Consider the following 55,661-nt stretch of genomic DNA (forward strand, 5'->3'; position numbering starts at 1 on the left):
TTTTCTCGTCCAAACGCGCGTCGCGACCTCTGCCATTGCGACCGATATTGCTGCACTTCCGGCTCATTCGGCCGCCACAAACGTGCGGGCGCACGGACTCACGAACGTGGTTGCCGTCCGGGTGGGACCTGGTCTAAAAACTGTTCTTCCGGGCGAAGTGGACACGGTCATTGCTGCAGGAATGGGGGGCGGCACGATTCGCGCGGTTCTGTCCGATTGCGAAGACGTGCTCAAGCGCGTTGAGCGCATCATTGTCCAGCCCATGAATCAAGCGCAACACGTGCGGTCCTTCTTTCTCGAGAACGGATGGGCACTGACTGCGGAACGAGCCATTCTCGATCACGGACGAATCTACGAGGTGCTGACCGCGGTCCCGGGTACAGAGCGTGAGGTCATGCAAAGTTACGCGGACTTCGCGGGCGATGACATAGCAATGAGTGTCGCTTTGGAACTCGGGCCTAGGCTGTTACAAGACGGGACGCCAGAGTTCTTGACACGCGTCAAGGAGACTTTGGAACATTGGCGTAGACGCGCGCACAAGATGAGGCAGAGTGGACGCGACGACGTTAGAAGTCAGGTGAACCATCTCGGGCGCCAGATTGTCTGGTTAGAAGCCTGGTACAACGGACAAGCTCAGAACGAGGGGGCAGGTACTCGATGATCACCGCAAGAGAAGTAATTGCAGTGGTCGAAGCTTTCGCACCGACTTCTCTGGCTTTTCCAGACGACCCAATTGGCCTGCAGGCAGGCCGAATGGACAAACCGGTAGCGAAGGTGTGGCTCGCACTCGACCCGTCGCCCGCCGTGATCGCTGAAGCGGTGCAAGCAGGCGCAGACCTTCTCATTACGCATCATGAACTGTTTTACCGACCACTCAAACGCCTTGACACCCAGTCTTGGCGCGGAAGGGCTATCGCGACTGCGATCCAAAACGACCTGACAATCTACGCCGCGCACACCAACCTTGATGTGACGGAAGGCGGCGTGAATGACGTCTTAGCCGAGTTGTTTGAACTGAGGAACGTCGAAATCGTTGACCGCCTCAGCAATGAACGCTTGCGTAAACTCGTCGTCTTTGTACCGTTGGCGCACGCCGAACGGGTGCGCAGTGCCATCTGCGACGCCGGGGCGGGGTTCATCGGCCGTTATAGCCACTGTACTTTCAACACGCCCGGGCAAGGAACGTTTCTCGCACAGGAGGGAGCTGACCCGTTCCTTGGTGAGGTAGGGGAACTGACCCGTGCCGACGAGGTCCGAATTGAAACGGTGGTTCCCGAACAACTGACGGAGCGAGTCATCCGTGCGATGGTCGACGCCCATCCGTACGAGGAAGTCGCCTACGACCTGTACCCGCTCGAGTTGATGGGGAGGCCGTTCGGGATCGGACGCGTCGGCGACTTAGACAGCCCGCGTTCACTCGGTGGATTCGCGGACTTCGTCAGACAGCAGTTAGGGCTGAGTCATATCCGTTTCGGAGGTGATGCCGAAACTGTCATCACACGGGTTGCGGTAGTTGGCGGTTCTGGTGGCCGATGGGCCGACAAGGCGCGTGCTCAAGGCGCTCAAGTGTTGGTGACTGCTGACTGCGACCATCATCAGGTGGCTGAAGCGTGGGAGGACGGGTTGGCGATTGTCGACGCCACGCACGCAGCTCTGGAACGGCCCGTTCTGCATAGGCTGCGCGAGGTTATTGAGGAAGGAACAAAGAGGCAAGTGGATGTTCACGTTTCAGCACTACGCGAAGACCCTTTCACGTGGGCATGAACCTTGGCAGTCGTGGAAATACATACATTTGAAGTGGACAGTCAACCTGCAGTATACTAGTTCTCGTTGACTCCAACTGGGAAGTAAGCTGGGCAGCCGCCGGTGCAGTGTCGAAAGGCCGCACGGGAGGAAAGTCGGAGCTCCGCAGGGCAGGGTGCCGGATAACGTCCGGCGGGAGCAATCCTAGGGAAAGTGCCACAGACATGTAGACCGCCGATGGCCGCTACGCGGCACAGGCAAGGGTGCAACGGTGCGGTAAGAGCGCACCAGCGGGTTGGAGACAACCCGGCTAGGTAAACCCCACCCGGAGCAAGACCGGATAGGAGTGCACATGCGATGGCCCGTCGCGCACTCGGGTAGGTCGCTGGAACCGGCTGGCAACAGTCGGTCTAGATAGATGGTTGCCGCTCCACAGTGCGAGGCGCTTGCGCCGTTTGCAGCACAGGAGTACAGGACTCCGCTTACAGGCTTGCTTCCCAATGAGTTTTCATAGAGTACGCGGCATGCTGACTCTGTCAATGTCGCGTATTACACAAGGAACGACTGGTCAGGCGAATGCCTGGCCATTTTTTTTATGTATCCCCTGCTGTGTAGTCGGCCGGTTCTGTCGGTTCCGGGGCTAAGCGGACGGACAGAGCAGTAGCGATTTAGGACTCTCGGTCAAAAGATGGACTAGTTCCTTGGTTCGTTTATCCTAGACAAGCTCCGGACAGTTGCGTTTAATACAGTGTGTTCAAATTATCTTAATCTAGTCTGGAGGGTTTTCCGTGAGCGAACATTGTGAACGGCACCATCATCACCATCATCACCACCACCACCGACGCGCTGTGGAGGTGGTTGTCGACCCCAAGATTCGGAACGTGGATAGGCAGGCACAGGCGCAGTTTCAGGCACAGCTAGAGGCACAGCGGCAGCTTCAAGCTCAATTCCAAGCACAAGCACAAGAGCAATTGCAATTTGAGGCTCAGCTGCAAGCCCAGCTTCAAGCAATTGCCAGGTTGCTCGGCTAATCTACTCGAAGGAGGTCTCTCGTATGAGTCATCATGAGTCGCATCACACGAAGCCTTATATTAAAGTTCATGTTCGTCCAGACATCGTGAACGAAGACAGCCAGGCACAGGCGCAGCTCCAAGCCCAAATTCAGTTGCAGCAGCAGCTACAAGCTCAGTTAGAAGCGCAAAGGCAGCGCCAAGCACAACTTCAGGCGCAGATCGAAGTACAGCTTGAGGCAATTCTTCGAAGAGTTACAGCTGTGATTGGCTGATCGGCGGGTGTTGACAGAAGCTGAAGCACTTCTATGAGCGACGATAGGGGCAGTATTCGTAAGTTAAATGCTGCTCCTGTTGTCATCAACATTACATGGGCCTGTCTTTACAGTTACATGGCCATTGTGTGGCGCGAGGTTGCAATGCTGTTCAATGGATTCTAAAATACATACAATTAGGAAAATTAGAAATGTCTCATGGCAAACTAGGGGAAACTCTGGGACGCAAAGCCACGGATCTAAGGGGGTTCACGTATGTGGACGCCTATGAACGCCGGGTTGCCATTTCTTGATCCACGGCATCAGCGTGGCTTTGCACAGGCAATCCGGACTCGGGTTGCTTCTTTTTGTGATTTCAGGAGGTACGCGGAAGTCAAAATTGAGGCTGCTCCAAAGGAGCAGCCAAAGCTTGCGTTACATCGACGATACCACCATGGGTTCAGGAGGGAGATTTGGCTTTATCGGTAAGATAGCGAGTGACGATGCCGATAGGAACAGCAGAACTGCGATCACACTTGTGACTGCCTTCATGGTTTCACCCCCTTTCTTCAATGATCCTGCCAGACGGAGGCGAGCACACATGGATGAAGCTGAGCGTGGACTGGTTTCACTCGTCATCGGTTACCAAATTCGCCGGTGCCGCCAATCTCGGCACTTGTCGCAAGCAGAAGTCGCGCAAGGAATCGGCAGTCAATCGATGATTAGCCTCTTAGAGAGCGGGCGGCAGGTACCTGCTCCTGACGTGCTGCGCTTGATAGCAGAGCGCCTAGATGACCCTGTACTGCTCTCTTACGCGGGGCTATTAAATTCGACGGCTTGGACGTTTGACGACTTTGCTGCTGGAAACCTGACGTTGCTTCATGAAGTGCTGCGTGCGCATCGCGGGCGCTGGCAGGAGGTTCACGTAAAGGTCGCGCTCCAACTCTGCGAACACTACTATACAAACAAAATATTCGGAATAGTTGACGAAATGTGCGGTTTGATTATGAGTCATACCAATCGCGATATCGACCGTGTAAAGGCGTGTTTTTACTACGGAAGCACGCATTTGTTCTCTCACCAGTATGATTTAGCTTTGAAGTGGCTCAATGTGGCACTCGAAAAGAACGACGTTTTGGACGACTATACGACAGGCCGCCTCTACTACAATCTCGCCTACGCGCATCTTGAACTACTCAATGATGGCGCAGCTATTTGGTACGCAAAGTTGGCCGTTGACACCTTCCTTCGCATCAACGCTTATCCTCAGCATGCCAAGTCGCTCGGGCTGCTCGGTGTCATTCAAGGTCAACTCGGTCAGCTCGAAGACGCGCGCCCGACACTTGAGCGTGCGTACGAAATGATGGAACGGTGGGATGTTGACCAGTCCGATCTCATCCGAGTTGCCAACAGCATTGCCGATGTGTGCCAATCGACTGGTGACTTGAACGCTGCAGAGCAGTGGTGTCGATTGGTGATTGACTCCACACAAGCTGACCCGGATTACCCAACTCTATCTGCAGCACACCAGACGTTATGTCTAGTTCGTATGGGACGCGAGGAGTGCAAGGCTGCCTTGGCAGAGGCGCAGTTGGCAATTGCTGCGGCAGAGCGCGCAGTGGATGCTCGGCTGTTGTGTCACGCTTATCTGCTCGCGACCAGTGTAACAAGGAATCCACTTGAACAAGTTACAGCGGCCGAGCATGCATACAGAACAGCAGAGGGGGCTGGCCTCGCCATCGAACAGGCGATTTCGGCTGATTGTCTGGCAGTACTGCTCGCTCCCCATGACCCTATGCGGGCAGAGGATTTCCGCCGTCAAGCACTGCAGTCGTATCGGCGGTACGTCTCTCGAGGAAGGACGTTTTCAGCGGTCTTACGTTACCTACGCTTAAGCGACGATTATGAATCATAACTGTCGAGGTGTTGAAGCGATATTCATCATAACAAAAGTGCAAGGATTCTTGGCCAGACTGTTGAATTCACCCGACAGAGAGGCGAACACTGACACCCTTCACATTCAGCAGAAAGGAGGCGTAGCAAATGAAACACAAGAAGCACTGGTCTGCGTTCGTTCTAACGACCATGAGTTTGATTGTGACGGTACCCCCATCATTTGTCGCCACCGATTCGCGCAAGATTGTGATTGAGGTTGGACCGTTGGGCGCTACTCCTGCAGTGGTGGTGACAGCACAGTCTGGGCAAGCCTCAACTTGGGTTCTGCAGATTACACTGTAGTCATACTTTGTCACAGTTGATTGTTCTTCGCGATGGTCATGCAGAGCCCCGGTGTCTTGGGGCTCTGGTGTTGCGAGTCAGTGTCAGTGCGCAACAACTGGGGCGCTGTCTCGAAGGCGTTGAAAAGAGTGTGGGGCTGTTGGCTGGTCGGCGGTTCGCAGTTACGCTACTCCTCATGGCACTCGGCATTGCTCTTGTGTCGAGAATAGGTGTGCGCGTGCCTGGGTATGGTTAGACTGGAGTCGTGAAGGAAGGTGCCACTATGTCCACTTTCAAATCTGCTACGCCAGGCGATCGGTCGAGGTCATCTGAGTCGTCTGCCGAGGAACAGGTGGTGCATGACCAGGGCGGTGCCACGTTGGCTCAATCCGGAGTACGACGGAAACTGCGGAGCATACTGTGGGGTGCCGCAGTGATTTTGGTCGGTGCGTTGCTTGTTGCTGCCTTCTTTTACTTCGACAGAAATGACCGACTCTCGCGTCTCATTTTGGCGACTGGGGCGTGGGGCATCGTGATCTCGATAGTGGCTATGACGCTCTTCTGCATTATCCCAGTCCCGTCCGAGTTCCTGTTGGTTCTGAATATGAAGGTGTACGGCGTTTGGTGGGGCAGTCTTTTCAGTTGGACGGGTTCGATGCTGGGATGTATTGCCGTCTTCCTCATTTCTAGATACTGGGCGGGCGGTTTGCTGCGCCCTTTTATCACTAACGAGCAGATGAGTAAAGTTGAAAAGTGGGTCGGTCACCACGGCGTGACTGGTCTAATTCTGGCGCGTATCGTGCCGTTGCCGTTTATTGTTGTCAACTACACGGCAGGCGTTGTTCGGTCTGTAACGCTCTGGAACTTCACGTGGACTTCAGCGGTCGGTGGCATCCCGTACTATTTGGGTGCGGCGTGTGTGTTCCTTGGCTTCTCCAGGCGATACATGGTGTGGCTGATTGTCGGAGCAGTCGCGGTGATCGGTGTGTGGGCGGTTGGTTACCTGTACAACCGCCACGCAAGTCGACTGTTGTGGTGGTCGCACTGAGAGACGGTACGCGAGTCCGATTGAAACAGACCTGTCAAGGATTGTCACTCGGACGATTCGAATGTCTCTTCTAAGGACGACCCCACTCGCTCGAGAGCCTGGATAGCCTGATGTAACACTTCAGCGTGTCCCGATGCCATTCCTGTCTCGTCCAGTATCTGCTGGGCCAATACAGCCTTCCAAGCAGCATCAGCAAACAGGTCCGCAGCGAGCCGCAGGTCTGATTCACCACTGCCCCCCTTCAACGTTTCAGGGGCCGTATTGCTATCGTCAGACTCTGATACATGAACCAGGTTCAGCGTCATCAGCTGTTCAAAGAGGTCCTCATCCGGTAAGTGGTCCATGAACAAGACGCCGTTCAGATGGTCTACCTCGTGGCAGAGAATGCGTGCGTCCAAACCATTTGCTATCACCTCTATGGGCGTACCGACGACGTCTTGGGCAACGAGGCGAATACGCTCTGGTCGCCTGACTTCCAACACGATGTCGGGAAAACTCAGACATGACTCATATCCACTGACGTCTCCTGTTCTTTCAACAATTTCCGGATTCACGAATGCCACGGGGCCTGAACTCGTGTTCATCACAACTGCACGTACGGGTACCCCAATTTGCGGAGCCGCGAGACCGAGTCCACGGTGCGCTTCCAGTGTGTCGAGCAGGTCCGTGAGCAATAGATTCAAGTCCATGCCAAACTCGCGCACGGACTCACAGATTTCGCGTAACACAGGCACATCGCCGTGAACGATGGGGCGAACACTCATGAGTCTCATCTCACTTTCTCGATGTCATCTCACGTGTAGCGAATGCATGGTAAATTGACTTTGCCCCTGCGATGCGCCTATGCACAGATGCCCGTTTCTAGCTCCTCACGCCCAGCATAGGGTCTATGTGAGGGGGCGAAGGTCTCATGATCAGAATCTTGTCGCAGTCGCAGGTCCAGCGCTTGCGCATCGCGTGTTCGATTAACGCGGCTGCGCACCGAGCCGCCGCCGCAGTGGCACACCCTGGAGCCACCACGAAGGAAGTCGAACAAGCGGCATTTGCGGAACTTACCCGTTGGGGCGGTGAACCCTCGTTTATCACCGATGCGGGTTTTCCATCGAGCGCCTGCATCTCTGTCAACGACGAGACAGGCCACGGGATACCAGGCAGTCGCCGACTCCAAGCAGGCGACGTTGTCAAGGTGGACATCGGCGTGCTCTATCAGGGCCTGCACTCTGATGCGGCGCGCACCATCATCATTGGCGACGCCCGACCAACACGGGTATACCACCTCGTCAGGACGACGGAGAATGCACTTCGGGCAGGCATCGCAGCGGCGCAACCGGGTAGGCGGCTGTCCGATGTGTCGTCAGCTGTTGCTGAGACAGTTCGTGCTGCGGGTCTGGCGGTAGTCAAGTCTGCGTTCGGGCACGGCATCGGCGAGTCATTGCATGAAGAACCTAGTGTTGCCAATTTCGGTCCGCCAGGTCTAGGCCCCATTTTGCGTCCGGGAATGGCGATTTGCATCGAACCCGTAGTCTGCGAAGGCAGTGGGCTCGTGACACGTCGAGGCGACGGTTGGACGGACGTGACCGTCGATGGGTCGCTAGCTGCCCACTTTGAGCACACCGTACTAATCACCGGCAGCGGTCCACAAGTGTTGACTGCGCAAGACCCCCGCGAAGCAAGTTTTGCGCCTTGCTGGGTGGGAGAGGGCGAGCCTATCGAAGCAGGGGTGTGGTGCCGGACTATGAGACCAGGAGAAGAAACTGAAGTGTTTGAGCAAGTGGCTGCTGTGATGGACCCGGTGCTGATTTCGGCATTCGGCCGCCGTGCCAAAGTTGATGAAGTTTTAGGCGTCGCTGATAGCCAGGTGGTCGTCGTCGAGACCGAAGGTGGCAAGAGAGGATTCGTTGTGCTGTCGAGGACAGGAGAGTCGATGCACGTACATGTGTTGGCAGTTTCGAGGTCGTTTCAGCAAAATGGCCTTGGCCGAAAAATCATGCAGAAGGTCGAAGCGATTGCGCGATTAGCCGAATGTCGTCAGGTGACGCTGTGTGTGCAAACGTCCAATCCGCGCGCACAATCGTTTTACACACGTCTGGGTTATGAGGTGGTCGGGCCATCTTACGTCAATACACTGGACATGTATAAACTGCTGTGAAGCAGGGCTCGCCACAAAGACGGCTGTCTTCCCGCCATCGGATGGGACGGCAGCCGTCTTTGCGCACTCAACCGCGACGTCTGCCCTGTGGCTTATGTTGTGCTGTAAATGGAATGTACGGTTGCTGCCCGGATTGTGAACCGGCCGGAGGCAGCCAACCGCGACGTTTTGCACCGTTGTGAGCGATTTTCAACAGTTCACGAAGTCGTTCGTCTTGCACCACCCCAAACGCGAGCGAGCCAAATTTGAGGACTGTGTCTACCTTCACGCCGCCCACCTCTCTTTGTCATCTGACTCTCTTTCTCTTAGGGTATGCATTCAAACATGCGCTGTGTTGGACCTCTGCCTGACTCCTGCATTTCCTCAGTGCCAGAATATCCCCACACACTCAGATAGGTCTGGCATGGTTTCGTGGTCGATGATGCTATAATGAGAGTCGGTCTGTCACTGTAGCTTGCACGCTAGAGGCAAGAAACAGGATAATAGATAGGTCGGCCACCAACTGTTTGAACAGATTGCCATCTGATTGTGTCTGGGCTGCCATGCACAGGTAGGTGTCAGGACGGAGGCGTACCACCTCGTGAGTGTTGACCTGAAACAGCAGTTTTCCAGGTATGTGACCTTTACGCGTGCGCAGTGGGCTCCGTTGCGAGCTGCAACGCCACTGCCACTAGATGAGGAAGACCTGGAGCAGTTGCATGGACTGAATGAGCAAGTGTCAATGTCCGAGGTTGAAGAGGTGTATCTACCGCTCTCACGGTTGCTTCACCTCTACGTCGAAGCCACGAAGAGCCTGTATGAAGTGACAAGTGAATTTCTTGGCAGTGCTGCCGCAAAGGTGCCGTATATCATCGGCATCGCCGGCAGTGTGGCCGTGGGGAAGAGTACGACGGCCCGCATCGTGCAGGCGCTTTTGTCACGCTGGCCAAGTCATCCAAAAGTCGACCTGATTACGACGGATGGTTTTTTGTATCCAAATGCGGTGCTGGAGCAGCGACAGCTGATGAAGCGCAAAGGCTTCCCAGAGAGTTATGATGTCCGCAGGTTGATTAACTTCATGGCTGATGTCAAGTCCGGACTTCCTCTAGTGGAAGCCCCCGTCTATTCACACCTAGTCTACGATGTGGTGCCGGGGTCCACAGTGCGGGTTCAGTCGCCAGATATTGTGATTGTCGAAGGGCTGAACGTATTGCAGACCAATGGCAACCGGTCGACACGTAAGGCGCCGCGCTTGTTTGTGTCGGATTTCTTCGATTTCACAATTTATGTGGACGCCAGTGAAGCGGACATCCGCAACTGGTATATTCAGCGTTTTCTGCGCTTGCGTGACACAGCATTTCGCGACGAAAAGTCGTACTTTCGCCGCTACGCCGACTTGTCGGTTGATGAAGCTATCGATACTGCGTCTCAGATCTGGGATGAAATTAACGCAGTCAACCTGCGCGCGAACATTGAACCAACGCGTCAACGCGCGCAGTTGATCTTGGAAAAAGGACCCGCGCACAAAGTCGAACGCGTTCACCTGCGAAAACTATGAGGGTGTGCGGTTGCGGTTCGTCAGGCGGGATCGCGAAGGAGGAACAAGCAAATGAGCCATGCAGAACAGTTCGCACAGCAGTGGAAGGCACAACGTGATGTCTTAGAAAGTGTTCTCGCTCGAATTCCTGAAGGTCAAGAAGGATTTAAACCGTGGGAGGGCGCAATGAGCCTTGGTGGACTCGCTCTACACGCGGCGACTTCGGCTAAGTTGTTTGCTCAGATCGCGGCGACAGGGGAGTTCGCTCGTCCGAGTGTGGAAGCCGCTTCAATGGCCGAGATTAGGGCGGCAGTTCATGAACTCACCGAACAGACGATGGCGTTGCTGGTGTCGATTTCTGACGAGCGCTGGGCTCAGTCAGTTGACATGACCCATGTGCTCGGGCGGGAAGTAGAGGTGTCGGGTATGCTGTACGGCATGCGTGACCACGAGGTTCACCACAAAGGGCAACTGTTCGTTTACGCACGGATGGTTGGCGCAGAAGACCTACCCATGTTCACCAAGTTTGCGTAACTCTTAACGGTGTTTTTTTGCCGTCACCCGGGGCATTTACCGCTTCTCCAGTCAAAGGGCGTTCATACGGTACTGTATGTCGCTTGCAAGCAGTCTGTTGGCAGCGCGCTGCAAACAGGCAAAGACTGCAGACTGGAAGGAGGCCTTTACATGTACGATGGTGGCGCATTCGGAGGATACACCCGTTGGGCGGTAGTGTTTCTCATCATCTTCGTGTTGTTCATCCTGCTCGTCCCGTACACCGTGACGACCTGCACGACGACACCGGTGTACTGAGCAGAAGTTGCAGTCGGCAGTGGCTCTGTTGACAATGCAACGCACCGACAAGCAGTGAGGAGTACGAGGCGCGGCCGCAGGGCCGCGCTTTGTCGTTTTGGTTTACAGCCTGTGTTTGGTAGACTGGACGGTGACTGCACAGTGGTTGTGCACTGCGTGCATGACCGATGTTAGACAAGTTGAGGGGGTGCAATCGTGGCAGAACACAGAAACGAAGCCGTCGACACGCTGGAAGGGTGGTATGTGTCGCACGACTTGCGAACTGTAGATTGGCAAGCTTGGCGTCAGTTGACTGCCGGCGAACGAAGCGCAGCCATGGAAGAGTTGTTTCGAGCCCACCAGCGCTTTCAGAATCGAGAGGCAGAGCGCACAGGCGGATATGGCCTCTACGCGATTGCGGGCAATAAGGCGGACATCATGTGGGTTCAGCTCAGGCCGACACTGGAGGAACTGACTGCTGCGAAGACTGAACTGAATCACTGCAGATTTGCTGACTTCACGAAGCCGGCCTATTCTTACGTATCCATCGTGGAACTGAGCGCTTACCTAGCGAAACCTGGCGTAGATGTGTCTGAGGATGCGTACATACAGGGCCGCTTGAAGCCAGCCTTACCGTCTGCGAAGAACGTCTGCTTTTACCCGATGAACAAGAAGCGCAGTGGGGAGGACAACTGGTATATGCTCCCGATGGAGGCGCGTCGGGAGATGATGCGAAGCCACGGGCTGATTGGCCGAGCCTACGCGGGACAAGTTAAGCAGATCATCACCGGATCGGTCGGCCTCGATGACTGGGAATGGGGCGTTACCCTGTACGCCGACGACCCGGTGCAGTTTAAAAAGCTTGTGTACGAAATGCGATTCGACGAAGCGAGTGCTCGTTACGCCGAATTTGGCTCGTTCTACGTGGGCAGCCGCATTGACATCGCTGATTTATCGGCCATGCTCGACCTGCGGTAACTCCACTGCTCCACGTGCAGGACTGCTAATTGCCTGATGGCACACCGCGTTTTCGCAGTGCGATTAAGACTCGGACTGCAACCCAGCGAGGCGATGTGCCTCAGGCAAACAGGCAGCAGGAAGTGGGTTCGGGAACTCCGCGGAGAACGATGCTGTGCAGATGCCAAGCGGATACCGAACACCGGATATATCCTGGCGAAATCCGGTTCGAAACACGCGGTCATACGCCTGAGTGTTGTGCAACTGTTTACAATGAATGCAAAAGTACACGTCGCCACCTCTTTCTATAGAATTCCTATCACTTGCTACTAGTTTCGAATGCTTTCGACGATTTATGAGGGTAACTGCGAAACGATCTTGATCATCTTTCCGGGGCATGTTGCAAGAAGGGCGCAAATTAAGTTGAAAGCGCGGCTTACACGCCGCGCCGATGTGGGTCCCAGATGTACTTGTGAATTTGTACGTTTAGTTTCACATGTTTCAGTCGGTGCTCAATCATGAGTGCAGCAAGTTCCTCAGCTGGCATCGACTCAAACACCGGGCTGAACAACACATGTCCTTGCTGGTAGTGTGTTTTGAGCACAGAGAGTGCGGTGTCGAAATCGGTTCGACTGCCGATCACGAATTTCACCTCATCTTGTGGTCCAAGGCACGCAAAGTTCGAACTCACCATCTTCCCCATCTCACCGCTCGAAGGCAGTTTGTAATCGACAATGAAACGTACCTTGCGAAACAGCTGTTCGTTCGTTTCGCGGTCCCGTCGAAATGGCGTGAGGTCAATGGCGCCGTTGGTTTCCACGTGAATGTCTTCAATGGGACCGAGTTCTCCAAGCGCACGCAGTAACATGCGGGACTTTTCACCATGCATGAGCGGTTCGCCGCCGGTCAGACAGACGCGCGGATTGGCAAACATTTTGACTTGCAGGGCAGTTTCGGCGATACTCGCGTAATACACTGGCTTTTCCGGCGCGTAACTATATGGGGTGTCGCACCAGGTACAGCGGAGATTACAGTTAAAGATTCGGACAAACGTAGTCATATAGCCAGCTTGTGTGCCTTCTCCTTCGATCGTTTCAAAAACTTCTACCATCGGCAAGCGGACACCGTCCCACGGTCGCGATGTCTCGTTGTTGTCGGTTTCTAACGTCAGTTGTCTTGCGTCTGTCATCGCTGTTGCTCGCTTTCTTCGGTTGATTCCATCCACTCTCGTTTTGCGGTTGCAAAGCTGGTTGGGGTTTCGTACAAAGTAATTTCTTCGAGCCGACAACCTGTTGCTTTTAGCCCCCGTGCTGCCAATGCACCGTCGAATTGTTCCCAAATCCACACGACCATGTTTTCTGCTGTCGTGTTCATCGGTGGCAGCACTTCGTTGAGATAGCGATGGTCGAGTTGTGCTTCAATCTCCTGGCGGTAGATCGCCTTTAAGTCACTGAAGTCTACAGTCAACCCAGTGTGACCTGGAACTCCACTGACTGTCACGATGAGCCTGTAGGTGTGGCCGTGCAGGCTCTGGCATTTTCCTTCGTATAAGTGCAGGTGGTGGGCAGCATCGAACGTAAACTCTTTGCTGACCGCGACCCTTTTGTTGTGATAGCGCAGCTGGGAGGGCAGGATGTCGGAGTGCAGATTCTGAAGTTTGGCAGGAAAATGAAACTCGGTCACGATGGGCACTCCTCTCCACTCTGTTGTGTAAATCAGTATACTATACAGACATGCGTGGGAAAGCAGCGTTTGATAAATCGGCGCTAGGGTGTGAGTGTGAGCAAAAAAAAGAGGCCGATTGGCCTCTTTCCGCACAGATGCTTTGCGACACAGTGGACGGATGCCGCTCTACCACAAAAATGCCAGCCAGAAAATCCAAGCGAACGCATGACACCTTAAACAGACCACACTACCCCGCGTAGTGTATTGTGACTTCGTAATTTGGATGCACATCGATGCGCTCGACAACAGCGCGGATGAGTTCCTTTCGCTCTGACGGTTCGGCAGTGTCCCACATGGCCCGGAATGATCGCAGGATGTCCGCGATCATCTCCGGGCTTCTGCGTTGTGGAGTGGGGAGCGCCTGCAGCTGTACTCGCAGATCCATTTCCTCTTCGGTTAGCTGCTGCAGCCGGTTACGCAGCTGCTCAGAATCGATAATCTCTTTGTCGTAGGCGTCCATCCAGCGCGCGCGGCGCTCCTGTAGCTTGTTGAGAGCGGCATCAATGTTGTTTGACTGACCGTCATCGGCATCTGCAACGACATCCGTAGCGCGCCCTTCGAGCAGGTCATAGTGGTAAGCCTCGAGCTTTGACAGAATCGCTTCTTCGAGACGACTTTCCATCATCCGCGGCATGCTGCACAGTTTGGTGTGAACCTTCTCGACGCACATGTACTGGCGATACACTTTGCCATCCGATTTCCGTGTCCGGTAGTGACTCACTCCGTGCATGGCGCTGCCACATAGGCCGCAGCGTAAGACGCCGGTGAGAGAGTATGTTCCGGTACCGGACCGACTGGGCATTCGCGCACGGCCTTCACGTATATCCTGAGCGCGTTCAAAGGTCTTGCGGTCAACAATACCTTCATGTACTCCGTCGACGACCACAGCGTCGTCTGTGCGTCTGCCGCCGCCCGTGCGATATCCATATCGGACGTAGCCTGCGTAGAGCGGATTGCGCAACACGTATTTCAGCGCCGTTTGGGTCCAGCGAGTGCCAGGGGAGGGCTGCATGTCAGCGGGCTTGTTCAACCAGTTGAGAATCTGCTTGAGTCCGTCGCCGGCGACGTAGCGACGAAAGATTTCGCGCACAACCTGCGCTTGGTCTTCGCGTGGTAGCAGGGTACCATCGGTGTAGTCATAACCGAAGGCAGGTTTACCACCGCTCCAGCGTCCTTGGCGTGTCATCTCGAGTTGACCCATGCGTGTGCGCTCGGCGAGCTGCTCGCGTTCCCACTGAGCCATGGCCGCGACAATGGTAATGAACAGCCTGCCCATGGCCGATGTGGTGTCGAACACCTCCGTGGCGCTCTTGAATCCGACCCGGTAGCGTTCGAAGTGCTGGAGCAGCTGGTAGAGGTCCATCACGTTACGAGTGAGACGGTCAAGCTTGTAGACAAGTACGACGTCGATGTCGCCTGCCTCGATGTCCTTCATGAGACGCTGCAGTTCCGGACGGTCTGTGTTCTTTGCGCTCACGCCGCCATCCGTATAGATGCCGACGATGGTCCAGCCCTGGGAATCACAGAACGACCGCAGACGGTCAAACTGGGCGTCTAGGGAGAATCCATCGTCCGCTTGCATTGTGGTCGAGACGCGTGAATAGAGGGCTGCTCTCATGCGCTCAGAGCCTCCTGTGTTGGTGCTTCTTCATCTAGTCTACGCGCCCCAGTCGAAGTCGTCAGTTTCGACCGGCACAAGTCCTGCGAACTCCTGAAATATGACACCGTCGAGGATGCCGACAACGGAGAAATCTGTAGGGGCGAGTTCAACGGGAGGGATGCGATCACCGCTCACGCGCAGGTTGACTAGGTCACTCCGAATACCTTCTACAAGGCGGACTGTGACTTCCTCGGCGAAACGCACGAGGCAAATTTGGCACTCGCGGTCGGGCCAGCGCGCTTCACGAAAGATGGCATAGTTGCCTTCGCGTAACCCGAACGAATCTAGACCGTTGTCAGCAATCTGAACGGCAAAGCGGTTGTATGGCGCCCATGACTTGACGGTGAGGCTGTCTTTCGCCTGTTGATCACCCAGGAAGACGGTTTCGAGGGATGGGACCGGACCAATTAGCGGAACCAAGTCTGTGCTCAAACTGGTTGCCTCCTTCAGATATCTGCGCGCCGACGAGTGCCGATAACTGACCCGTCCCTGACGAGGTATTCAATGCGGCGGTCAGCGGGATGGCGATAGCTGTAGTCGTAGCTCGCAGTAGCTTCGCGAACCGCGGCTGCCATCTGGTTCTCGGCGGCGATGGTGTAGAGGCGCTGTTCAAGAAGCCTCAGTCGGGCATCCATGAACGGTTGCGGTACGTCGAACGAATACGCGAGTTGGTCGACTAGTTGAGCGCGCGACGACGCCTGGGTGATGCAGTTGGCAATCATGAATGTGGGGGCGAGGCTGTACATGGCGAACATGTCTGCTTGGAACTCCTGAAGTGCCCTCCAGTCGTCCTTCATGAACTCCTGGCGCCCAGCGTGAAGGAGAACGTGCCCGAGCTCGTGAGCCATCTCCACGCGCTGCTGTTCCCAAGGGAGTCGACGATCTACGATGACCGAGTACATGTCTGCACGAAAGTGGTAGTTGGTCGACGGCTGCGCGAGAAAGTGGACCCAGATGCCTGCGTCATGCGCGAAGACCTCTAGGTCGATATCCTGCGGACAGCGGATGTGGTTCGCGCGGTAGAAGTCGACGATGGACGACTCGAGGTGGGTAGGGCGGTAGTGTGTGATGTCGAACATACGATGCGCCTCCGTAATAGGAACGTATGTTCGTATTATAGACACGGAAGAGCTGAAATGGAAGTGCATAGAAACGTAAAGGGCCCCTTAACTCTGAGGCCCCATGAATCACAGGTGTTTAGCGAAATATGCCTGGGCGAAGCCGCTCACAACAGCAATAATGAGGCCAAACAAAAGACCGCCCACTACCATCATCCAAATCTGCCAACGGCGATCGTCTTTTGTGTTCGTCCACTTCTGGAGACTCTCAATTGACTTCCTTAATTCTGACGTTTGAGTGCCAATGTTCTTATCAATACTGGCTAGGCGTTCACTCATGGTGTCTAATTTGGCATTGAAAGTGCTCTCTAAACCGTCTAGACGAGCAGTAATTGCACGAGTGGAATCGTCAACAGTTCGATAGACGAAATTACGGGCGCTCTGGTCCATCTCCGGTTCCACGCTCCCTTCGGTTACAGTATATCCGAGGATGTCGTCGTTAGACACCGATTGTCGTTGGTCTTTCTTCGAGAATCTCATGCTTGTCCCGCTCACTTTAAATGCGGCAGAGTTGATGGGCGCTGGACGCGCCTCAGCACCTACACCATCCGCGAACAGCAAAGAGTGCGACGCGGTAAGCGCGATCCCAATGAACGCAGCTTTTGTTGCCATTGTTCGACGACTTTGCACCGCGGGGCTAAACGATACCGTTGGCATGTCAGGCCTCCACAGTGGCTGTTATGAGTAGATCAACCGAAGCCGATTCCTGGCCAACCTTGACATCGAATCGGTACGTGCCGATAAGTTCGACTGGGAATCCTACCATATCAATGTGGGTCATGCTTGGGATTGCACCGTGCACTGTTTTTCCTTCGAACTTCTCTACATTGTCAAGTCTTGTGTGACCCATTGGTGTGCCATTAGGACTTACGACCTCAATACTGATGGGCGACAGATCTCTGGCATCGTATGCAATACAGCCGACTAAGAGGGAAAGGTTGATTAAAGTTGGCACTCCCTCTTGAGGGGTACGCGTCAAAATTATGCAATTTGGGTGTAACCCATGTAAATGAATATGACCGTTTTCTTCTTTGCTTATTGCTTCAGCAATTGTCAGCGTCTTTATTACAGACACACCGAAACCTCCTGAATGTGAGCTGGGATCATGTCATACACACTGAATCGAAACTATAGTTTTAAACTCCCGTCAGTTACTACCGACCGTGCTGGCAATGGCGAATCTTCAACAATGTTCCACCAGCTCGTACCCCGAGTACTCATGCTGGTACCGGTTCATCGCGTCGAACCGTGCCACGAACGCGAGCCATCCTCCGTGGTCCAGCATTCGGCCGACTCCCTTATGCTTGGTTTCCTGTTTGCGAGTGACGTGTCTACAAGACTCCGTGGCATGCACAATGTATCGTCTGGTCGGGTGGTCAATGTTGACCCACACCATAGGTTGTCCTCCTTCGCGCGTAACGGTAGGCTTCGTTAATGCACGAACGGAACAATTTGTACGTGCTCAAAATACAATTCTTCACATGTATTGTTTTTCCTTCTCAAATTCAGCCAGTAATGGGACGCGTTTCGAGAAATTACGACATGCGGATGGGGGCAATTGTCGGAAGATGGGGAGAGGGCATGGTGGACTAATCCTGTTATGGCGTGGTTACTTCTGCGTCTTAACGAGCTCATCGTGCCATTTCTTCACTGCGCGCAACCTCTGGGAGGTCTCGGCGCGCATGTGCTTCGGCGCAACCGTAACAGCTTCGCGCATAGCCAGAAGAGCGCGCTGCGCGACGATTACTCGGTCTCTAGCGGTCGAGAGGTTTGGAATGCGATCCATGCACATTTTCGCATATGCGATGAGGCGTTTCGTCTCGTCTTCGTCTGGTCGTTTTTTCGATACAGAAGCTGACCATGCGGGGCGCGTCGTTTGGGAGTAGCGTGCCTGTGAAGTAGCGCGTCGTCTGCGAGGACGCCTCCGTAACCACCAAGGCAACACGTGCAATCTGCGTCGTCCGGATATGACTTCAAAGAACTTCACGATGTCTGCGATAGCCTTGAAGAACCAGTAAATCATGCGGAATGGTAGCGTGAATAATCCGACCAAGCATCCCATCACGCTCATTCCTTCCCCGCGTCTGGCTACTCGCCCTGCTTCTGCCCTGGCTTACGCCCACGTTCCCGTTCCCAAACTAGGCGCAACGTCTCCATCATGTGCTTCTTCGCGTCTTCAGGCGATTTGTCGAAGTCGTAGAAGAAGCTGCCCTCCAGGTTGTCTTCAACCCATTTGAGGAACTCGGCCTCCTGCGGGGAGACGTCGCGGTCGTCCACTAGAGCGGGGTCCTCAGTCTCACCAATGAGAAAAGCGGCGCTGACACCCAATTTTTCAGCGCAAACCTGTACAAAGCTGATTTTTGGCTCACGTTCTCCGGTTTCGTAGTTCTGGAGTGCACGCTCGGATATTCCCACTACACCGGCAAAATCAGCTTGATTTATGCCCTTTTCTCGTCGGGTAGCACGTAGGCGTTCTCCGAAAGTCGGCATGAGAAAGTTTCCTCCAAAACGCTTGACCGGAACAAACGTGCGTTGTATAGTGTGACCACAAGCACAAATGTGCTGGTTAAGCAAAGGTGGTGATGAACATAGACACGCAAACCCAGCAGATCTACGACCGAGCCCAACGCACGCGAGAACTCATCGAGTTCGCCCGAGAGAAGGGGTGGGATGACGAAACCTTTCTCGACGTGCTACAGAGCGTTGCGCACCCGCTGGACTGGGAACTCAATCAGAGACGGGAGATCTGAGCCAGGCGTCCTTTACTGGGTCCGTAGCCGTGACAATCCAGCCCTGATTTTCAATGGCAGCAATCTGGTTGTTCAACTGAGTCCAACCATTTTGGCACCACAAGCTCGCAAAGTGGGCCACGTTCTTGCAGTTGGGACATTGAACGGTAGTCGCTTGATTTTGTTTGTTCCTGACGTGGTCAGGTGGTGTTAAGGAGTCGGGCGAAATGAAGAATGAGTTTCCACACTTGCAGGTCAGGTACAACTTATCGATGGCTGGCATGCACGCATCCTCTCCTGGATGAAAGGTGGTGATGAAGTTGACACAGTTCGGAGCCCAGCTTCGCAGCGTTCGGAAGGGCAAAGGTTTCACCCAACAGCAAGTCGCCGACCATCTCGGGATTAGCGTTCGAGCGTACCAGCACTACGAGACCGGATCGCGCACTCCTAACATCGAGAAAGCATCGAAACTGGCTAGATTCCTCGACGTATCTTTGGACGAACTATCTGTTCGTGATTGTAGCACAGAGTCGGCGTAAAAAGTGCAGGCAGAACAAGTGATTGCCACATATCCTGCACCAGGGAGGTGAGGCCCGGTGGCCAAGCAAACGCCGAAGTTCACTGTCCATGAAGCAAACAAACCACCAGCGGACATCAGTGAGCGCATCAGCAACTGGATGCTGGAGGTTGCGCGCAGGGCCGCGAAAGATGGCAGGCCGCTCCCGTGCGACAAACGTCAAGATGCAGCCAACTCGTAAGACCATGACGGATGCTCCTGCGGGGCGTCCGGCGCGAATACCGGACAAGCTATGAATCTATCGTATTGGTCCGGAGCGGTTCCTTTTCAACGAAATAGGACTGAAAGGGGGTGAGGAAGTTGGGAGTAGGACAAGCCCTGAAAATCAGTCGAAAGGCGCTTGGCAGGAGCCAAAGCGAAGTCGGGGTTCCGTACAGCCAGACGATGGTCGCCAAGATTGAGCACGGTGAACGTGAAATCGCACCTGACATGGCGCCGCGTATCGGACAGGCTCTTGACCATCCGGCGATTTTGCTGGAGTTGGCGCGGGAACAGTCCGGCGGATGGGGTCCTGCGTGGCTCGACGGCCCGAACGTGGACCTGCACAGAGCGGTAGTTCGCGAAATGTGCCTGAAGGAGTTGTTCGAATCCATCGAAGCAGTCCAGCAGTGGAGTACAGCCAGGCCGCCGGCAGCTGAGACCGACGCTGAACGCAAGCGTCGATACGAGCATCTGATGCAAGTGATGGACAGCATCGTGGCGCTGAGTACATACATCGGCGTCCAGTGCACAGAGTACGGTTTCTCAATGCTGCAAGTGTCGAGAGACCATTACGCAAGACTCAAGGGAAAGAGATATGTGAGGGGGTGAGTGAGTTGGCGATTCCGTCATTTGAAGAAATGTTGCGCGAGGCTGCGAGGACGCTGGAAGAGATTCAGGCCCATAAACAAAACGGACGCCCCGTTGCGAGCGAGGCGACCGAACAAACAAAAACATCAACTGGGGCCAGTGTAACGCAACTGGACGAGGGTGACAACCGCGTGTCGTGTCACCAGTGCGGTGAGTCGTTCGCTGAAGAAGAGACCGAGGAACGGCACGTGTGGAACGGACTCGACATCGAACTGTGGGACCTGTGTCTCCCTTGCGCAGACGAGTACGACGCCATGGTTGAGTACGAATCTGCGATGCAGTCACGTGGCATCGAGGCGGTATGGCGGTGAATGTGCGCGACTTTACGGATCTCGTGCAGCTGATGCTCAGCCGCGCTGACAAAGCGATTGAAGCAGGTGACGCAGAGGCGGCACACGAGGCCATTGAACACGCGCGGGTGCAGTTGAAACACACCGTGCGCGAACTGGAGCGGGAAGGAGCGATTAGACATGACGCTGTCTGAACGGTTGACCGAGATTGCAGAAGAGTTGGAGGGACCCGGGCTGGCCGAATCGGCCGTTGTGGCTCGATACATCCGCGACGAGCTGATTCCGCTGGCCGAGGACGAGGACACCGAGATTGACGTTCCCGGCGTGATGGAGAGCCTGCAGGAGATTAACGAGCACATCCAGTGGGTGTGCGGACGATTGGCACACAAGGGGGCGCTGAGCGCATGAGAATCAAGTCCGTGACCATGCAAGGGTTTAAGTGTTTTGACCATCAGAGCTACTCATTCGCGGACCGTGTGCACATTGCGGCCGAGAACTTTAAAGGCAAGACGTCGATCGCAGAGACGGTATCGGTTGCACTGTTCGGCGTGACGCTGTCCGGCAGCCCGTTCACGGACCACCTCATCAAGCGAGGTGAGAAGCAGTACGAAGTGTCGACTGTCGTTGAAATCAACGGTGGAGAGCACGAGATCGTCCGCGTCAAAGGCGCACGCAAATCAGAGGTGTACCTCGACGGCGCAAAGGTGAGCCAGGTCGAGATTGACCGACTGCTGCCGACGAAGGAACAGTTCCTGACCGTGTTCAACCCCGGTTATTTCACATCCCTGGCCGAGAAAGACGCGCGGGAACTTCTCATGTCCCTGATCAAGCCGCCGAAGCGTGAGGATGTGCTCGCGCAACTGACGGAACCTGAACAGAAACTGCTGGAGCATGAGCCCATGCGTGACCCGGACGGGCGTGCCAAGGAACTTCGTGCTGAGATTAAGGATAACGAGGCCGACATCCAGCGCACCGAAGGCAAGATGGAGGCGCTCCAGGAACGCATCAACCGACCACTGCCTGAGTCGATGGAGTTCAGCGTGGCCCAGCACGAAGAGCTTGAGAAGCTGCGCAAGCAACTTGATACACTTCGCGACGGCTCTGCCGTTGAACTGCGCGAGCTCGAGAGTCAGCAGCGGATGCTTCGGACGCAGTACCAGACGCTCAAGTCTCAGTTGTCTCTCACACCAGCAGAGCCAGACCTTGACGCACCTTGTCCGACATGTGGACAGGCTCTCGACGATAAGCACCGAGCGCGTGTGGTTGAGGAGCACGAGAAGCGTGTGCTGGCCGTTGAGGCCGCCAATCAAGAACTTACCAAGCGCATGAAGGAGCTCATCGAAGAGGGCAACGACATCAAAGTTCGCATTGAGAAACTTGCGACGCACGTCCCTGACGAAAGTGCGGTGCAGGAACTGCAGGCGCAGATCCGAGCACTCGAGTCCAAGAAGTCGGAAGCCGAAGCGCAGAGCGCCTACGTCAACCGTCTTCGGATGGAAATCTCCGACGACAAACAGGCGCTAACGAAGGCCCAGGAAGCTATCAGGCGTATGCGCACCGAGCAAGGGACCATGACTGCGACCGTGGCCGCTATCAACGCGTACCGGGCGAAGCTCGCAGAAATGCAGGTTGCGCAACTCAGCACGCATCTTGACCGGGTCAGCATCCAACTGTTCGACCTGGTGAAGTCCACCGGAGAACTGAAGGCATGCTTCCACGTGCTCTACGATGGAAAACCATTCAAGAGCCTAAGCCGGTCGGAAGGCATCCGCGCGAACCTCGAATTCTCGACGCTGTTCAACCGTGTGCTCGGCTTCGACGTTCCGGTCTACATCGACAACATCGAGTCTGTCACGCACTACAAGGCGCCAGATGCGACACAGATTTTCGAGGCGCGTGTGGTGCAGGGGGCAGAACTGACGGTCGTGTCTGAGTCTGAAGAGAAGGGGCGTGTGGCCTCGTGAGCACAGCAGAGAAAAACCTGACGGTCATCCAGGGTGGAACGGTCCCGACCCTGAACGTCTCAAACGACGAGAAGCTGAAAGCTATCAGAAGCACCGTTGCGAAGGACGCGAATGATGCCGAGTTCACGATGCTCATGCACTTAGCGAACACGTATCATCTCGACCCGTTCCTCAAGGAAATCTGGTTTATCAAGTATGGCACCACGCCGACCATCATGGTCAGCCGCGACGGTCTGCGCAACTACGCACAGCGTCAGGAAGACTTCGAAGGTCTGCTGAGTCAGGAAGTTCGTAAGGGCGACAAGTTCAGTTATAACCCCATCACCAAGGAGATTCATCACGAGACGGGCGATGGGAGCGGGGAAATCACCAAGGCATATGCCATCGTCTACCGCAAAGGCAGGAAGCCGCACATCGAACTCGTGGACTTCCGCGAGTACTTCACGGCACTCAGCGGTAAGAACGGCGTCTGGAAGTCTCACCCGAGTGCGATGGTGAAAAAAGTCGCCGAGGTTCTGGCGCTCAAGAAGTGCTACACCATCACTGGTCTGTATGCGCCTGAGGAAATGGGCATGCAAGAACCCGACACGATGCCTGCGCCGGACTTCGACATCCCGAACACGATGGGATCAGCGGTTCCTGATGAGGATTCACACGCGCCCGAGGTGCGACCCGCTGTCGACAAGCGTGCGTGGAAGAAGGCCATCGACGAACTGTCACTCGCGGCTGAAGCCGCCGGCATAACGGCGAGCGAGCTTCGGCCCATCGGAGCCCGCGTAACCGGTAAAGAAGTTGTGCAGGCGTGGTCGCTTGACGACATCGCCAACGTGCGCCAGTACATCGAGCAGTACAGCCAGCCTGCAGAACCGGAGGCGTCGCCAAGTGCTCAACCCACTGAAGCTTTCGACTTACCGTCAGACGAAGACTTGCCGTTCTAACGTGGCACGCATAGACGAGTGGGAGCCCAACAAGGGCTCCCGGAGGCGTAAGGTGTTGCGGCTGATTGTCTTGGGTCTATGCATCCTAGCGTTTTTTGCAGCCGCAACTGCTTATATCACAATGCCGATACCGCAGATACACATGCCAACGCACCATCCGCACTCGGTGGGATGGTACATGCAGGGGATGAGTCAGTGAAGTTCGTGCTTGGTGTGAGCCAGCGCGGCCGCGCATCCTCAGTCTCACTTCTTCACTGTACGCAGGACAAGCTGACTATATGCCGCCAAGGTGCGGTCCTTGAGCGTGTTAATCCATTCGTATAGGGGGACGGACGATGCCGGGAGTTGATTTTGAAGAAGCGCCGGCAGTGCGCGACGTTGCTGTCGACCTCATGAACAAGCACCATCCGCATTTGGTCGACGCGAAGGACCTCATCGGATTCTACTTTCGCTATGGGAGTTCCGACTGGGCTGGAAAGGCAAAGAAGTGCACTGCATTTGAACGCCACATGACCGGGAAGCAGCTGTTCGTGTTCGTCAACGCAGAAGCATGGCAGGCGCTCAAACATGACCAACGAGCGGCCCTGGTAGACCACGAGCTCTGCCACTTCAGTCGCAAGTCCGAGCGCCATTACGATGACGAGCAGCAGAGGTGGGCAGATGCATGGGCGCCAGCGGACGACGCTGACAGTTGGGGCTTACGTGAGCACGACGTCGAGGAGTTCAGTGATGTCATCAAACGCCACGGCCTGTGGGAGCAGGGCATCGAGCAGTTCGCGCAAGCCGTGAGGAACGCCTCGTACCAAGCAGATTTGTTTGAGGACTATCCAGCGAAGTCAGTCGGCTGACGAGGGGGGTGTGATTGGTGGACTGGTTCCGGTTCTACACCGAGACGATACATGACCGAAAGATTCGGCGACTGCCTCCTGCGCAACGCTGGCTTTGGGTGACCGTGCTTGCCATTGCGCGGTCATCCCCGGAACCTGGCCGACTGCTGATATCGGAGGGAGTGCCGGTCGTAGTCGCGGACTTGGTTGACGCGGCTGCCATCACGCGTAAGGACGTCAATGCCGGACTCCAGGCGTTCACTGAGCAAAACATGCTGACAGTCGAGAATGGCGTCTATGTGGTCTCTCATTGGGACGAACGCCAATTCAGTGCGGACAGCAGTAAAGAGCGCGTGAGGCGTTACAGGGAACGCAAAAGTAACGGCGATGTAACGTTACAAGACCGTTACACGGGCGATACCGTAACGCCCCCAGAGGACAGAGTACAGATAACAGATCCAGAAACAGATCTAGATCAAGAGAATAAAGACGACAGAGACACGGTAGTGAGTGCCGTTGAGGAAGTAGCAGCCTCGACCGAGCCGAGTGAAGTGACCTCGTTGTCGTCTGAGATTGATTTGGGATTGGCACAGGTGGCGAGGGCCTTTGAGGCTGAAGGGTTCGGCACGTTGAGCCAGTCCGTCAAGGACCAGTTGGTCTCGTTCGTGAGTGAATTCGGGGCACAGTGGACGCTGATGGCGCTGAAGGAAGCCGTACTCCAGGGCAAACGTCGGCTGAAGTACGTGAGCGGCGTGTTGCAGAACTGGCGAGCCGAGGGAGGACCACGGCTTGCAGACGAACGTAGGCCACAGGCGCGCGCCCCGGCACAAGCAGCTGGAGCGGAGCGGGACCCAAGGTACGCAAACTTTTACGCTTTGTTCCCCGATTCGTAGCGGAGGTGGTAGCAATTTGACCAGCGTGCAGCTGAGCTTCATGGAGCTGCTGTTCCCCGACGAGCAAGTGACGTCTGTCACTGCGCATGGTCAGCTATCGCCAAAAAGGCAGATTGCAAGGCGCGCACGGGGTACCGACGAGGTGCGGATCAGCGCGAACATCCTGCAGCGGTACACGGGACTGTCAGAGATTGACCCTGGTGAGTGGATGACGTACTTCCCGAACACGGGCAAGCCGTGGAAGCAGCGCGACCTGAAGTACCTGGCGGACTGGTGGGGCAAGGACGATGTGTTGAGCCTTGCGTACGCTCTCGGACGGCCGCCGTGGGGACTGCAGCGGGAGATATGTAAGATGAGGCGCCAGGGCGTTGAGATTGCCTACCAGCGCGTGGACAAGCCGCGGGAGAGAGAAATGGAGTATGCGAGGTGAGCGAGGATGCAACGCAGGATCTACGTGGCTGGGATCAACACGCGCAAACTCCGCGACGCTGCCGATAGCGTTCCGTACTGGCTTCTGTCTGCCACGCTTCTGCGTCAGAAGCACGGGCTGCCGTCGTGGCTCGTGTCGCATCTTGAAAATCGAGTACTCATGTGGGACCCGGGGACCTTCACGGAGGACTGCATCAGTTACCACGGCTATCGGGCATTCATCGACCGATGGGCCCGCAGCCGTGACGAGTACCTGCAGTATGACGAGATTGGTGACCCGGATGCGACGGCGTTTTATTTGCACGATATGCGCAAGCGAGGTTATGACCCAATTCCTGTGTTGCAGCCTGGTGGCGATGCCTCGATTCTCTCCGAACCGAGAGCGGCGATTGGTGGAACTGTTCCCATGGGGGCTGATGATCGGGCGGCATATCTGGATGAATTGTTCTACCACAGCGGTGTCGCGATTACGGGGCGGATTCATCTGCTCGGCATGTGGCGTCCAGAGTGGTTCAGACCATATTTTGCGGGCAGTGGGGATAGTACAACGTGGATACCCCGCGCCCCATACAACCGGCAGATGTCCATTCCGGAGTGGCTGGAACAGTACGGTGAACAGAACATTCCGTATGTGAGACGAGATTCAATCCAGCAGCGACTCGTGATTTGAGAGGAGTGACAGACGTGGACGAGCAGTTGTGGGTGGTGTGGTTCAAAGGTAACGACGGCTGGCATGCGACTGGACCCTGGCGGAATGAGGCGGCTGAGGCACTAATGCATGGCATGCAACTAGAGGGCGTTGAGGCGAGACTGTATCCCCGCCACAGCGTGACAATCGTGGACATCACGGAGTGAGGCGAGAGGACGATGCAAGACCAATTTTGGCGCAGTCGACAAATGGTGATTGACGGCCTGTGCGACGGCGACCTGGCGCTGGTGGACGCAGATGTGTACCCGGACGTGCCCGGACTCGAGCCGCCTCGGCGTTGCTGGACAATTGCAGACGTAGACGTTGAGTGCGAGCACATAGAACACTGCGACACATGCGGTCGGCTGCTCGACAAGACTCGCGGCGAGGACTTCTTCGTCGAAGATGCAGACGGCAGCCACGTTTATTGCGAGGCACACTGGCCGGGAGGGGATGATGCTGCGTGAAGGGACTATCGCAAGCTAACCGTGGGATGTCGCTCGAGAACCTAGTGAATCGCGCAAACGAGCAGTACATGGCGCGAGGCGTGGCCGTCATTCACAAACGTCCGGTGCCAGTGAAAATTCTGCGCACGCAGGGAACTCGAATAACCTCCGGGTTCCTCGAGGCCAAGAGCACCGTCGACTACAGTGGCGTCTACCGCGGGCATGCACTGGAGTTCGAGGCGAAGGCGACGCGTGAAAAGACGCGCTTCCCGCTCGACAACATCCATGCACACCAGGTGGAGCACCTGCGCAGTTGCATGGCGGCCGGCGCAGTCTGTTTCGTCATTCTGGAATTTACGCAGCATCACGAGATTTACTATGTGCCGGGGAAGATGGTCATTGACGCATGGGACGCGGGAGCCAACGGTGGGCGCAAGAGCATTCCGTACGAGGACGTGCAGGTAATGTGCTACAAGCTGCAGAGTGGCAGGGGAGTCGTGTTGGATTATCTCGTGACCGTGGACGAGGTGCTGAGACAGCGGGAGGTGGTGGGATGACTCAGACCGTCGCACAAGGCCGCATCGCTGACCGTTCAACAGAATGCCGTTTGACCGCATCTCGCCGTGCTGTGTATCTCGCGTGTGAGGACATGGATCTCGTGTGGGATGCGGCTGACGTGAAGATCTTCGACCGCGCGTGTAAGGGTTGATTGGGGCAAGGAGTGGGGGCGCGTTTGGTGCACAACACTGAATTTTGTTACGGAGGATAGGCTGCGAGCCTGCCATCCTCCGTGTGTATTATAGTATCGCACTCCAGCAGGATACTTAAAATCTCAAAGGAATCTCGGATGTATCCACATGAATATTTTTGAATCCTCGGTAAGACATGTAGTACTTGATGCCACTCTCGACTATGTCAGCCTTGTTGCGTGGCCCAATGCGGACGCTTTCAACAACGCAGGCTAGTCCACCAGATGGCCCGTACCGGGTGGGAACTTCAATATATGGTATCAGTGCACCGCGAGCATGGCGGAATTTTACTCGTTTGTCCTGGCCAGATGGGAAGAATACGTAGCGGTATTCGCTTTCGGATTTAAACAAAGGGTTTTTAAAGAAGCAACTGGAGAGTTGGATAAATTGGATAAAATTATCAACACTCTTCTGCAACGCGTTGAAGTCTGAAGTGTCGGCAACCCAAGCACGATACCATTCAGCAAATTTCTTAGCCTCGCAAAATAAGAATTCACGCTGCATGTCTACATCGTACTCAACTTTTCCCATGAAGACTTTTACGCCTTGAATGTCGCACACTAATTTGTCAAACTCTGCAGCATTTACTCCTATGTTGCAGCCGTCACTTTGTCCATAATTGGACCATAGGGTCAATGAATCGGGGTCTTCAGATAGCGACAGTACAAAGGCATCAACAAGCGATGCAGAATCATCACTGGACAAAATTGAAAGTAAATGATCCTCGTGAACGCCAAGTTTCTCGAGCTCCGACCTTAATAAATGATAAGTATAACGAACTTCCGACGGATCATTTAAGAAGTTTGTGTGAGACACCCAGAATCCTTCTTCTATGATACTTTCTAAGGCTCCTGTTGACGAATAATGATAAAGTGTTGGTGGTTGAGTATGGCGTACTATCTCATTCCAAGAAAATTCCCACTCATAAGGCAACACATGCATCCCCTCCGGACTCTCACTTCAACAGGTTTACATGCATTCCTGCTACATCAGAAATTCCTATATTAGCAGTGGCCAAACAGAGTTTCGCGTCGCTGTCTCTTTATTTTGCCCGAAACTGGCCTTGAAGGCTGGTGATATGAATGGGAAAACCACGCCCGTGTCAAACGGGTTACAAATGTGAATGGGGACGTATAGAGGATGGACGACCGATATGCAGCATGCCGCGGTGCGTGATGTCAATACAGCGCGACGGCAGTGTGCGGGACAAGCTGACCGGCCGCATCAGCAAGCGCGTGGAGCGGGGTAGAGAACATGGACATTAGACGCATAGCGATAGGCGACATCAATCCGGCCGCATATAATCCCCGCATCCGACTGCAGCCAGGAGACCCGGAGTTCGAAAAGCTGGCGCAGGGGATGGAGACCTTCGGGCTCGTGGAACCTCTCGTGTGGAACGAGCGCACGGGGAACCTGGTTGGCGGCCATCAGCGTCTGACCGTGCTGAAGATGCAGGGTGTTACCGAAGTGGAAGTAAGCGTGGTAAGCCTGGACGAGGCCCACGAGAAGGCCCTGAACATCGCACTGAACAAGATCAGCGGCGATTGGGATATGCCTAAGTTGAAAGACCTGCTGGAGGAACTAGACGCAGGCGAGATTGATATGGACCTGACAGGGTTCGATTCCGAGGAACTGGAGAGCCTGTTCACCCAAACGTTCGAGCCTCCCGAAGTTGAAGATGACGATTTTGACTTTGACGGCGCAGTCGAATCCATAGAAGAGCCACGGAGTAAGAAGGGGGACGTATGGATCCTCGGACGCCATCGGTTGATGTGCGGAGACGCCACTGTGGACGAGGATGTGTGCCGTCTGATGAATGGCCGGCTGGCCGACATGGTATTCACCGATCCTCCTTACAACGTGAACTACACAGGCGGTACGGCGGATGCGCTCAAGATTCAGAACGACAGTATGGACAGCGTTAAGTTCCGCCAGTTCCTAACGGACGCATTCACCACTATGTTTACCTACACGGCGCCCGGTGCGCCGATTTACATTTGCCACGCGGACACGGAAGGGAGCAACTTCCGAATTGCCATGACGTCTGCAGGCTGGCTGCTGAAGCAGGTCCTCGTATGGGTGAAGAACTCGCTCGTGCTGGGACGGCAAGATTACCACTGGCGTCACGAACCAATCCTGTACGGTTGGAAACCTGGAGAAGCGCACCGCTGGTACGGAGGTCGAAAGCACGACACGGTGGTGGACGCCGAGTTTGGGTTGACCATCAATCAAACTGACGGTGGCGTATTGTTGCACTTCGGGAACGGTGAGGAGTTGGTGTCCGTCCGAGTCCCGTCGTACGAGATCGTCGCGAACTCGAGCCAGAACAGTTCAGTCCTGCGCGTGAAGCGGCCGACGCGGAATGACGAGCATCCCACGATGAAGCCGCTTGACCTGGTTGCACGTGCGCTCGACAACTCTAGCCAGCCGTCCGACCTGGTGATGGACCTGTTCGGAGGCTCTGGGTCCACACTGCTTGCGTGCGAACAGTTGGGCCGAACATGCATGACCATGGAACTCGACCCGAAGTACTGCGACGTCATCGTTCGTCGATGGGAAGAGTTCACCGGAGAAACGGCGGTTTTGGGTGATTGACGAAACAACCCCATGCAATGAGGTGAGAATGGATGCCAGCGTGCGGCGCTAAAACCAGATCAGGGCTGCCATGTCGCGCACAGGCGATGGATAACGGGCGCTGCCGTATGCACGGCGGGACGTCCACCGGTGCACCGAAGGGCAACAAGAACGCGTTAACGACAGGCGCCCACGAGACCATCCTGGCTGACACGTTGACTGAAGAAGAACGCTCTCTGCTGGGTCTCATCGACACCGACTTGTTGACGCAGATCGACCGTGAGATTCGGCTGTGCGAGATTCGAGAGCGCCGCATGATGGAGCGCATCGCTCGGTTACGCGACGGCAAGGAGATGGTCGTGACTTCAATCGACCAGACGGAGGGCTCGAACAAACAGCTCGGCAAGCACATCTCCAAAACTGCACGCACGGAATCGAGGCTGGAGCAAATACAGCGCGTCGAAGAGGCTTTGACACGTGTGCAGGCGCAGAAGCTGAGACTGTTGGACCTGAGGCACAAGTACGACGTGTCCAAGGTGGGACTGAAAGTGAATCTGACAGCCTCCCTTGCTGAAGTACTGACCCGCGCGTGGTCGGATGGAGCTGATGCCGATGGCGATTAGGGAAACTGACCTGGACAAGCTCGTATTCGGCATGCGGCGCTACATCACCGACCCTGTCGCGTTCGTGCGTGATGTGTTGCTCGTTGAACCCGACGACTGGCAGATTGAAGCGCTGAATGCACTGGTGAAGCGTGGCCGACTCGCGATCCGTGCAGGCCATGGTACCGGGAAGTCTGCCTTCGAGTCGTGGTCGATACTCTGGTTTTTATTCACCAGGCCATTTCCCAAGGTGGTTTGCACCGCGCCAAGCAAGCAGCAACTGTTCGACGTACTGTGGGCAGAGCTCGCAAAGTGGATGCAGAACGCGCCTGTCTTGCAAACCTACTTCGAGTGGCAGAAGACTCGCGTGGTCATGGTGCAGGAGCCTGAGCGCTGGTGGGCATCTGCTCGTACGGCCACGAAGCCTGAGAACTTTGCCGGCATCCATGAGGAGCATGTGCTCATCGTCTGCGACGAGGCGTCAGGCATCCGCGACAAAATATTCGAGGTTGCGGAAGGTGCGCTGACCACACCAGACGCGAAACTCATTCTGTGCGGCAACCCAACGCAGCTGTCGGGCGAGTTCTACCAGGCGTTTCACAACAGACGTCACCTGTACCACGCGATGAAGGTGTCGTGCATCGATTCGCCGCGCGTCACGCGTGAGTACATCGACAACCTCAAGCAGAAGTACGGCGAGCACAGCCAGGTATACAAGGTGCGCGTGCTTGGTGAGTTCCCGGACGCTGAGCCGGACGTGTTCATTCCGCTGCCTTTGGTTGAGAAGGCTGCCATGCGGGACGTGTGCGAGTACTACGAGGAACATGACGACAAGGGCCGTGTCATCAAACGTGAGCCGCTCGTTGAAGGTCAGCCCATCCAGCTCGGCGTGGATCCCGCACGTTTCGGCGGCGACGAGATCGTCATCTATCCGCGTGTCGGTGCCTACGTGTTCGAGCCGCATGTGTTCCACTCGATCCCGACGACGGAGCTTTCAGGACGCATCATCCAGATTGGGCGCGAGATGATGGAACGCTGGCGCCGGCCGGACATCACGGTGGTCATCGACGTTGGAGCGATGGGCGCTGGCGTGTTTGACGAGGTAGCAGATGTGGTCGGCAGTCACCTGTTCCCTGGTGAGTGGAACCTGGTGCCGTTCAACTTCGGCGGACAAGGTGACTCGGAATCAGACGACGCGGCCACTGTAGCGTACAAGAACGCGCGAGACCGTCTGCCTGAGCTTCACATCCCGAACGACGAGCGCACCATCGGGCAGCTGACGACGCGCAAGTACAAAGTCTCGTGGAAGAATGGCAAGTTCAAGCTGGAGTCGAAGGACGACTACAAGAAGCGGTATCCGGAGGAAGGCTCACCCGACCGCGCTGATGCGTTCGTGCTGTGCTTGTACGATGGAGGCGTGGACGCGGTGCACACTGTGCAAACGGTGAGAGCAAAGCCTGCGACGGCAGGCATGAGGCGTAAGAAGTTCTAGGGAGGTGACACCTTGGCGCTCAAAGTGAAGGAAGCGTGGAAGGTACTACGCGGCGGGAAGACGACGGAAGAGCCGCAAGTGCCGCGCAACATGCGAGGCGAGATCGGCTACACGGGCAACCTCATCTTTGCTGGTTTGCCGATGGACGAATACAACCCTGACCTGGCATTCCCGAAGTCGCTCGAAGTCTACGACCAGATGCGACGCTCGGACGGCCAGATTGCCGCTGTGATGAATGCAATGAAGCTGCCGATCATATCGGCCGAGTGGTACGTCCAAGCAGACGATGACGATGCCGAGGGCGTGCAAAAGTCTAAAGCGGAGGAGATTGCCGAGTTTGTAGAGGACAACCTCATTCGCGGCATGCGCTACTCGATGGCGGACCACTTGCGCGAGGCTCTGTTGATGCTGGACTTCGGTTTCAGTGTGTTCGAGAAAGTCTACCGGTTCGACACTTGGAAGGGCCGCTCGGTTGTCATGCTAGACAAGTACGCGCCGCGCGTGAACGCTAGTATCTGGCGTTTCCCGCAGCAGGACGACAACGGCGACATTGTTGCCGTGCAACAACTCAACGTCTACACGGGCGAGTACTACAACATGCCGCTCGACAAGGTGCGGCTCTACACCTACCAGCGTGAAGGCGACAATCCGGTCGGCATCAGTGCTTTGCGCCCGGCGTACAAGCACTGGTACATCAAGTCGGCGCTGGAGCGCATCATCGCTGTCGGCGTCGAGAAGGGGCTTGTAGGTACGCCATACGCCACTCTGCCGAAAGGGACGTCTGACAAGGACCGGCAGGCTGTGCTCGACACACTGACCGCCATGCGTGTGGCTGAAGAAGCAGGCGCCACGTTCCCAGAGGGTGTCGTCGTCAGCATCCTCGAAGGTAAGAGCAACAGCATCAACGCCATGCCGTTCCTCGAGTACCAGGACACGATGATCGCCAGAAGCGTGATGGCGCAGTTCCTCAACCTCGGCACCATGAGCAGCGCATCCGGCGGCAGTTACGCGCTTGGAAACACCATGGTCGGCATGTTTGTGCAGAGCCTAGAAGCCATCGCGGACTACATCGCCGGTGAGATTCAGCAGGACATCGAGCAGCTGGTGGAGTGGAACTTCGGCCCCGACGCGCCGGTACCGAAACTCGAGCATGGCAAAATCAGCATCGACAGCGTCGCCGAGCGGTTGACGGCTGTGGGTGCGCTTGGTTCCGGTCACATGCTCAACCCGGACGAGGCGCTCGAGAACGAGCTGCGCAAGTGGCTGGGTGTACCGCCACTCACCGAGCAGGCGCTCATCAACCAGCGGTCGATGCCGACGACGAACTACATTCCGCCGATCGTGCAAGATTCCCGCATCACGCAGGGGCAGATGCAACAGATTCAAACGCAGCAACGTGCGATTGGCACCAGCATGAAGGGACTCATGCAGGCTGGAACACCTGCGCCTGACACGGGTCAGCAAGCCAAGCAGAAGATGAGTGACGATGAGCAGGGCATCCAGTTCACGGCGGCTGTCCAGCCCGCAGAAGGGACGCCGACAGCGCGCAAAACGGGCGGGGAGAAGCCTTTGCCACCGGGGCAGATGCCAAACCGCGACCTGACGCCGCTGGAGATGAGTGTCGACTTCGCGGCCATTATCGCGTTCCTGGATGCGGCTGAGTTCGCCATGCAGCACATGCTGAAGAGCGCGTTCAGCTCGGCGCTTGACACGGCTCTGCGCGAGCTGCAACCGAAGCTCGAACTCGCCACGACGCCGACGCAGGCGCTGCGTGTGCTCCAAGGGTTCAAGGTGCAACTGAGCCCAGGCGTGGAGAAGCAGTTGCAGTCTCATCTGCTACGTGCCGTCGAGTTCGGGCAAGAGAGCGTGGCGAAGGAGTTACGCAAGTCGGTCAGTCAGCTCGCCATCAAACACGCGACAGAGGTGCTCGTCGAGACGCAGGTACAGACGATGCTGGAGCTGCAGGCCGAGAAGGTCCAAGGCGCAGCAAAACTATCGGCGCTGGACGTGCTGCAGGCAATGGCAGGCGACAACATCAGCAACAACTTCGGAGATTTCACCCGGCGCGCGATTGCCGCAGCGAAGGAAGGCGGAGAAGCGTACATCGACGGCAACGACCTCGTACTATCGGCCAACGTAAGTATCAGCCAGGCGATGAACGTGGGGCGTGGCTCAGAAGCGCACAAAGTTGGCGTGCAGGGCGCGCAGTGGTCGGCCGTCATGGACCAGAAGACGTGTGAACTGTGCGGAAGCCTCGACGGGTTGGTCATCAGCGCCGACAATCCGGACTTTGACATCTTCCGTCCGCCTCTCCACTACAACTGCCGGTGCATCTTGGTTTACATCGGGAGCAACAACACTGGCGAGGAGTACACATGGACTACGCCAGACCCAGCACTTGTGAAGAGGTATGCGACCTTCGTGCATGTGCACTAGGAGGGAGCAAGCTCTATGAGGCGTGCTTCCTGGAAGTGTTGCATTGACGGGTGACGCCTGACGACGGCAGGATTTCGTGTTTCGGACGAGAAATAGACTATGGACGTTGAGATTTGAGGCTGGAGGGCTGCACGTGGACTCAGGGCTCCGAAAGATAATATATGAGAATAAGACCGCTAGCACATACAGCAGGGCGTACGCGAATGCTTCATTTGTAACTTCAGGGATTGCCGATAATGTTATGATAGACATATGTGAGGAGTTCGCTGGCGCTAATTTCATCGCGTCTCAGACGGTGGAAGATGGCCAATTTTACCCGTTTTATCAACACGACGATCCAGGGATTCTGCATGTCACGCGCGAGTTCAAACACTCGTTTATTATGCCTAAGGAGCAAGCTAGGCAGTTGGCTTATCAAATTCTTTCGATGCTCGAGGGAGAGGGTGTTGTGGAGTGAGAACTGTACTGAAGGAGCCGCCACAGGCTTACGCAGGTCCAGACCCGTCTAAATGGGAGAGTGCGTATCTCCTTATGGAAATAGCTGCTAAACGAACGGATGGGCACACTGACGTCATCTCCCACGTTACACATATTGGTATGAGCCCTGCCACATATGTCGAGACTGCGAAGCATAGTGATCATCAATTCTCTCGACTGAGTGGTGAAACTCCAATGACCTTCGAGGTAATCCTCACTCCGGAGGAATCAGGCGGATTCACAGTCTCGTGTCCTGCGATCCCAGGATGTTTCTCGGAGGGGGACACCGAAGAGGAAGCTCTGGCAAATATCCGAGAAGCTATTCAGGGATGTTTGGAAGTTAGAAGGGAGCTCGGGATGTCGCTGGATTCGATTGTCCGGCACGTGGAGGTATGAAATGCCTGAGTTACCGACCGTCAGTGGCAAAGAACTTGTGAAGGTATTATTGAGAAACGGCTGGACGGAAAAAAGGGTGAATGGGTCGCACCACATTCTTCACAAGGCCGGAACGGTCCCCATTTCGGTCCCGGTCCATTCAAAGGCAGATTTGAAGCCAGGGACACTAAAGAACCTCTTGACCAGCGCGGAGCTATCCATCGAGCAATTTCGTGAGATGCTGGATAGGTAACGAAGCAGGCTGAAGGGTACTTGCATTGGACGACGCTCCGGCGTCGGCCTTTTTGTTTTATGGGCGTCGCTGTATATCAGTGGCGCTTTTATTCTGTCTGTGACCAAGGAGGTGTGAACGTGGCAAACGGAATGGTAGACCTCGCCGTGCATCAATGGAGCGAGGACAAGAAGACGAGCTGGATACAGGTGATGACGACAGGTGAGTGGGATCGCCCGGAACCACAGAAGGACGGAACCGTGAAGACCAGGAAAGTCCGCATCACGCCAGCTGACCTGCACAAGTTCAAGGAGAATTTTGACCAGAACGTGCGTGGTATCAAGCTCTTTACCGACATCGAGCACAAGCCCACGGACGGCGCGGTCAACGAGTGGCAGGAGCTGCAAGTCCGCGACAACGGCAACACTTTGTGGGCGCGTGTCGCATGGACGGACGAGGGTGCGAAGCTCGTGCAGTCCGGGAAGTACAATTACTTCTCGCCTGAGTTCTCGTTTAGCTGGACAGACCCGGCGACACAGAAAACGTACAAGGATGTCCTGTTCGGTGGCGCGCTGACCAATCGGCCGTTCCTAAAAAACATGGAGCGTATCGCCATGTCTGAGACAGCCGACATGTTCCAACTGCGTTTCGCTGAGGATGAGCCGTTCGACCCAGACCACGACGGCGATAACGACTCGACCGCGAATCCGAAGAAGAACCCGGACTGGATGGAGGATGTGCGCCAGGGCATCACGCCATGGTCTGTGTGCACTCCAGACCAGAAGCAGCAGCTCATCGCGAAGGGCATCACGCATCACGTCGCCAATCGTGCGCATGAGGAGTTCATGCAGAAGCATCCGCATCTGAAGATGTCCGAGGGTGGTATCACCGATTCGCACAAGACGCCACCGAAGGACAAGCCGAAGACCCGAGACCTCTACGCCGACCCTGAGCACTACAAGTACCCGATTGACAAAAAGCACATCCGCGCGGCTGTGTCGTACTTCAATCAGGGCGGCATGCGCGAAAAGGGCGGCTACAGCGAGAGCGAGTGGGCAGAAATTGGTCGGCGCATTGCGGCAGCTGCCAGTCGGTTGGAGGGCGGCCACTACGAGTACAGCGGCGGGAAGGTTGTCACACCGTCAACGCACAAGATGAGCGACGACGCATACGACCCGGAAGACGTGCCCGACGACGAGGGTGGCGTCGCTACGCCGCATGCCGTGAACGATACTGACGCTGGAAAGTACAACGAGCCAGGAGGTGTGAGCATGGAAACAGTCACGATGTCAGAGCACCAAGCGGTGCTGGACCGCGTGAAGCTGCTAGAAGCGGCTGACCGCCGTCACAAGTTCACCGAACAGGTGCGCGGCTGGATGTTTGACGAGAAGGCCCGCACTGGCAAGTTGGTCCCTGCGCTTCAGGAGAAGGCCGTCGATCTGATGATGGGCATGACCGACGAGCAGGTCACCAAATTTGCCGAGTTCGTGGATGGATTGCCGCCTGTCGTCAGCTTCGGTGAGGCCGGTACGAGCGCAAATATCGTCGCGCGCGTCAAGGAGACCAACACGGACAAGTCGGACGAAGTCACGAAGCTCGCGGAGGAAAAGGTCAAAGGCGGCATGGAGTGGTCCGAAGCCTTCATTGCTGCTGCTGACGAACTGGGGGTGGAGGTATGATTCGTGGCGCAAACCCGCTACTTGTCGAATCCTTCACCGCTGATGCAGTAGTCGCTGAGTACAACGCTGTCGTGCAAGGCACCAGCGAAGGCCACGCGACGACCACGACCACGCAGAACGCGACGGGCTTTCTCGGTTTTACGCTGGACGAAGCGGAGACTGTCGGGTACAGCGTTCCGGTGTGCAGCATCGGGACTGCGCTCGGAGTCGCGTCTCAGGCTATCGCAGTGGGCGACGCCGTCATTCTGTCAGCTACGGCTGGCGAGGTCGACCCAGCGTCTGCACTTGCGGCTGGTACCGCGGCGAATGTCATCGGTTACGCCCGCACGGCTGCCACCGCAGCTGGCGATCGCATTCTTATCAAACTCGCCTAACGGGCGACAACCAAAGAGAGGTGAGAGAGTAAATGCCACGCTTTGATACCCTGCATCTAAATAGATTCCTGACGCAGTTCTCGCTGCGCTACAACAATGCGGACTTCGTCAACGAGAAGTTGTTCCCGGTGGTACAAGTGCAAGAGGAATGGGACAGCTACGTCGTCTACGACCAAGGCATGATGTTCACCATCGCGGACACCAAGCGTGCAGACGGTGCGGAGTCAACCCAGCTCGACTGGAACTTCGGGACCGCTGACTACCACGCCGAGCAGTACGCGCTGAAGGACATCGTGACCCGTCGTGCGCGCCGCAATGCGGACAAGCCTCTACAGCTAGACGTCACCACCCTGCAGTACGTGCAGAACGCCGTCATGTTAACGAAGGAGTACCAGGCCGCGCAGATTGCGACGAACCCGAGCACGTATGCGGCGAGCAACACCACTGCGCTGAGTGGCACGTCGCAATGGAACAACTCGGCGTCTACTCCATTGTCGGACATTCAGGAGGCGCAGGCGCAGATTTTCACGGCGAGCCGCACGTATGCCAATGTCATCGTGATTCCATACCAGGTGGCACTTGCACTGGCGTACAACACGCAGATCCTCGATCTCGTGAAGTATACGCACGACAACATCTTGCTGAGAGGCGCTGGCGGTACACCAGGCTCTGCTCTCTTACCGCAGTCGTTGCTTGGCATGGAGGTCGTCATCGCAGGTGCAGGCTACAACACGGCCAATCCAGGGCAAGCAGCCAGCCTCGCAGACGTTTGGGGCACCGGTGTCATTCTGGCACACGTTGAGCGCGCACCTGACCTGCGCTCCATCAGCTTCGGGAAGACCTTCCGCACTGAGAAGTACGTGCGCAAATGGTTCGACGAGGAGCGCGAGGGTGACTGGATCGAGTACAACGACATCTACGACCTTAACGTCGTGGCTGCGTCGACTGGGTACCTCATTCAGGACGCGATCGCGTAACTCGAGCAGTAACGCAGAGGCCGCCGGCGCGCGGCCTCTATTTGGATGGAGGGGACGCATTTGGCACAGCTGAGTGTGGAAGCTGTATCACTGACCGGAGGCACACCGTCAATGGCGGCTGCGGACGCGAACGGCGACGCATTTTCAAATGATGGGCACACGATGTTCAGAGTCACCAACGGTGGCGTAGCGTCCGCGACGGTAACGGTAGCATCGCCACAACCTTGCAACTATGGCTACAACCATGACGTAGTCGCGAACGTGGCGGCAGGTACAACCGTTGACCTCGGGCCGTTCCCACCGACGCGATTCAACGATAACCAGGGGAATACCAACGTGACGTATTCGGAGGTCACATCCCTAACAGTGTCACCAGTCCGAGTCTAAGGAGGAACGGTCAATGGCAGACGCCACGAAGGCATACACAGTGGTCAGACGCGTACGACACGATAACACTGTCTATCGGATAGGTGAGCAAATCAAGCTGACGCAGACACAAGCTGCACGGCTGCTTGCGAATGGCTCAATTACGGCCGAGAAGGTAGCGCCGAAGGCAGACGATAACACGGCAGAGTGAGGTGACTCTACATGGGCCAATACAAGTGCGTGAAGCGGCTGACCACCGACGGTGGCAAAACCGTGCATGAGGTCGGAGAGACAGTGGAGCTGACCGGGAACGACGAGAAGGTTGCGCTTCGGGCTCAGGCTGTTGTGGCCATCAAGGCACCACGGAACGCTCCGACTGAAACACCAAAGGCCGAAGCACAAAAGGGTGACGCCTGATGTCATACTGCGCGGTTACGGACGTTCAGGCGCTTCTCGTTGCGATGGATATCGACTTGAGCACGTCGCCGAACATTACCGCCGATGAAGTGACGAACGAGATTATCCCGATGTACGACCGATACATTGATGACCGACTCGGACGCTACTACCAGACGCCGATTACAGGCACCAACGCACTTCTGACGATGAACCGCATTGAGAAGTACCTCGGTGCGGCTGAGGTGGCACAGCGCGTCTACGTGGGACAGGCACCGTCTGATTCGCCCGCGGGTGCAACGTGGCGCACTGAGGCCGAGACGTGGATCACGCAACTGATCCAGGGCGATGTCATCCTGTGGGACGCACAGCCGACCGGGGAAACGCCAGAGCCTGAGTACAGCTTGATCAGTGACAACTTGAGTGGTCCAACGCGTCAGACACCACCTGCGTTCTCGATGGGGATGAAGTTCTGATGAGTCGCATAACGATCCGTTTCGACGCGCCGGGAGCCGACACATTTGAGAGCAAGTTCAACAATCTCGCACAGGTACCCGACGACTTCCGTCCAGCGTGGGAGGCGATGGCCGAGGCGTTCCATGCGCACGAAGGTAAGGTGTTCGACGAAGAAGGACCAGGCTGGCGCCCGCTGGCGCGTAGCACGCGGTGGGATCGCTACTATGCCGGATATCCACCGTCACACCCGATCCTCGTGCGTACAGGGGCGCTCAGAGCCTCTCTGACGCATCCGTTCGCGGACGGCGCCATTTATGAGTTGTACCCCACGCACATGTCGCTCGGTAGCAGGCTGAAGACGAAGGACGGGTATACGTTGGCTACGCTGATGCAATTCGGCAGTTGGAAGGTACCGGACCATCCTCCGAAGCGGCCGCCAGTGAGTATCACGCCAGCGTTACAGCGCACGTGGAACCAACGCCTCGTGACTTGGCTGCGCGACGAATTCAACTATCAGGGGTGAGCCTGTGGCGTATCCGGATTTAGAGGATGTCATTAATGCGGCCGTGGCGCAGCTGCAGTCTAATGTCGCCGGCAACCTCGCGATTGTGGACGCGCGCAAGACGGAGCCGCTCAATCCGAAGCCGCCTGTCCAGTGGGTGTTCGGTGACAAGGTAAACCTGCCGCAGATGCCGTGCGTCCTGGTCACTGGCCACGACACGACCGAAAACGAGGATCACTTCGAGTGGCGCAAGCAGACCTACCAGCTCATGGTCGAGGTCTACTACCAAGACTCGGACGTCGAGCGCCTGTCACGCATTTTGCGTCGCTACGGCGCGGCCATCGACGATACTTTGAGGCAGGATCAAACGCTCGGATTGTCTCAGGTGCGCAACATCACAGGGATCAAGCAGCAGTACTGGGACACCATGAGCAGCAAGACGGGGCTATTCCAAGTGGTGCGTGTGATATTCAATGTTCGCGTATACACGGACTGAGGAGGGATCTGGATGGCAACCACAACCAACGTAAACGTCGGCAATATCATCGCCGGTCCATGCTCTAGCTTTGAAGTCGACGGCAACCAGGTCGGTGGCACGTCGGGCGGCGTGACACTCGAGCGCAAGATGACCTACACCGACCTCGAGGTGGATCAAATCGTCGCCGTCCTGAAACAGGCACTGAGCAAAGACGCAGTGACGGTTACTACCACGTTGTCCGAGGCCACGCTCGCAAACTTGCAGATCGCGTTCAACATCACCGCCGCACCTGTGACGGGCACCGCTCCCGCGAACGAGACACTAAGCATTGGCGTGGAGTCTGCGCCCATTGAGCACACGCTGACCTTCGTGGGACCGTGTCCGGCAGGGACATCCGGCTTTACGACACGGACGATCACCTTGCACCGCGCGATCAACATGTCGACGGCGAAGATGGACTTCGTGAAGGACAAGGAACAGGGCTATCAGGTGCAGTTCACGATTCTGCCGGACCTCACGCAGGCTGCAGGCAGCGAGTACGGCACCGTCGTAGACGCCGCGTAATCGCAGTAGGGGAGGGTTCTGAATGCCTGTCGCTGATTTGAGAGACCAAGAAGTCACACTCGCCGGACGGTCGTTCATGGTGCGCATCGTACCGATGTCGCGCGTGCGGCGCCTGGCAGACGTGATTGCGGGTGCGGTCACGGAGCTGCAAGCCACCGAGATGAAGGGTGACGAGGAAAACGTCAAGGTGCTGATGGACAAGTTGCTCCAGTTCCCACACCGCTTGCTCTCACTGTTCATCAACAAACTGCCTGAGGAGATCTTCCTCGATGAAGATGAAGGTGTCACGTTCCCTGAGTTCTGGCATGCGCTTGAAGTGGCGCTGGCCATCAACCGGGTGGACGCCCTAAAAAACGTATTTTCTCGCCTGGCGCCGTTGATCAGTCAGGCGAGTACATCACTGAGGACGAACTCCTAGAGTTCTGCCTTGAGACGTACGAGTGGGACATTGAGGATACGCTGGGCAAGCCGTGGGCCGTGATCGTAGAGCTACTGGAGGCGCGAAGCAAGCGACTGGAGCGCGGCCGGGACGACGATTCGCGGCCTTCGTCGCGCAGTGGTGAGAACGTGACGTACACCAACGACATCGCCGCATTCGGACTGGGAAGGGGGTGAGACCATGGACGTATGGGACCTGAGAGTCAATGTGACGGGCGACGGAGAAGAGTTCCGTGCCGACATCGAAGAGGACAAGGTGAAGCTTGACGAACTCTTAGCGCTGCTGCATGACAGGGCGATCAGCATCAAAGTCGAAGACGCGGACGCGGAGATGAAACTGGAAGACATAGAACTCCGACTGGCGGACATCCAAGATGCAACCGCCGACATCCGACTGCGCGATGCAGAGGCACAGGCCACCTTGGATGCGTTTCGGGCACGGCTGGCCGAGGTACGCCGCTTCGTGGCGGACATCTACCTGGACGATGCGAACGCACAGCTGCAGGTAGATGAGCTCGCGGCGAAGCTGGAAGCTCTGCGGCGCCGGGACGTGAATGTGGAGCTGAACACCGTGGAAGCGGACGCCCAGGCGGCGGCCTTTGAGGCCAAAATGCAAGAGTTCCGGGACGCCAACGCAAAGATTGACCTCGAGGATGCCAAAGCTAAGGCTGAGCTCGACGATCTAATTGTGAAAAGAGACGAACTCGTCACCCCTCCTGCGACGATCGACGTCCATATGGATCAAGCGACGTTCGAGGAAACGAAAATCGAGATGGATGACCTCGCCGTGCGCAAGGCAACCCTTGAAGGCGAAGTGGTTATCCGGCCGGTGGTAGATAAAGCCGATTTGGCAGCGAGTGAAGCGGAGTTGGCCACACTTGCCGTCGAAGAAGAAGCAGCCACGGGCGCAGTCGGCAAAAGTGGAACGTCCGCCCTCGGCTTCCTGTCTTCGTTGTTTGGCGGGGGGAAGTCCAAAGCAGGAGGCTCCAAAAACCTGCTCGCTGCGCTGGCACAGGACTTGACGAATCCCGGCAACGCCAAGGCTGCCCAGGACATGATGGGGGGCATCACAGGGCTCATCGCAAGGCTCGCATCTGAGGCCTCCGTACTGGACTCGTCGAACAAACTCACGAACGGTCTGAGCAAGGACGCACTCTTCACCTTCCGAGAACGTCTCAGGCAGCTCGGCGAACAATTCGCAGCTATCGACATGGCGAGCCCGGGTGCCGTGGCTGCGGTCAAACGCGTTCAAGCAGAGGCGCACGCGCTGCGCGTGGATCTGGCACGTATCCCGGTCAAACTGGAGACCGCTGAATCACAGGCGACACTTAAAGGGATGAGCGATGAAGCCGCGAAACTCGAAAGCCTCTTAGGGGGAGGAACAGGCGGTGCGAACGCAGGCGGTGGCGCAGCTGCGGCCGGCGGGGCTGCCGTGTCGCCCTTGCTGCTGGCGTTGGCCCCGTTGCTTGGGATGGCTGCGCCTGGCGTTTTGACGGCTGGAATTGGGGGGCTGGGAGGACTCTTGGGCGGATTGACAGCTGCAGGCGTGGGTGGAGCGGGTCTTGCAGCAGTCAGTATCGGCAACATAAGGAGCCTGATCAGCGCATACTCCGCGCACCAGTCAGCGCTCGCATCCGCTCAAACCGCCACCAGTGCGACAACGCGTGCTGCAGACTTAAAAACTGCCGCGCAGGCATTTGCGGGATTGGACACGCAACAACTTAAGGCCGAGCAGTCACTCGCTCAATTCGTTGGGGAGTGGCATAGTTTCGAGCGCAGCTTCCAGACGCCCGTGATCAAACTATTCGTCGGTGGGCTGAAGTTAATCGAGACCCTGATGACGGACATGCGTCCGGTCATTCAAGCCGCCGCACAGGCGTTTCAGACCTTGTTGACTGACGCGGCGCACGCGCTGAACTCGCCGTTCTTCAAGTCGTTCTTTCATTTCCTGGCGTCGGAGGCGGGTCCGTCCATCGTGGCGTTCGGCCAAATCGCCGGAAACGTGTTCAAGGCCTTCGCCGGATTTCTGATGGACATGCAGCCGATGATCAGCGTAATGCTCGGAGGACTGGTGCGCATGACGGCGAGTTGGGCGAGTTTCTTTGCGACGTGGAAGGGTAGCGTCGGCTTTGAGACGTTCATGGGCTATGTCAAGAGCAACGGGTCCGCGATTATGCACCTACTCGGCGGCCTTGTGTCCTTGGTGTGGTCTCTCCTGCAGGCGGTCGATCCGATTAGTCCAGTGCTGATAAAGACGGTCGCCGACATCATCAATTGGGTGGCGTCCATGGTGAAGCTGAACCCGGTCATCATCGACACCGGGACGGTCTTTGTAGTGCTCATCAACCGGATTTTGAAGGGCTTGGACGTAGTGTTCCAGTTCCTTATGTGGCTGCAGAAGGCGCACCCTATCATCAATGATTTCGCGACAGCGATTGGGCTCGCGATTGGCGCGTTCTTCGCGCTGAGGGCTGCAGGAACTGCGCTGTTAGCTAGTCCACTCGGGATGTGGATAACGGGAATATCAATCGCGTTGATAGGTCTCCACGAAGTTGTGGCGCATTGGGGCCAGATCATGGAGTTTGTCCGAACTCACGCGGTGATGTCTCTGGCGGCTGGGATGGCGCTCCTGGACGTGGCCCTCTTCGGCCTTCGGGTTGCGTTTAATGCGCTCGTCATGTCGAAATTTGGGACGGCAATCGGTGTATACGCGCTAAATGTATCCGACGCAATAAAGGTGACTGTCGCATGGACGGCAACGCAGTGGAAAAGCATCTCAGCCGGTGTGGTAGCGGGCGCGACCTGGGTCGGCAACACGGCAAAGATCGTCGCACAGACGGTAGCGACCTACGCGGCTTCGGCAGCCACTAAGGCGTGGGAACTGGCTCAGATAGCCCTCACGGCTGTGATGGACGCCAACCCTATCAGCCTGATCATCATCGCTATAGCGGCTCTGGTGGCTGGGATCGTGGTCCTTGTGACGCACTGGAAGCAAGTCGTCGCGTGGCTCAAAGAGGCCTGGAACTGGTTTAATCATTTGCCGGGTCCGATCAAAGCGCTGATCGCCATGCTTGTCCCGTTGTGGGTCGTGGCTGGGGAGATTATCTCCCACTGGCGTCAACTTGAAACGTTCTTCACCGGCATGTGGGCGCGCATCACACAAGGCTTTCGAGCGTTTGTGGGCATCTTCCGGATGAGCTGGAGTCAGCTCGGTGCGGATATCATCAACGAGATTGCGATGCTGGGCCACCAGGCACTGACGTGGGGAGAAAACTTGGTAAACATGCTCGCGAAGGGTATTGAGAACGGCGCGCACGCTGTGGTGAAAGCTGCGGTTGGCGTGGCCAAGCAAATTAAGGCCTTCCTCGGCTTTGGTTCGCCGACCGAACTCGGTCCTGGCGCGACATCTGACCAGTGGGCACCTAACTTTATCAAGATGTATGCGGCTGGCTTTGAGGCAGGCATCCCGGTGATTCGAGCGGCTATGTCTCACGTGCTGGTACCGCCGAACGTGGAGGCGATGATGCTCGGGCGCTCGGTAGGTACGCAGGCGGCGCAAACCATCCAGCAGTACGACCAGAGGAGCTTCACCGGCGGTGATGTGCACATCCACAATCCCGTGGTGCAGTCGCGTCAGGACATTGTGCGGCTCGGGCAGCAGATGCAGAGGGTCAATAACCAACAGATGCGCTCAGTGGGGGTGAAGGCCCCGTGATCCAGGGATACGGCTTCTCATACAACGGGCAGCATTCATCCGCATTTGGCATCTACGCGAAGAAGACGACGCAGTCCATCACGCCTGCGTTGTTGGCGCAGGCCACCAGCGTACCGCGCCGACCGGGTGAGTGGTACTTCCGGACGGACATCGCTGAACGGTGGATACCAGTAGACATCGCCTATATCGCGTCTGACCTGGCGAGTTTCCGACCGGATACGCGTGCGATCGCCGCGTGGCTCTCACCTGTTAATGGGTTACAGCCACTCATTTTCGACAATGAGCCTGACAAGACGTACTACGCAGTGATGGATGACGGCATGGGCACTGGTGCCGGGACGCAGGCGACGGACATCGCACAAATCGCGACGCTTGGCACCGGTAAGATCATTTTCCGGTGCTCGGATCCCTTTGCGTACGCACAGAGTCAGTCTTCGGCGGCCTTCATAAATGACATAGCGTCACCGAGCATTCAAGGCACCTATGAAACGTATCCGGTCATCACCTTGTCTCTGACGGGGGCAGCCACTTCTATCAAAATCACGCATAGTTCTGGTGCGTTCGCGCTCGTCAATTACTCATTTGCGGCTGGGGACACCTTGACCGTTGACTGTACGCGAGCTCTCGTCACGATCAACGGCGCGACGAATATGCAGGCTCTCGACATCACGTCGGACTTCCCGGCGCTGACGCCGGGAGGTAACACACTCACCGTAAGCCCAGCAGGCGTTTCAACTGGCTCTGTCGCTTGGACGGAGCGGTATCTATAACCAATCCTTTGGAGGCGATCACATTGGCATCAGGACAAGGCAATCTCACGACGTACGGCGCAAACGCGCTGCTCAACGCGACGGTGACGATCGGGGGCGGCACTTTCTACGTGGCACTATTTACAGCAGACCCCACGACAGCAGGCGACACCACAAACGAATTGTCCGGCGGCGGCTATGCGCGGCAGCCGGTGACGTTCCCGACTGCTTCAGCCGGTTCGGTGTCCAACCCGAGTGACATCACCTTTGCACCATGGACAGGCGCGACTGAGACAGAGACGTTTATTGGCCTGATGGATGCTGCCACAGGTGGCAACATGATCGCGCGCGTCGCATCGAGTCCGTCCGAAACGCTCACCAGCGGCGCGAACGACGAAATCATCATCAAGGCGGGCACGCTGACCTTCTCCCTGGTGGCGTACAACGGCTAAAACTCCCGCGATGACATAACGGGGCGGGAGGTGAGTTTTAGTGTCAGCTACTCTATCTGTGACCAATGTCACAAGCGACAGCGCCACGCTGTCCGTGTCCGGTGCTTCCTCGGGGGCTAGTGTCGTATTTTACTGGGGTACCAGCGATGGAGGAACTTACCCGCCGGCTTGGGCGAATAAGTCATCCGTTACGGCTGATGCGAATGGCTTTGCTTCTGTGAACCTAAGCGGATTGGCGTCCTCCACCAATTATTACTCCAACGCACAGGCTGGAGGGGCGTGGGTTGTTGCGCAGGTGCCGTTCACGACACTTGCTCCGACCACGCCGAGCGACGTCTCTGGCACCTTCGTCGGTGTGGGTACACTCTCAGCACCAACGATCATTGAGGAATCAACCACGTCAGGCGGGTTCGTCGGCGTAGGTTCTCTGTCGGCAACACTAACGGAGGCTGAAGAAACGGGCGGCGGCTTCACTGGCGTGGGCAACCTCTCAGCATCCGTCACATTGCAGTCGCCGTACATCGCTGGCACATTTGTGGGTGTCGGATCGCTCATCGCATCAGCAGACCTGATTGAGCCAGCCGCAGGCGGGTTTGTTGGCGTTGGTTCTCTGTCCGCGACGCCAGATGAAGGAGAATCGACCAGCGGAGCATTCGTTGGCATCGGCACGCTGTCCGCGACCGTTGGCGTTGTGGAAAGCCCCACGGCTGCATTTGTAGGCGTTGGCAGTGTGTCTGTTCAGACAGTTGAGCGCAAACAACCGCAAAACCTCAATCTCTACATCTTCAACTCGGCAGAGGTTCTGCAGGCTGTGCTTCGCCCCGCAGATGGGGCGCCTCTCACGTCTTCAGGGCCGCTCATGTACTACTCGGCCACGCATAGTGAACAACTCTACAACGCGACGAATGCGGCGCAGTCGCAGGTGCTCGACCAGTTTGTCTTTACGGTGCCTGCCAACCATCCGGACAGCCAGTACATCACCGAGGGTGCATTTGTGGCGTATCACAGCATTGACGGAACCACAAAGCTGTTCGAGGTCACGCTCATCGAGTACGACGGTGCGGCGACACTCTATCAGGTGGCGACGTGCGAGCAAGTAGGACCGTCAGAACTGGCGACCGAATGGCTGGACAGCTTCGCCGAGACGACGAGTGCCGTGTCAGCATCTACCGCCCTATCCGGGGTGTTGAACGGGACGCGCTGGGGTGCGGGAACTGTGACGGTTACGACCACGCAGACGTTCACCCTAGTCCGCATGTCGGTAGCCGCGGCACTCTCACAACTCGTGCAACTCTACGGAGGCGAGTTGTCCTTCCGCGTGACCATCAGCGGTAACGCAATCACCGGGCGCTACGTGGACTGGATACCACAGCGCGGTAGCGTGACCGGCAAGCGGTTCGAATATGGTAAAGACCTCGAGTCTGTCACGCGCACGGTGGACATCACAAAGTTGTTTACTGCGGTGTATGGATATGGCTCGACGAACTACACGACGAATGTCCCGCTCGATTTCTCGTCAGTGACGTGGTCGACTGGCAACGGAGATCCGGTGGACAAGCCAAGCGGTCAGTTGTGGGTGGAGGACCCGAACGCGCTGGCTCTCTATGGCTACGCAGGTGGTACGCGCAACCGATTCACGGCCTATACCGACAGCAACCAGACGATAGCCGCTGACTTGCTCCAAGAGGCCTGGGACTACCTGCAGACCATCAATGCGCCGGCTGTGACGTACCAAATGACAACGGTGGACTTGGAACAGGTAGCGGGTTACGCACACGAGGCCGTGCGGCTCGGCGATACGGTCAATGTCATCGACACAGAGATGTCGCCACCTCTGCGCCAGTCCATGCGTGTGGTGCAACTCGACCGGGACTTACTGGACCCGCTCAATACACAGGTTACACTCGGCGTCATCCTGCCGGCACCAGTACAGACGGCGTCGCAGGCTCTGACGGCGCTTGAAAACGCGTCTGCAGCACGCGCTCAAGCTGCGCAAGCTACAACAGCAGCCACGAGTGCAACCACGACGGCCACTTCCGCTCTTTCGTCCGCTACCACAGCAATCAGCACGGCTACCAGTGCAGCTGCCACAGCCAGCACGGCGTTGCAACCGGGAAGTACCATCGACACCTCGTGGCTGAACGGCATCATCAGCGCCGACCAGAACGCGCTCCAGTCTGCGGGCGGCTATGTCACGGTGGACAGTAACGGAATCACCATTCTTAACGCCTCCACGTATGCGAACGCCACGCAGGCGCTTCGGTTGGCTGGCGGCATCTTCGGGATCAGCGACCAGAAGGACGGCGCGGGCGGGTGGACGTTCACCACTTTCGGCACCGGTGCAGGGTTCGACGCTTCGCAGGTCAATACAGGGACGTTGGATGCGGCGATTGTGAACGTGACGAACATGAATGCGTCCAACATCACGACGGGCGACCTGAACCTCGGCGGTCCTAATCAGATGAACTTCACGATGTGGGACCTGAACGGGCAAGGGAACGGGTATGAGTTGTTCGCCATGAACCAGAACGGCGTCTACTTCACCAACAGTCCAGGGCTGACGACGACGTTCACCTACGCCGCCACAGCGCAGACGACAACAGCCGGGCACAGTCTGAACCAAGGCGACATGGAAATGACCGGGGTGCTTTGGCTCGGCGCAGGCGGAAACGGCTATCTGAGAGGCGACACGTCGTTGCATCTTATCTCGACGTCGGTTGGCCCGCATTTCATGATTCAACAGGCGTCTGGCAACTCAGACGCAGCGTTGATACCGACATCGAACAACACGAACGTCGTGGGGGAGAGCGGCGTCGCATTGCGTGCAATGTATTCGTACTCGTACGTCAACGCATCTTCCGGTGCGTGGAAGGAAGCTGTACGTGCTCACAACATTGCGGAGTCGATCAAGGTCATTCATGACTTGGCCCTGCAGGATTACGTCATCAGAGGTGAGACGCGGCAACGAGTGGGCCTGATCGCGGAAGACTCGCCAGTTGAGGTGCAGAGCGAGGACGGTCACGGCATCGACCTCTACGCAGTGATCGCGCATCTGGTTGGAGCGGTGCAAGACCTACAAGCCAAAGTCTACAAACTGGGGGGGGGAAACTAGCACATGGATATTGTCCAAGCGGTACAGAACCACTACCCGGACATGGTGCTTGGCGTCGGCTTTGTGGTCGGCAACGACGCATACGGCAACCAGGTCATCACATACTGGGACACCACCATGCATCCGTTGCCAAGCCAGACAGATCTCGCAGACTGGTGGACGGCGTACCTGCAAACGACGCAGAACGGTGTCATTGGGGCAGCTGTCACGGCTGTGCTCGCCACGGGATTCACGTCCACAACTGCCGGCGGAAAGGTGTTTCCAATGGATGTGTTTGCTGTCGCGATGCTCGCAGGCGAATATGCGTATCTGCAGGCGAACTCTACCGCGACTCCTAAGAGCCTGCGGGCGCTTGACGGTAGCGTGTGGTCCCCGACTCAAACTGAGTTCTTCTCATTCAGCGCGGAGCTACGGACATTCCTGGCGACCATCGAAGACAAGCAATGGGCGAAGGAAGCGCTGATTGCCACGGTGTCAGACGCCGTCATTCCGACCGTCATCTGGGGCGCCCCAACAGTTCCGCAAGGGTTGACGGCTACACCAGGTGCGAGTGCCGGTACTGCATCGCTTGCGTGGACAGCGAACCCCGACACGGACCTCGCGTCCTACAACGTGTACCAGGATGGCACGAAGGTCGGGAATGTCGCGACGAACTCGGACAGCCTCACAGGCCTCACGTCGGGCACGCAGTACACCTTCGCAGTGACCGCCGTGGACACTTCCGGTGGCGAGTCGGCGCAATCTACGGCAGTTGCAATCGTAGCTCCTTAAGCGTCGCTACCAACCCAACCATGCTACACGATGGACTCGACAGAGGTCGGGTCCGTTTTTCATGTGAGGAGGTGGATTGGGTGTCAGAGTTTCTGTGCAAGCCGGGCGACTTAATCTTCTATTTCCACGCCGACAACGTGGGAGAAGCGCTCATCCAGGCGGGCGAAGAGTTGGAAGAACGCAGCAACGGTCCATGGCCGTGGCACATCGCGGTGGCGCTCGGGCCGTGGACGAAAGTTGAGGCAGACGGAAAGGAGACGGCGATTCACCCGATTGTGTACCACGACTGCGTTATCTGTCGACCGCCGTACCCTAACCGTCACGGGCTGAACAACGCGCTGGATTGGGCACGCAGGCAACGTGGTCGCCTTTACGGTTGGTTCGGCATCATCGACCAGGGGTTGCGGGACATCTCGGGCGGTCGTCTGCACCTGCCGCGATGGTTCGTGACGTGGACCGACAAGCTGATGCCGTACTGCTCGACGCTCGCACAGTCCATCGCCTGGCGTGCTGGATGGCGTGCGGTAAAGGCATACCCGCCTCCGAGTCCGGCAGACATGTGGAAGGCAGCCAAGAAGTACGTCGTGCATGTCTGCCCGAAGGGAGCGTGACAGAGTGGCGGGAGACACGTTCCTGCAAGAGGACATCAACATAGCGCACGAGGTGGGGCGCCTGCGCGGAGACGTGGACGGTCTGCTCGGTTGGAAGACGGTGTTTGAGGATCGCATAGACGAATCTATTCAAAAGCTGCACGGGCGAGTGGATGCAGTGGATGCGAATGTAGACCGAAAGTTTGACGACATGCACGACTACATCAACGAGCGCATGGACGGTCTGCATGAGAAGTTCGACAAGGTAATTGAGTCCAACGAGCAGGCCAAAGTCGCGGCGTTGGAGCGAGCGCAACAGGACGCAGCTGCGGCTCAGGCCGAGGCCGAAAGTCGGCTACCTAGATGGAGCAAGTGGTTCATCGGCATTCTAATCACTTGTGTTTTAACGACAGCGGGGTGGGTGGTCGATGCAGCGATTCACGCTCATCTCTAAACGCGTTCTCTATCCGTTCTATTGGCCGTTTATCGAGACGGAGTGGGACCGGCAGATAATCTTCACCTTCACGAAGTGGTTCGGTGGCGTGCCGGGTTTCAAGCAGCAGGTCTTGCTCATCCTTGGGTGGGCGACGGTCGACCTGGCGTTCCCGAAGTTCGACCCTCACATGCTGGCACTTATGGCCTTCCTAACTATCTACTCGGGCGGCACGCAACCGGGACTTGCCATTGGGAACGAGCAGTCCATGGGAATGTTGGTTCAGTTGCTGAAGAACAACACGGACCAACTCAAGGCGATGTGGAGCGTCATCAAAGAGCTGCAGCGGATGCGCGTAGAGGACAGGCAGCTGTTGAACCGCATTCTCGAGGCGCTGGTAGACGATAACCGTGAAGCCGCCGTGAATGCGGCAAGAGCGGCCATGAAACGAGGTGAAGACATTGGCAGTTGAGGCTGGCATTAAAGTCACAACGTTCTTTAGTCCAGACGACGACACCCAGAACGTGTTTCTGTCATTCATCCAGGGCGCAAAATCGCATCTGCGAATTGCCATCTACGGCATGCATCTACCACCTCTGATCGCGGATTTGATAAGCCTGCATGACAAAGGCGTAGATGTGGCTCTCGTCATCGACCATACGCAGGCTCGCGGAACATACGAGCGTCCGGAAGTAGAGCAACTGCTGACGGCTGGCATACCGCTCCTGGAGGGAACGTCCGAGAAGCATCACATCATGCACCACAAGTTCGCGGTGCGTGATAAGACTGACGTGCTCAGCGGCAGTTGGAACTTCAGCGAGTCAGCCAGTCTCGAGTCCAACTATTTTGATGTCATAGAGTCACCGCAGCGCGCGGCCATGTTTTTGTCCAAGTGGCAGGAGATGTGGGACTGGATCCAGACGCACGAAGAGAACGAACAGGAGGCGCTGGTCAAATGATTGACGCAGTCATGGCGTTCTATCTCTTGGCGCAGATGGAGGGAGGGAAAGACATTGCAACGCATCGCACAAGCTGTTGACCGCTATACGCCGTTTTGGGCAGCTGACTGTAAAGCACTCAAAGCCGCAGGGTATGAGGCCGTTGTCTATCTGGGCGCAAAGACGCATGGGTGGACAAAAGCGGTGACGCCCGAAGAACTCCAGGTGTATCTCCATGCAGACCTGCGCGTCATCTTTAACTGGGAAGGCCTGAGCAACTATCGCGGCTACTTTTCTGCAGCACAAGGCAGGCAGGATGCGCTCGACACGCTGACTGAGTTGGAGTGGCTCGGCGTACATCCGGACCCGTCGATCGCGGTCTATTATTCCGTCGACTACGACGCATGCAAGACAGCGGACTTCCTTGTGGTCGACGAGTACTTCCAAGCCATCAAGGAGGTACTCAACGGCAAGTTTGCGGTGGGGGTCTATGGCGGCATCAGCATCGTCAACTACCTCATGCTGTCACCTGACGCGAAGGGGCGACCGGACCATGTCTGGCAGACGCTCGCGTGGTCGAATGGGGTAATCAGTCCACACGCGGCGATGTACCAGTCCGCGGTCGATACCTGGGTGGCGCATCTGCAGGTCGACCTCGACGAGATTTACAGTGACCCGGGTTGGTACCCGAGCACGGGAGGTGAGGATATGCAAACAACCAAAGTGAAGGTCAACGGCGCGGAATTCCCAGCGGTCGTGTATGACGGGAGCACCTACATTCTGTGGACTGAGGACAGACAGATCCCTGGCTTTCAGATGAAGAACGTAAACGGCGAGTGGAACTTCTCGTTTGACAAGACGGTACCCACCACGCCCAGCACCATCACGTCTGCTGATATTCACCTCGCGGACGGTTCTACCACAACTCTTAAACCTTAAAGGAGGCAATCCCTATGCAGTGGACAGGCACGGATTGGACGGTAGTTGCTTCAGTTGGCGCAGCTCTGGTAGCGAAGGTGGCGGCAGATTGGAAGTGGCTCAGAAAGAAGAAACCGAAGCTGGCGCAGGATGCAGCTACGCTCGTCGCAGACAAGGTGCCGAATGGCATTGGCGTTGCGCTCGATGACGCTGGCAAACTGGTGCGCGGCCTCATGGAGTCGCCGTGGTTCGCGAGCGAGGCAGCTACAGGGAAGGTGGAGTTGCATCATATCACGGACCGACTGCTTCAAAGCACGCTTGCGCAGGAGATTGCGAAGGTACTTGCGGCATCTGGTAAGTCTTGGGCTGACATGAGTGAGACAGAAAAGGGCGCACTAATTACCACGGTCCAAGCGGGACTGCATAAGGTCGGTATCACCGTCACCAGCCCACAAGTTACGGCAGTCGTGCAAGTCGTGGAAGATGGGATCGCGGCCGTGCAACCAGTGATGGCAAGCGCGGCGAAACTAGCTGCAACCATCACACAACCAGTGGCGGCACCCTGAGCATTCAACGACGGCGTTTCCGGTACTCCTAGTATGGGGACGACAACACATCACCGGACCCATCATATTTAGACGTCCACTATGTCTTGATCAATGTGGAAAACGTCGCAAAACCCGCAGACGACTCCGGCTGCGGGTTTTGCGTCATGAGGTAATATCACAAATAGTCGATCGCGACTTTGTTCGCTGTGATAGGGCGACTAAATAGGTATCCTTGGTACTGGTCACAGCGCTCTTCGCTGACGACAGCGAGTTGCTGCTGGTGTTCAACACCCTCGGCAAGCACAGTGAGAGAAAATGAGTGGGCAAGGTGCACGAGGGCAGAAAAGAGCGAGCGGTCCGCAACACTGCTGTGAATGTCCCTTACAAATGTCCGGTCAATTTTTACAGTGTCAATCGGAAGTTGCCGCAAAACCCCTAGAGAATTGTATCCGTTTCCGAAATCATCTAGCATCACGCAAATTCCGCGTTGCCTTAGTTGCGTCAGTTTATCTCGAACTTCTCTTTCGTTCTTCATTAACGACGTTTCAGTGACCTCAATACAAATCAAAGATGTGTCGATGTTGTAGTCGGCAATTACCGACAGGAACGTCTCTACGAAGTCCGGTTGCGCTAGTTCTATTTGAGACACATTCACGCCAATCGGCAGGATAGTTTTGTTTGTTCTCTTCCACTCATTCAATTGGATACAGACAGTCTGAAGTACAAGTGCCCCTATCTTGACAATCAGTCCACTATCCTCGGCAATCGGTATGAATTCTGACGGTGGGATCACGCCGAGAGTTGGGTGTTGCCATCGAATGAGCGCTTCCAGGGAATCCACCCGGTTGGTTTCAACGTTTACCTGAGGCTGAAATTCTAGGAATAGCTGGTCCTGTTCGTACACAGCTCGTCGCAAGTCATTTTGCAGCCGGAAAGTCGAGTAAAGCTTCTCCTGTAAGGCCTCCATGTGAATGTGCCATCGATTCTTCCCGTCTCGCTTCGCCTCATACATCGCGAGGTCAGCACTCCTCATCACAGACGACACCGTTTCTCCACTCACAGGGCACAGCGCAATGCCGATGCTGGCAGTCAAATAGAATTCATATCCGTTCCATGTAATCTTCTCCTGAAGTCGCTCGAGTAGTAGGTCAGCTGCTTGGACAGCTTCTTCGGTTGAAGAAACCGGGATCATAACTAAAAACTCATCTCCACCAAGCCGTGCAGCGACTTCTCCCATACCGAGAAGATGGCAGATGCGTCCGGCAGCAATTTTCAAAACCTCATCGCCAACATCGTGTCCGAGTGAGTCATTGACTTCCTTGAACCTGTCCAGGTCTATCAGGAGAACTGCCATTGAGTCGCCCGAGCGAATGCTATCGGACAAAAGTTCTTTCATCTTGATGTATGCTAGTCGGCGGTTAGGCAGCCCGGTCAACTCGTCATGGTGGGCCA

73 protein-coding genes, 1 other RNA gene and 1 riboswitch (2 of these 75 cut by a window edge) are annotated in these 55,661 nt (G+C 56.4%); of the genes, 59 read left to right on the forward strand and 15 right to left on the reverse strand.

What is annotated here, in order from left to right:
• From JC200_RS18850 to JC200_RS18885, 8 genes are all read left to right on the forward strand, one after another.
• Positions 1–661, forward strand: the 3' portion of a protein-coding gene (locus JC200_RS18850; protein WP_274433256.1) for a tRNA (adenine(22)-N(1))-methyltransferase. The gene continues 101 nt to the left of window position 1, outside the view; the window shows 661 of its 762 coding nt (coding positions 102–762); the start codon falls outside the window, past its left edge; the stop codon is at positions 659–661.
• Positions 658–1,764: a Nif3-like dinuclear metal center hexameric protein gene (locus JC200_RS18855; protein ID WP_274433257.1), complete on the forward strand. Its 1,107-nt coding sequence runs from the start codon at positions 658–660 to the stop codon at positions 1,762–1,764. Before JC200_RS18850 ends, JC200_RS18855 begins: the two co-directional genes overlap by 4 nt.
• An 80-nt stretch (positions 1,765–1,844) precedes the next feature.
• An RNA gene (gene rnpB / locus JC200_RS18860) (RNase P RNA component class A) lies at positions 1,845–2,244 on the forward strand.
• 287 nt (positions 2,245–2,531) lie between these two features.
• Positions 2,532–2,774: a hypothetical protein gene (locus tag JC200_RS18865; protein ID WP_274433259.1), complete on the forward strand. Its 243-nt coding sequence runs from the start codon at positions 2,532–2,534 to the stop codon at positions 2,772–2,774.
• 23 nt (positions 2,775–2,797) lie between these two features.
• Positions 2,798–3,028 carry a hypothetical protein gene (locus JC200_RS18870; protein WP_274433260.1) on the forward strand — a complete coding sequence of 77 codons (231 nt, stop codon included), beginning with the start codon at positions 2,798–2,800 and terminating at the stop codon, positions 3,026–3,028.
• A gap of 190 nt (positions 3,029–3,218) precedes the next feature.
• A riboswitch (cyclic di-GMP riboswitch) is annotated at positions 3,219–3,315 on the forward strand.
• A gap of 293 nt (positions 3,316–3,608) precedes the next feature.
• Entirely contained in the window at positions 3,609–4,922 is a 1,314-nt protein-coding gene (locus JC200_RS18875; RefSeq protein WP_274433261.1) for a helix-turn-helix transcriptional regulator, read from the forward strand.
• A 128-nt stretch (positions 4,923–5,050) separates the two neighbouring features.
• Positions 5,051–5,245 (forward strand): hypothetical protein, encoded by a 195-nt coding sequence (locus tag JC200_RS18880; RefSeq protein ID WP_274433262.1) that lies wholly within the window; start codon positions 5,051–5,053, stop codon positions 5,243–5,245.
• A gap of 262 nt (positions 5,246–5,507) precedes the next feature.
• On the forward strand, positions 5,508–6,272 hold the full coding sequence (locus tag JC200_RS18885; RefSeq protein ID WP_274433263.1) for a TVP38/TMEM64 family protein: 765 nt from the start codon (positions 5,508–5,510) through the stop codon (positions 6,270–6,272).
• 44 nt (positions 6,273–6,316) lie between these two features.
• Here JC200_RS18885 and def read toward each other — a convergent pair whose 3' ends face one another.
• A complete protein-coding gene (gene def / locus JC200_RS18890; RefSeq protein ID WP_274433264.1) occupies positions 6,317–7,045 on the reverse strand; it encodes a peptide deformylase in 729 nt (242 codons plus the stop codon).
• Positions 7,046–7,182: 137 nt separating this feature from the next.
• Between def and map the strand changes: the two genes are divergently transcribed.
• Positions 7,183–8,421 (forward strand): type I methionyl aminopeptidase, encoded by a 1,239-nt coding sequence (gene map / locus JC200_RS18895; RefSeq protein ID WP_274433265.1) that lies wholly within the window; start codon positions 7,183–7,185, stop codon positions 8,419–8,421.
• A gap of 67 nt (positions 8,422–8,488) precedes the next feature.
• Here map and JC200_RS18900 read toward each other — a convergent pair whose 3' ends face one another.
• The gene (locus JC200_RS18900; protein ID WP_274433266.1) at positions 8,489–8,689 is read right to left on the reverse strand and encodes a hypothetical protein; all 201 of its coding nucleotides are present in this window, start codon (positions 8,687–8,689) and stop codon (positions 8,489–8,491) included.
• A 312-nt stretch (positions 8,690–9,001) separates the two neighbouring features.
• Here JC200_RS18900 and coaA point away from each other — a divergent pair, with 312 nt between their 5' ends.
• The 4 genes from coaA to hemQ all read left to right on the forward strand — a co-directional run bounded on the left by coaA (position 9,002) and on the right by hemQ (position 11,704).
• Positions 9,002–9,958 (forward strand): type I pantothenate kinase, encoded by a 957-nt coding sequence (gene coaA, locus JC200_RS18905; protein ID WP_274433267.1) that lies wholly within the window; start codon positions 9,002–9,004, stop codon positions 9,956–9,958.
• A 51-nt stretch (positions 9,959–10,009) separates the two neighbouring features.
• Positions 10,010–10,471: a DinB family protein gene (locus JC200_RS18910; protein WP_274433268.1), complete on the forward strand. Its 462-nt coding sequence runs from the start codon at positions 10,010–10,012 to the stop codon at positions 10,469–10,471.
• Positions 10,472–10,621: 150 nt separating this feature from the next.
• The gene (locus tag JC200_RS18915) at positions 10,622–10,747 is read left to right on the forward strand and encodes a hypothetical protein (RefSeq protein ID WP_274433269.1); all 126 of its coding nucleotides are present in this window, start codon (positions 10,622–10,624) and stop codon (positions 10,745–10,747) included.
• A gap of 195 nt (positions 10,748–10,942) precedes the next feature.
• Positions 10,943–11,704 (forward strand): hydrogen peroxide-dependent heme synthase, encoded by a 762-nt coding sequence (gene hemQ / locus JC200_RS18920; RefSeq protein ID WP_274433270.1) that lies wholly within the window; start codon positions 10,943–10,945, stop codon positions 11,702–11,704.
• Positions 11,705–11,767: 63 nt separating this feature from the next.
• On the opposite strand, the gene JC200_RS18925 is transcribed toward hemQ, so the two are convergent.
• From JC200_RS18925 to JC200_RS18975, 11 genes are all read right to left on the reverse strand, one after another.
• Entirely contained in the window at positions 11,768–11,974 is a 207-nt protein-coding gene (locus JC200_RS18925) for a DUF3973 domain-containing protein (RefSeq protein ID WP_274433271.1), read from the reverse strand.
• Between the two features lie 145 nt (positions 11,975–12,119).
• The gene (locus JC200_RS18930) at positions 12,120–12,872 is read right to left on the reverse strand and encodes a radical SAM protein (RefSeq protein ID WP_274433272.1); all 753 of its coding nucleotides are present in this window, start codon (positions 12,870–12,872) and stop codon (positions 12,120–12,122) included.
• Positions 12,869–13,366, reverse strand: a complete 498-nt coding sequence (queD, locus tag JC200_RS18935) for a 6-carboxytetrahydropterin synthase QueD (protein WP_274433273.1) — start codon at positions 13,364–13,366, stop codon at positions 12,869–12,871. Before queD ends, JC200_RS18930 begins: the two co-directional genes overlap by 4 nt.
• A gap of 229 nt (positions 13,367–13,595) precedes the next feature.
• Positions 13,596–15,026 carry a recombinase family protein gene (locus JC200_RS18940; RefSeq protein WP_274433274.1) on the reverse strand — a complete coding sequence of 477 codons (1,431 nt, stop codon included), beginning with the start codon at positions 15,024–15,026 and terminating at the stop codon, positions 13,596–13,598.
• Positions 15,027–15,065: 39 nt separating this feature from the next.
• On the reverse strand, positions 15,066–15,500 hold the full coding sequence (locus tag JC200_RS18945; protein WP_274433275.1) for a hypothetical protein: 435 nt from the start codon (positions 15,498–15,500) through the stop codon (positions 15,066–15,068).
• 14 nt (positions 15,501–15,514) lie between these two features.
• Entirely contained in the window at positions 15,515–16,147 is a 633-nt protein-coding gene (locus tag JC200_RS18950) for an ImmA/IrrE family metallo-endopeptidase (RefSeq protein ID WP_274433276.1), read from the reverse strand.
• Between the two features lie 108 nt (positions 16,148–16,255).
• Complete coding sequence (locus tag JC200_RS18955) at positions 16,256–16,843, reverse strand: hypothetical protein (RefSeq protein ID WP_274433277.1); 588 nt, start codon at positions 16,841–16,843, stop codon at positions 16,256–16,258.
• Between the two features lies 1 nt (position 16,844).
• Entirely contained in the window at positions 16,845–17,261 is a 417-nt protein-coding gene (locus JC200_RS18960) for a hypothetical protein (RefSeq protein ID WP_274433278.1), read from the reverse strand.
• A gap of 108 nt (positions 17,262–17,369) precedes the next feature.
• On the reverse strand, positions 17,370–17,582 hold the full coding sequence (locus JC200_RS18965; RefSeq protein ID WP_274433279.1) for a hypothetical protein: 213 nt from the start codon (positions 17,580–17,582) through the stop codon (positions 17,370–17,372).
• A 213-nt stretch (positions 17,583–17,795) separates the two neighbouring features.
• Positions 17,796–18,257 carry a hypothetical protein gene (locus tag JC200_RS18970; RefSeq protein ID WP_274433280.1) on the reverse strand — a complete coding sequence of 154 codons (462 nt, stop codon included), beginning with the start codon at positions 18,255–18,257 and terminating at the stop codon, positions 17,796–17,798.
• Positions 18,258–18,274: 17 nt separating this feature from the next.
• A complete protein-coding gene (locus tag JC200_RS18975) occupies positions 18,275–18,676 on the reverse strand; it encodes a helix-turn-helix domain-containing protein (protein ID WP_274433281.1) in 402 nt (133 codons plus the stop codon).
• Between the two features lie 92 nt (positions 18,677–18,768).
• On the opposite strand from JC200_RS18975, the gene JC200_RS18980 reads away from it, so the two are divergent.
• The 17 genes from JC200_RS18980 to JC200_RS19060 all read left to right on the forward strand — a co-directional run bounded on the left by JC200_RS18980 (position 18,769) and on the right by JC200_RS19060 (position 27,525).
• On the forward strand, positions 18,769–18,936 hold the full coding sequence (locus JC200_RS18980) for a hypothetical protein (RefSeq protein WP_274433282.1): 168 nt from the start codon (positions 18,769–18,771) through the stop codon (positions 18,934–18,936).
• A 299-nt stretch (positions 18,937–19,235) separates the two neighbouring features.
• Complete coding sequence (locus JC200_RS18985; RefSeq protein ID WP_274433283.1) at positions 19,236–19,454, forward strand: helix-turn-helix domain-containing protein; 219 nt, start codon at positions 19,236–19,238, stop codon at positions 19,452–19,454.
• Between the two features lie 57 nt (positions 19,455–19,511).
• A complete protein-coding gene (locus JC200_RS18990; protein ID WP_274433284.1) occupies positions 19,512–19,673 on the forward strand; it encodes a hypothetical protein in 162 nt (53 codons plus the stop codon).
• A gap of 119 nt (positions 19,674–19,792) precedes the next feature.
• The gene (locus JC200_RS18995; RefSeq protein WP_274433286.1) at positions 19,793–20,302 is read left to right on the forward strand and encodes a helix-turn-helix domain-containing protein; all 510 of its coding nucleotides are present in this window, start codon (positions 19,793–19,795) and stop codon (positions 20,300–20,302) included.
• 5 nt (positions 20,303–20,307) lie between these two features.
• Positions 20,308–20,652 carry a hypothetical protein gene (locus JC200_RS19000; RefSeq protein WP_274433287.1) on the forward strand — a complete coding sequence of 115 codons (345 nt, stop codon included), beginning with the start codon at positions 20,308–20,310 and terminating at the stop codon, positions 20,650–20,652.
• Positions 20,649–20,825 (forward strand): hypothetical protein, encoded by a 177-nt coding sequence (locus tag JC200_RS19005; RefSeq protein ID WP_274433288.1) that lies wholly within the window; start codon positions 20,649–20,651, stop codon positions 20,823–20,825. The genes JC200_RS19000 and JC200_RS19005 overlap by 4 nt, the downstream gene beginning before the upstream one ends.
• Entirely contained in the window at positions 20,812–21,039 is a 228-nt protein-coding gene (locus JC200_RS19010; protein ID WP_274433289.1) for a hypothetical protein, read from the forward strand. The genes JC200_RS19005 and JC200_RS19010 overlap by 14 nt, the downstream gene beginning before the upstream one ends.
• Complete coding sequence (locus JC200_RS19015) at positions 21,036–22,595, forward strand: hypothetical protein (protein ID WP_274433290.1); 1,560 nt, start codon at positions 21,036–21,038, stop codon at positions 22,593–22,595. The genes JC200_RS19010 and JC200_RS19015 overlap by 4 nt, the downstream gene beginning before the upstream one ends.
• Positions 22,592–23,533 carry a phage recombination protein Bet gene (bet, locus tag JC200_RS19020; RefSeq protein WP_274433291.1) on the forward strand — a complete coding sequence of 314 codons (942 nt, stop codon included), beginning with the start codon at positions 22,592–22,594 and terminating at the stop codon, positions 23,531–23,533. The genes JC200_RS19015 and bet overlap by 4 nt, the downstream gene beginning before the upstream one ends.
• 335 nt (positions 23,534–23,868) lie before the next feature.
• Positions 23,869–24,381: a putative metallopeptidase gene (locus JC200_RS19025; protein WP_274433292.1), complete on the forward strand. Its 513-nt coding sequence runs from the start codon at positions 23,869–23,871 to the stop codon at positions 24,379–24,381.
• 17 nt (positions 24,382–24,398) lie between these two features.
• The gene (locus tag JC200_RS19030) at positions 24,399–25,253 is read left to right on the forward strand and encodes a DnaD domain protein (RefSeq protein ID WP_274433293.1); all 855 of its coding nucleotides are present in this window, start codon (positions 24,399–24,401) and stop codon (positions 25,251–25,253) included.
• 16 nt (positions 25,254–25,269) lie between these two features.
• Positions 25,270–25,683, forward strand: a complete 414-nt coding sequence (locus JC200_RS19035; RefSeq protein WP_274433294.1) for a hypothetical protein — start codon at positions 25,270–25,272, stop codon at positions 25,681–25,683.
• Between the two features lie 6 nt (positions 25,684–25,689).
• A complete protein-coding gene (locus tag JC200_RS19040) occupies positions 25,690–26,352 on the forward strand; it encodes a hypothetical protein (RefSeq protein WP_274433295.1) in 663 nt (220 codons plus the stop codon).
• Positions 26,353–26,366: 14 nt separating this feature from the next.
• Positions 26,367–26,537 (forward strand): hypothetical protein, encoded by a 171-nt coding sequence (locus JC200_RS19045; RefSeq protein WP_274433296.1) that lies wholly within the window; start codon positions 26,367–26,369, stop codon positions 26,535–26,537.
• 12 nt (positions 26,538–26,549) lie between these two features.
• Entirely contained in the window at positions 26,550–26,837 is a 288-nt protein-coding gene (locus JC200_RS19050; RefSeq protein WP_274433297.1) for a hypothetical protein, read from the forward strand.
• On the forward strand, positions 26,834–27,373 hold the full coding sequence (locus JC200_RS19055) for a Holliday junction resolvase RecU (protein WP_274433298.1): 540 nt from the start codon (positions 26,834–26,836) through the stop codon (positions 27,371–27,373). The genes JC200_RS19050 and JC200_RS19055 overlap by 4 nt, the downstream gene beginning before the upstream one ends.
• The gene (locus JC200_RS19060) at positions 27,370–27,525 is read left to right on the forward strand and encodes a hypothetical protein (protein ID WP_274433299.1); all 156 of its coding nucleotides are present in this window, start codon (positions 27,370–27,372) and stop codon (positions 27,523–27,525) included. The genes JC200_RS19055 and JC200_RS19060 overlap by 4 nt, the downstream gene beginning before the upstream one ends.
• A gap of 115 nt (positions 27,526–27,640) precedes the next feature.
• Here JC200_RS19060 and JC200_RS19065 read toward each other — a convergent pair whose 3' ends face one another.
• Positions 27,641–28,501 carry a DUF2971 domain-containing protein gene (locus tag JC200_RS19065; protein WP_274433300.1) on the reverse strand — a complete coding sequence of 287 codons (861 nt, stop codon included), beginning with the start codon at positions 28,499–28,501 and terminating at the stop codon, positions 27,641–27,643.
• 318 nt (positions 28,502–28,819) lie between these two features.
• On the opposite strand from JC200_RS19065, the gene JC200_RS19070 reads away from it, so the two are divergent.
• The 29 genes from JC200_RS19070 to JC200_RS19210 all read left to right on the forward strand — a co-directional run bounded on the left by JC200_RS19070 (position 28,820) and on the right by JC200_RS19210 (position 54,227).
• Positions 28,820–30,160: a site-specific DNA-methyltransferase gene (locus tag JC200_RS19070; RefSeq protein ID WP_274433301.1), complete on the forward strand. Its 1,341-nt coding sequence runs from the start codon at positions 28,820–28,822 to the stop codon at positions 30,158–30,160.
• A gap of 32 nt (positions 30,161–30,192) precedes the next feature.
• Positions 30,193–30,762, forward strand: coding sequence for an HGGxSTG domain-containing protein (locus JC200_RS19075; protein ID WP_274433302.1), 570 nt, complete (start codon positions 30,193–30,195; stop codon positions 30,760–30,762).
• Positions 30,752–32,233, forward strand: coding sequence for a terminase B (locus JC200_RS19080; protein WP_274433303.1), 1,482 nt, complete (start codon positions 30,752–30,754; stop codon positions 32,231–32,233). Before JC200_RS19075 ends, JC200_RS19080 begins: the two co-directional genes overlap by 11 nt.
• A gap of 12 nt (positions 32,234–32,245) precedes the next feature.
• Complete coding sequence (locus JC200_RS19085; protein WP_274433304.1) at positions 32,246–34,669, forward strand: phage portal protein family protein; 2,424 nt, start codon at positions 32,246–32,248, stop codon at positions 34,667–34,669.
• A 133-nt stretch (positions 34,670–34,802) separates the two neighbouring features.
• The gene (locus tag JC200_RS19090) at positions 34,803–35,126 is read left to right on the forward strand and encodes a hypothetical protein (protein ID WP_274433305.1); all 324 of its coding nucleotides are present in this window, start codon (positions 34,803–34,805) and stop codon (positions 35,124–35,126) included.
• On the forward strand, positions 35,123–35,542 hold the full coding sequence (locus JC200_RS19095) for a type II toxin-antitoxin system HicB family antitoxin (protein ID WP_274433306.1): 420 nt from the start codon (positions 35,123–35,125) through the stop codon (positions 35,540–35,542). Before JC200_RS19090 ends, JC200_RS19095 begins: the two co-directional genes overlap by 4 nt.
• 1 nt (position 35,543) lies before the next feature.
• On the forward strand, positions 35,544–35,774 hold the full coding sequence (locus JC200_RS19100; RefSeq protein ID WP_274433307.1) for a type II toxin-antitoxin system HicA family toxin: 231 nt from the start codon (positions 35,544–35,546) through the stop codon (positions 35,772–35,774).
• A gap of 119 nt (positions 35,775–35,893) precedes the next feature.
• Positions 35,894–37,432 carry a phage protease gene (locus JC200_RS19105; RefSeq protein WP_274433308.1) on the forward strand — a complete coding sequence of 513 codons (1,539 nt, stop codon included), beginning with the start codon at positions 35,894–35,896 and terminating at the stop codon, positions 37,430–37,432.
• Positions 37,429–37,806 carry a capsid cement protein gene (locus tag JC200_RS19110; protein WP_274433309.1) on the forward strand — a complete coding sequence of 126 codons (378 nt, stop codon included), beginning with the start codon at positions 37,429–37,431 and terminating at the stop codon, positions 37,804–37,806. The genes JC200_RS19105 and JC200_RS19110 overlap by 4 nt, the downstream gene beginning before the upstream one ends.
• A gap of 32 nt (positions 37,807–37,838) precedes the next feature.
• Positions 37,839–38,783 carry a hypothetical protein gene (locus tag JC200_RS19115; protein WP_274433310.1) on the forward strand — a complete coding sequence of 315 codons (945 nt, stop codon included), beginning with the start codon at positions 37,839–37,841 and terminating at the stop codon, positions 38,781–38,783.
• 60 nt (positions 38,784–38,843) lie between these two features.
• On the forward strand, positions 38,844–39,170 hold the full coding sequence (locus JC200_RS19120) for a hypothetical protein (protein WP_274433311.1): 327 nt from the start codon (positions 38,844–38,846) through the stop codon (positions 39,168–39,170).
• Between the two features lie 13 nt (positions 39,171–39,183).
• The gene (locus JC200_RS19125; RefSeq protein ID WP_274433313.1) at positions 39,184–39,360 is read left to right on the forward strand and encodes a hypothetical protein; all 177 of its coding nucleotides are present in this window, start codon (positions 39,184–39,186) and stop codon (positions 39,358–39,360) included.
• Positions 39,361–39,371: 11 nt separating this feature from the next.
• Positions 39,372–39,566, forward strand: a complete 195-nt coding sequence (locus JC200_RS19130; RefSeq protein WP_274433314.1) for a hypothetical protein — start codon at positions 39,372–39,374, stop codon at positions 39,564–39,566.
• Positions 39,566–40,021 (forward strand): hypothetical protein, encoded by a 456-nt coding sequence (locus JC200_RS19135; protein ID WP_274433315.1) that lies wholly within the window; start codon positions 39,566–39,568, stop codon positions 40,019–40,021. Before JC200_RS19130 ends, JC200_RS19135 begins: the two co-directional genes overlap by 1 nt.
• On the forward strand, positions 40,021–40,524 hold the full coding sequence (locus JC200_RS19140) for a hypothetical protein (protein ID WP_274433316.1): 504 nt from the start codon (positions 40,021–40,023) through the stop codon (positions 40,522–40,524). Before JC200_RS19135 ends, JC200_RS19140 begins: the two co-directional genes overlap by 1 nt.
• Positions 40,525–40,528: 4 nt before the next feature.
• The gene (locus JC200_RS19145) at positions 40,529–40,999 is read left to right on the forward strand and encodes a hypothetical protein (RefSeq protein WP_274433317.1); all 471 of its coding nucleotides are present in this window, start codon (positions 40,529–40,531) and stop codon (positions 40,997–40,999) included.
• Positions 41,000–41,011: 12 nt separating this feature from the next.
• Positions 41,012–41,545, forward strand: a complete 534-nt coding sequence (locus tag JC200_RS19150; RefSeq protein WP_274433318.1) for a hypothetical protein — start codon at positions 41,012–41,014, stop codon at positions 41,543–41,545.
• Positions 41,546–41,567: 22 nt separating this feature from the next.
• The gene (locus JC200_RS19155) at positions 41,568–41,963 is read left to right on the forward strand and encodes a hypothetical protein (RefSeq protein ID WP_274433319.1); all 396 of its coding nucleotides are present in this window, start codon (positions 41,568–41,570) and stop codon (positions 41,961–41,963) included.
• A gap of 201 nt (positions 41,964–42,164) precedes the next feature.
• The gene (locus JC200_RS19160) at positions 42,165–45,698 is read left to right on the forward strand and encodes a hypothetical protein (protein WP_274433320.1); all 3,534 of its coding nucleotides are present in this window, start codon (positions 42,165–42,167) and stop codon (positions 45,696–45,698) included.
• Positions 45,695–46,468, forward strand: coding sequence for a distal tail protein Dit (locus JC200_RS19165; protein WP_274433322.1), 774 nt, complete (start codon positions 45,695–45,697; stop codon positions 46,466–46,468). Before JC200_RS19160 ends, JC200_RS19165 begins: the two co-directional genes overlap by 4 nt.
• Positions 46,469–46,491: 23 nt before the next feature.
• Positions 46,492–46,899, forward strand: coding sequence for a phage tail fiber protein (locus JC200_RS19170; protein ID WP_274433323.1), 408 nt, complete (start codon positions 46,492–46,494; stop codon positions 46,897–46,899).
• 40 nt (positions 46,900–46,939) lie between these two features.
• Positions 46,940–50,011, forward strand: coding sequence for a phage tail protein (locus tag JC200_RS19175; protein ID WP_274433324.1), 3,072 nt, complete (start codon positions 46,940–46,942; stop codon positions 50,009–50,011).
• Positions 50,012–50,014: 3 nt separating this feature from the next.
• A complete protein-coding gene (locus JC200_RS19180) occupies positions 50,015–50,782 on the forward strand; it encodes an XkdW family protein (RefSeq protein ID WP_274433325.1) in 768 nt (255 codons plus the stop codon).
• A gap of 80 nt (positions 50,783–50,862) precedes the next feature.
• Entirely contained in the window at positions 50,863–51,393 is a 531-nt protein-coding gene (locus tag JC200_RS19185) for a hypothetical protein (protein ID WP_274433326.1), read from the forward strand.
• A 4-nt stretch (positions 51,394–51,397) separates the two neighbouring features.
• Positions 51,398–51,826: a hypothetical protein gene (locus JC200_RS19190; protein WP_274433327.1), complete on the forward strand. Its 429-nt coding sequence runs from the start codon at positions 51,398–51,400 to the stop codon at positions 51,824–51,826.
• Entirely contained in the window at positions 51,801–52,277 is a 477-nt protein-coding gene (locus tag JC200_RS19195) for a hypothetical protein (RefSeq protein WP_274433328.1), read from the forward strand. Before JC200_RS19190 ends, JC200_RS19195 begins: the two co-directional genes overlap by 26 nt.
• On the forward strand, positions 52,267–52,764 hold the full coding sequence (locus tag JC200_RS19200) for a phospholipase D-like domain-containing protein (protein ID WP_274433329.1): 498 nt from the start codon (positions 52,267–52,269) through the stop codon (positions 52,762–52,764). Before JC200_RS19195 ends, JC200_RS19200 begins: the two co-directional genes overlap by 11 nt.
• 54 nt (positions 52,765–52,818) lie before the next feature.
• Positions 52,819–53,682, forward strand: a complete 864-nt coding sequence (locus tag JC200_RS19205) for a glycoside hydrolase domain-containing protein (RefSeq protein ID WP_274433330.1) — start codon at positions 52,819–52,821, stop codon at positions 53,680–53,682.
• A gap of 14 nt (positions 53,683–53,696) precedes the next feature.
• Positions 53,697–54,227 (forward strand): hypothetical protein, encoded by a 531-nt coding sequence (locus tag JC200_RS19210; RefSeq protein WP_274433331.1) that lies wholly within the window; start codon positions 53,697–53,699, stop codon positions 54,225–54,227.
• Positions 54,228–54,384: 157 nt separating this feature from the next.
• Here the strand turns inward: JC200_RS19210 and JC200_RS19215 are convergent, their stop codons facing one another.
• A protein-coding gene (locus JC200_RS19215; RefSeq protein WP_274433332.1) for a putative bifunctional diguanylate cyclase/phosphodiesterase crosses the window boundary here: on the reverse strand, positions 54,385–55,661 show its 3' portion. It continues 1 nt past the right edge of the window; only the last 1,277 of its 1,278 coding nucleotides appear in the window; its start codon straddles the right edge of the window (only 2 of its three bases are visible, at positions 55,660–55,661); its stop codon occupies positions 54,385–54,387.

The organism is Alicyclobacillus sp. ALC3, from assembly GCF_028751195.1.
Lineage (GTDB): Bacteria > Bacillota > Bacilli > Alicyclobacillales > Alicyclobacillaceae > Alicyclobacillus_L.

Coding starts and splice junctions, on each gene's coding strand:
- JC200_RS18855 (WP_274433257.1), top strand. CDS start 658: ATGATCACCGCAAGAGAAGTAATTGCAGTGGTCGAAGCTTTCGCACCG.
- JC200_RS18870 (WP_274433260.1), top strand. CDS start 2,798: ATGAGTCATCATGAGTCGCATCACACGAAGCCTTATATTAAAGTTCAT.
- JC200_RS18875 (WP_274433261.1), top strand. CDS start 3,609: ATGGATGAAGCTGAGCGTGGACTGGTTTCACTCGTCATCGGTTACCAA.
- JC200_RS18880 (WP_274433262.1), top strand. CDS start 5,051: ATGAAACACAAGAAGCACTGGTCTGCGTTCGTTCTAACGACCATGAGT.
- JC200_RS18885 (WP_274433263.1), top strand. CDS start 5,508: ATGTCCACTTTCAAATCTGCTACGCCAGGCGATCGGTCGAGGTCATCT.
- def (WP_274433264.1), bottom strand. CDS start 7,045: ATGAGACTCATGAGTGTTCGCCCCATCGTTCACGGCGATGTGCCTGTG.
- map (WP_274433265.1), top strand. CDS start 7,183: ATGATCAGAATCTTGTCGCAGTCGCAGGTCCAGCGCTTGCGCATCGCG.
- JC200_RS18910 (WP_274433268.1), top strand. CDS start 10,010: ATGAGCCATGCAGAACAGTTCGCACAGCAGTGGAAGGCACAACGTGAT.
- JC200_RS18915 (WP_274433269.1), top strand. CDS start 10,622: ATGTACGATGGTGGCGCATTCGGAGGATACACCCGTTGGGCGGTAGTG.
- JC200_RS18930 (WP_274433272.1), bottom strand. CDS start 12,872: ATGACAGACGCAAGACAACTGACGTTAGAAACCGACAACAACGAGACA.
- JC200_RS18940 (WP_274433274.1), bottom strand. CDS start 15,026: ATGAGAGCAGCCCTCTATTCACGCGTCTCGACCACAATGCAAGCGGAC.
- JC200_RS18950 (WP_274433276.1), bottom strand. CDS start 16,147: ATGTTCGACATCACACACTACCGCCCTACCCACCTCGAGTCGTCCATC.
- JC200_RS18955 (WP_274433277.1), bottom strand. CDS start 16,843: ATGCCAACGGTATCGTTTAGCCCCGCGGTGCAAAGTCGTCGAACAATG.
- JC200_RS18965 (WP_274433279.1), bottom strand. CDS start 17,582: ATGGTGTGGGTCAACATTGACCACCCGACCAGACGATACATTGTGCAT.
- JC200_RS18970 (WP_274433280.1), bottom strand. CDS start 18,257: ATGAGCGTGATGGGATGCTTGGTCGGATTATTCACGCTACCATTCCGC.
- JC200_RS18975 (WP_274433281.1), bottom strand. CDS start 18,676: ATGCCGACTTTCGGAGAACGCCTACGTGCTACCCGACGAGAAAAGGGC.
- JC200_RS18980 (WP_274433282.1), top strand. CDS start 18,769: ATGAACATAGACACGCAAACCCAGCAGATCTACGACCGAGCCCAACGC.
- JC200_RS19010 (WP_274433289.1), top strand. CDS start 20,812: ATGACGCTGTCTGAACGGTTGACCGAGATTGCAGAAGAGTTGGAGGGA.
- JC200_RS19015 (WP_274433290.1), top strand. CDS start 21,036: ATGAGAATCAAGTCCGTGACCATGCAAGGGTTTAAGTGTTTTGACCAT.
- JC200_RS19025 (WP_274433292.1), top strand. CDS start 23,869: ATGCCGGGAGTTGATTTTGAAGAAGCGCCGGCAGTGCGCGACGTTGCT.
- JC200_RS19040 (WP_274433295.1), top strand. CDS start 25,690: ATGCAACGCAGGATCTACGTGGCTGGGATCAACACGCGCAAACTCCGC.
- JC200_RS19050 (WP_274433297.1), top strand. CDS start 26,550: ATGCAAGACCAATTTTGGCGCAGTCGACAAATGGTGATTGACGGCCTG.
- JC200_RS19060 (WP_274433299.1), top strand. CDS start 27,370: ATGACTCAGACCGTCGCACAAGGCCGCATCGCTGACCGTTCAACAGAA.
- JC200_RS19070 (WP_274433301.1), top strand. CDS start 28,820: ATGGACATTAGACGCATAGCGATAGGCGACATCAATCCGGCCGCATAT.
- JC200_RS19075 (WP_274433302.1), top strand. CDS start 30,193: ATGCCAGCGTGCGGCGCTAAAACCAGATCAGGGCTGCCATGTCGCGCA.
- JC200_RS19080 (WP_274433303.1), top strand. CDS start 30,752: ATGGCGATTAGGGAAACTGACCTGGACAAGCTCGTATTCGGCATGCGG.
- JC200_RS19100 (WP_274433307.1), top strand. CDS start 35,544: ATGCCTGAGTTACCGACCGTCAGTGGCAAAGAACTTGTGAAGGTATTA.
- JC200_RS19110 (WP_274433309.1), top strand. CDS start 37,429: ATGATTCGTGGCGCAAACCCGCTACTTGTCGAATCCTTCACCGCTGAT.
- JC200_RS19115 (WP_274433310.1), top strand. CDS start 37,839: ATGCCACGCTTTGATACCCTGCATCTAAATAGATTCCTGACGCAGTTC.
- JC200_RS19125 (WP_274433313.1), top strand. CDS start 39,184: ATGGCAGACGCCACGAAGGCATACACAGTGGTCAGACGCGTACGACAC.
- JC200_RS19130 (WP_274433314.1), top strand. CDS start 39,372: ATGGGCCAATACAAGTGCGTGAAGCGGCTGACCACCGACGGTGGCAAA.
- JC200_RS19135 (WP_274433315.1), top strand. CDS start 39,566: ATGTCATACTGCGCGGTTACGGACGTTCAGGCGCTTCTCGTTGCGATG.
- JC200_RS19140 (WP_274433316.1), top strand. CDS start 40,021: ATGAGTCGCATAACGATCCGTTTCGACGCGCCGGGAGCCGACACATTT.
- JC200_RS19150 (WP_274433318.1), top strand. CDS start 41,012: ATGGCAACCACAACCAACGTAAACGTCGGCAATATCATCGCCGGTCCA.
- JC200_RS19155 (WP_274433319.1), top strand. CDS start 41,568: ATGCCTGTCGCTGATTTGAGAGACCAAGAAGTCACACTCGCCGGACGG.
- JC200_RS19160 (WP_274433320.1), top strand. CDS start 42,165: ATGGACGTATGGGACCTGAGAGTCAATGTGACGGGCGACGGAGAAGAG.
- JC200_RS19180 (WP_274433325.1), top strand. CDS start 50,015: ATGGATATTGTCCAAGCGGTACAGAACCACTACCCGGACATGGTGCTT.
- JC200_RS19195 (WP_274433328.1), top strand. CDS start 51,801: ATGCAGCGATTCACGCTCATCTCTAAACGCGTTCTCTATCCGTTCTAT.
- JC200_RS19210 (WP_274433331.1), top strand. CDS start 53,697: ATGCAGTGGACAGGCACGGATTGGACGGTAGTTGCTTCAGTTGGCGCA.